This is a genomic window from Stenotrophomonas acidaminiphila, from assembly GCA_002951995.1.
GTDB lineage: Bacteria > Pseudomonadota > Gammaproteobacteria > Xanthomonadales > Xanthomonadaceae > Stenotrophomonas > Stenotrophomonas acidaminiphila_A.
The window spans coordinates 3,353,973-3,410,795 of sequence record CP019797.1; the positions used below are offsets into that span (position 1 = coordinate 3,353,973).

The following is a 56,823-nucleotide window of genomic DNA, read 5'->3' on the forward strand; positions in this document are numbered from 1 at the left end:
ACGAATGGCCTGGCGATGCGCAGCCAGCGTTCGGCCGGGGTACCGTCGAACAGGTCGTCGAGCCGGTAGCGCAGCATCACCCGGCCGATGCGGCTGGCGCGGAACATCGCGCGGGTCGCCTTCATGCCCGGCCCCCGCTGCGCAGCCTGGCCACGCGCGCGGCCAGGCGTTCGACGTCGTCGCGGATCGCATCGACGTCATCGTGGAAGGCATCCAGTTCGGCCCGCGGCACCACGTCGCGCGATTCCTCGGTCACGTATTCGGCCGCGGTCCGGGCCAGGTCGGTGGCGCTGCGACGGGCCTGCGCCAGCGCCGCGCGCAGGGTCTGCGCCACCTGTGCCCCCAGCACCTCGCCGAACACCGCCACGAACGGCTGCTGCCAGTCCGGATCAAAACGCGTGGCCAGCTGCTGCAGGCGCCGCGCCAGTTCGGCGTCGCCGGATACCTTCACCCGCCCGGCCGGTGCCGCGCCGGCGCTGCGCCGCGCGTTGGCCAGCAGCGGCAGCTGCGCCAACACCCCGCCCAGGGTGCTGCGCACGGCCAGGTCCGGCTCCTGCGCGGCGTTCACCGGGCCGACCGTCAGGCGCTGCCCGGCCACCCCGATCTGCAGTGCCAGCGCGGGCGACTCCAGGGTCAGGGCGATGCGCCGGCCGTCCAGAGGCGCCAGCGCGGCGCGGGTATCGGGGTCCAGTGCCAGCGCACGGTTGAGCGCCGTTTCCAGCGCGCGGCCGGCCAGCGGCTTGATGAACTTGAAGGGGGATGCAGGCATGCGCGGCATTCTACCGAAGCGGGAACGCGGGAATGGCGAACGCGGACTGCCCGGTCGCGGCGGATGGGGGGGTGCCGCGCACCGGGGCGGGCAGGTGAACGCGCCGGGCACCGGCGAGCCCGTCCGCGCCTTTGCCTGTTCCCCATTCCCGGCCATTCCCCCATGCTATGCACACCCGCATCAGTGCAATCGGCAGGAGCAACAGGCAATGGGCAAGACCCGGGTCGGCATCATCTTCGGCGGTCGTTCGGCCGAACACGAGGTCTCGCTGCAGTCGGCGAAGAACATCCTCGACGCGCTGGACAAGGAGCGCTTCGACGTCAGCCTGATCGGCATCGACAAGCAGGGCCACTGGCACCTGAGCGACCCGCAGCAGTTCCTGCTCAACCCCGGCGACCCGGCGAAGATCGCGCTGAACCGCTCCGGCAACGCGCTGGCGGTGCTGCCCGGCCGCGAGCAGGCGCAGCTGGTGCCCAGCGACCCGGCCACGGCGCTGGCGCAGATCGACGTGGTGTTCCCGATCGTGCACGGCACGCTGGGCGAGGATGGCTCGCTGCAGGGCCTGCTGCGCATGGCCAACCTGCCCTTCGTCGGCTCCGGCGTGCTCGGCTCGGCGGTGGCGATGGACAAGGACGTGGCCAAGCGCCTGCTGCGCGATGCCGGCCTGCCGGTGGCGCCGTTCGTGTGCTTCAGCCGCGCCACCGCGGCCAGCGCCGACTACGACACGCTGGTCGCGCGGCTGGGCACCCCGCTGTTCGTCAAACCGGCCAACCAGGGTTCGTCGGTGGGCGTGAGCAAGGTGCGCGATGCCGGCGAGTTCGCCCGTGCGATGGCGCTGGCGCTGTCCTTCGACCACAAGGTACTGGTGGAATCGGCCATCGTCGGCCGCGAGATCGAGTGCGCGGTGCTCGGCAACGACCACCCCGAGGCCAGCGTCTGCGGCGAGGTGGTGGTGCACGACGACTTCTACGCCTACGACACCAAGTACATCAGCGCCAACGGCGCCGAGACGGTGATCCCGGCCGACATCCCGGCCGAAGCGCAGGAACGCATCCGCGCCATCGCCATCCGTGCCTACCAGGCGCTGGACTGCGCCGGCATGGCCCGGGTGGACGTGTTCCTGACCCCGGCCGGCGAGGTGGTCATCAACGAGATCAACACCCTGCCCGGCTTCACCCGCATCAGCATGTATCCCAAGCTGTGGGGCGCAAGCGGGCTGGACTACACCGCGCTGATCACCCGCCTGGTGGAGCTGGCGCTGGAGCGCCACGCCGCCGACAAGGCGCTGCGCAGCTCGATCACTGGCGCCTGATGATGGCCGCCCGCGCCGCCGGCCATCGCGCGCCGCGGGCCTGACCGGGAGCCGTTGCGCGCATGGCCGCCCGGCCCCCACGCCCATTGCCGCGCATCCCGGCCATGGTCTGGGCGTTGGGCCTGGTCAGCCTGCTGACCGACATCTCCTCGGAGATGATCCACAGCCTGCTGCCGATGTTCATGGTCGGCACGCTCGGCCTCACGGCGCTGGCGGTCGGCCTGATTGAAGGGCTGGCCGAGGCCACCGCGCTGATCGTCAAGGTGTTCTCCGGCGTGCTCAGCGACTGGCTGGGCAGGCGCAAGGCGCTGGCGCTGCTGGGCTATGCGCTGGGCGCTCTCAGCAAACCGCTGTTCGCCCTCGCCCCCGGCGCCGGGCTCATCGTGGCCGCGCGCCTCACCGACCGGGTCGGCAAGGGCATCCGCGGTGCACCGCGCGATGCGCTGATCGCCGACATCACCCCGGCCGCGATCCGCGGCGCCGCGTTCGGGCTGCGGCAGTCGCTCGACACCGTCGGTGCGTTCGTCGGGCCGTTGCTGGCGGTGGGACTGATGCTGCTGTGGGCCAACGATTTCCGCGCGGTGTTCTGGGTGGCGGTGATTCCCGGGCTGCTCGCGGTGGCGGTGCTGGCGCTGGGCGTGCGCGAGCCGCCGCGCCAGGACGGCGTGCGGCGCGGCAATCCGATCCGCCGCGACAATCTGCGCCGGTTGCACGGGACGTACTGGTGGGTGGTGGCACTGGGCGCGGTCTTCACCCTGGCCCGTTTCAGCGAAGCGTTCCTGGTGCTGCGCGCCCAACAGGTGGGCATCGCGGTGGCGCTGGTGCCGCTGGTGATGGTGGCGATGAACCTGGTCTATGCCGCCAGCGCCTACCCGTTCGGCAGGCTTTCCGACCGGCTGAGCCATGTCCACCTGCTGGGCGGGGGCCTGGCCGTGCTCATCGTGTCCGACGTGCTGCTGGCGACGGCGCGGCACTGGGGCATGGTGATGGCCGGCGTCGCGCTGTGGGGCATCCACATGGGCATGACCCAGGGGCTGTTGTCGGTGATGGTCGCCAACACCGCGCCGGCCGACCTGCGCGGGACCGCCTACGGCATGTTCAACCTGGTCAGCGGCGTCGCCCTGCTCGCGGCCAGCCTCATCGCCGGCGCGCTGTGGGATGCCTGGGGGCCGTCGGCGACCTTCTGGGCCGGGGGCGTGTTCGCGGCCCTGTGCCTGGCCGGGCTGCCCGTCCTCCAGCGCATGCTGCCGCAGGAAACTGGCCCCACGCCCTGAGCGGGGGCCATCCCTGCGCCTGCGGGGTCATCCCTTTTTGCGGAACAGCGAGATCACCGCCAGGATCAGGAACACCACGAACAGGATCCAGGCGATGTTGCTGGCGGCACCGGCAATGCCGGAAAAACCCAGCAGCGCGGCGATGATGGCGATGACGAAGAACACGACGGCGTAGTGGAGCATCAGCATCTCCCTTTGTGTGAGAACCCGGGCTCCATCCTCGGCAAAGCGCGGTGGCGGCACGGTGACGGGGACGTGATCGCCAGATGATGGGCGCCGGCGCGCCTCAGCCGGCCGCCCGTACGCTGTCGCGCAGCCGGCGCAGGCCCTCCTCGATCGATACCCGCGGCACGTAACCGAAATCGCGGCGCGCCGGTTCCATCGAATACCAGTGCGGCGTGCACAGCTGTTCGGCGAGGAAGCGCGTCATCGGCGGCTCTCCGCGCAGGCGCAGCAGCGGCCACAGTTTTTCGCAGACCGCACCGATGCGGTAGGCCGCCTTGAACGAGATCGACTTCTCCACCGGCGGCGCGCCCATCGCCGCGAGTAGCTTGTTGAGCAGCTCGCGCATCGGCAACGGCTCGCCGTTGGAGATGAAATAGGCCTTGCCGGCGCAGGCCGCGCCCGCCACCAGGTGGTCGAAGGCGTCGAAGTGCGCCTGCGCGGCGTTGTCGATGTAGGTGGTGTCGACTTTGTTCAGGCCGTCGCCGACGAAGCGCAGGCGTCCGGCGCGGGCGCGCTCGGCCAGGCGCGGCACCAGCTGGTTGTCGCCCGGGCCCCAGATCAACCGCGGGCGCAATGCCACGGTCGCCAGCTCCGGGCCGTTGGCGGCCAGCACTTCCTGTTCGGCGATGGCCTTGGTGGCCGCATACGGTGCCTGGAAATCCTCGCCGTAGGGCACCTGGTCCGCGCCCAGCCCCTCCACCGGATGGGTGGCGCGGTGGGTCACGCTCGGCGTGGAGGTGTACACCAGCCGGCCGATGCCATGCGCGCGGCAGGCATCGAGGACGTTGCGGGTACCCACCACGTTGGCCTGGAAGTAACTGTCGTAGCTGCCCCACGCGCCGGCCTTGGCGGCGTTGTGGAACACCGCATCCACGCCCGCGGCGGCATGGCGCACGGCGCTGGCATCGGCCAGGTCGCCGCGGATCTGGCCCACCCCCAGCGTGGCCAGCGCCGGGTAATGGCCGCGGTTGAAGCTGAGCACCTCGTGTCCGCGCTCGACCAGCCCGCGGCACAGCGCCTGCCCGAGGAAACCGCCGCCACCGGTGACCAGGATCTTCATGCGTGTTCCTTCAGTTGCGTGGCGGCCCAGGCGGCGAGTTTCTCGCGGCCGATCTTGGCGTTGTGGCGGATATCGACCGGGAACCCGGCATGGCGCAGGAAATGGCCGATGCCAGCCAGGTGCGGGTGGCGTGCGGCCAGTGTGCGCAGCTGTGGCTCGACCGTGGCCGCATCGGCGCCGGGCAGCAGTTCATAGCACAGCACCGGCAACTGTCTGCCGAACTCGCCGACGCCGACCAGCGCGGTGCGGCGCACGCCGGGTACGGTGTTGAACACCGGCTCGGCCTGTTCGGTGTACAGCGGCCCGGTGGCGGTTTCCACGCGCTGGGTCTTGCGCCCGCAGAACCACAGCCGGCCGTGGTCGTCGAACCAGCCGACATCGCCCATGCGGTGCACGATGCGTTCGCCGCCATCGCCCAGCACCTCGCGGATCTTGGCCGCGGCGGTGGCCTGCGGGCGGTTGTAGTAGCTGTCGGTGGTGGTGGGGCCGGCGACGGTGATCTCGCCCACCTGCCCGGCGGGCAGTTCGCGTACGCCGCTCCAGTCGGGGATCGGCGCGTCGTCGATGGCGATGATGCGCACCACGTTCGGCGCCACCACGCGGCCGACGCAGGTGCCGGCGCCGGCTTCGGTCGCCTCGCGGGTGTCCTCCAGCTCGCGGCCTTCGATGACCGCCACCGGCAGGCATTCGGTGGCGCCGTAGGGCGTCCAGAACTGCGCGTGCGCCGGCAGCAGTCCGCGCATCCTGGCCACGATCTGCGGGGGTACCGGCGCGCCGGCCGAGGTCACCCGGGTCACCGTCGGCAGCGGCTGGCCGTGCTCGGCCAGCACCCGCATCAGCGCCGGCGAGCCGAACAGCTGGGTCACGCCGAAGCGGGCGATGGCGTCGTGCAGCCGGCGCGGGTCGGCGCTGCCCGGCCGGGTCGGGTCCATGTCCGGAATCACGCTGGTCAGCCCCAGCGCCGGGTCGAACAACGCGAACGGCGGGAAGGTCGGCAGATCCACGCCGCCGGCCTCGATGCCGAAGGCATTGCGCAGCAGTTCCACCTGGCCCAGGAAATGGCGGTGGCGGTAGACCACGCCCTTGGGCACCCCCGTCGAACCGCTGGTGAACAGGATCGCGGCGACGTCGTCGGGCGCGGTGTCGGCCAGCTGGCTGCCGGCACCGGCGCCGGCCGCCTCGATCTTCGCCAGGGTGGTGCCACCCCAGCCCCAGCGGCTGCCGACCGTGACCAGCCGGGTGGCCGATTTCGCCCAGCCCAGCAGCAGCCGCGCCACGTGCGCCAGGCCGATGCCGACGAAGGCCTGCGGCTGCGCCTCGTCCAGGCACTGGCGCAGCGCGCGGCGGTCGATGCCGGGGTCGACCAGCACCGGCACCGCGCCGATCTTGAACAGGGCGAACATCAGCAGGAAGAACGCCGGCCCCGGGCGCACCATCACCACCGTGCGCACGCCACGGCCGATGCCATGGGCGGCCAGGCCGGCGGCGATGGCGTCGCTGCGGGCATCCAGGGTGCGGTAGTCCAGGGCCACGTCGTAGGCGGCCATGCCGCCGGCGCCGGGCCGGCCGGGGCAGCGGATGGCGATCTGGTCGGGCCGTTCGCGCGCCAGTTGCGGCAGGCGCGCGGCGATGTTGCACGGTTCGTTCATCTTCCTATTGTCGCCGCTGAAGAAAATTCTTGCGCGTGGCCCGGCCGCGTGGAAAATTTTCCACCTCCTCCCGCCCGCACCGCCGCCCGAAGGCCGGCCGCCATGCTCCATCCCTGCCTCACCTGCGGCGCCTGCTGCACCCAGTACCGCGTCGCCTTCCACTGGATGGAATCGGACGAGGTCACCGAAGGCGGCGTGCCGCACCAGCTGACCGAACGCCTGGATGCGCACCGGCTGTGTATGCGCGGCACCTATTCGGACCCGATCCGCTGCGTGGCGCTGGATTCGGAGATCGGCGTGTATTCGCGCTGCAGCATCCACCCCAACCGCCCCAGCGTATGCCGCGAGGTCGATGCCTCGTGGGAATACGGCAAGGCCAGTTCGCAGTGCGACCGCGCGCGCATCGCCCATGGCATGGCGCCGCTGACCCTGGCCGACTGGCGCTGGCGCGACGACGCCGACAACGACGACCATCCGGACGACAGCGGCAACAGCCCGTCCTCGCCACGCGCGGCTTGAGCGCGGATTCGCGCTGCGCCACCCCACGGTTTGCATTGCAAACCGCGGGCCCCGGCTCACCCTTTTCCAGATCCCCCGCGCCTGTCGGCGCGCGCCCTTGACCCAAGGGGGCGCTTCGTTGGTCGCAGATGGCGCCAGGCCGTCGCGTTGCAGGAGCAGGGCAGGGGCACGCCGAGGCTCAGTCGAGCGGGTTGCGCTCCAGGAAGGCCCGCACCGCCGGCACGATGACGACGTGCTTGTCTTCGAGCACGTAGTGGTTGGCGTCCTCGAAGGCCATCACTTCGGCCTGCGGCAACGCCTTGCGGAAGCCGGCAAGGAAGTGGTGGTCGAAGCAGATGTCGCGCAGGCCCCAGGCGATGAATGCCGGGCGGTCGGCGAAGGACGGCAGCGCCGCGGCGGCGCGCTCCAGCAGCGGCCAGGCCTTGTCGGCGGGGGACAGCGGGATGTCCTGCATGAAACGGATGGTGGCGATGCGGTTGGCCCAGCTGTCATAGGGCGCCACGTAGGCGCGGCGCACGTCGGCCGGCATGCGCCGCGACACGCCCAGCCACGAGGCGCCGGCCGAGAACGCATTGAAGGTGCGGATGAACCACTCGCCCGGTTTCCAGTGCCGGCCCATGGCGATCTGCCACGGCATCGGCTTCTCCGCCGGCAGCGGGAACGCCGCGGTGTTGGTGATGACCAGCCGCCTGACCTGGGCATGGTGGGCCAGCGCCCAGCCGAAGCCGATCATGCCGCCCCAGTCATGCACCGCCAGCGTCACCGGGCCGCGGATGCCGAGGTGGTCGAGCAGCGCGGTGAGGTCGTCCACCCGCGACTGCAGGGTGTAGTCGTAGCGGCTGTCGTCCGGTTTGTCGGACAGGCCCATGCCGATGTGGTCGGGGACGATGCAGCGATATTTATCGCTCAGGCCGTTGACCAGGTGCCGCCACAGGTAGCTCCACGACGGATTGCCGTGCAGCATCACGACCACCTCGCCGTCGCGCGGGCCTTCGTCGATGTAGTTCATCGACAGGCCGGGGCGGACATCGAAACGGTGGCGGGTGGCGGGGTAACCGGGAAAGTTCAAGCGCGGACCTGTCTGGATCGGATACGTCCGCCGCGGACGCTGCCGGCGGCGGACGATGGACGGATGGCCCGTTGCGGGCGCGTCAGATTGTCGTGCCAAACCGCCGGATTGACCAGTTCGGACGCGCCGCTCAGCCGCAGCTCGTCTTGAACGACGCCGACGAGGCGGACCCGATCGACAGCAGGATCACCCGGCAACTCTGCCCGGCCGCGCTCTGGTAGGCGATGGAATCCCCGCTTTTCAGCCACCTGGTCTGGTCGTCCTGCCCACCCGCGCTGATGCTGACCTGGGCGCTGGAGGAGCGGATCATCTGCACGCCCAGCACCGACGACGCGTCCAGCGCCATCCCCGTGTTCTCGGACAGGATGATGTCGTAACCGCCCTGGACCCCCGACTGCCGGCCGGCCACCTGCGACAGCCGCTCGTTCTCCTGCCTGGCCAGCGACAGCTGGGCGAACAGGCCCGCGTTCATGGCCTTCATCTCCCCGACCGCCCCCTTCACCTCGGCCAGCGCCGCGCGTCCGCCGCCGTCCACCGAACTGCCGAGCGCGCCCAGGCTGTCCTGCAGTTTCTTGAACGCGGCGTCCTGGTCTTCCTTCATGCGCACCAGATAGGCGTCCGGATCGCGGAACTTGTCGCGCACATGGCCATAGGCCTCGCTGCCCGCCACGCCCACCGCGAGCAGGGCCAGCGCCACCAGCGTGCGCTTGACCGGTTCGCCCTTGCTCGCGCTGTCGCGTTGTCCCCAGTACCAGCCCAGCGCGCGCCGGACCATCCCCTGCCGTGCCGGCGGATCGCTCTTCTCCACCGCAGCACCCTTGTCGTTGTCCCTTTTTTTTTTCCATGACGCCCCCTGATGGCTCGATAGCGCGAAGCCGGCAAGCGCGCTTCGCGCTCCGAGCATAATCCAGGCACAGGCGTACCGCCCGCGCATGCCTCCAGCCATGGGAGAGGAAGAAGGACATGCACGACTTCGATGCGCTGATGGCACGCATCCGCGCCTGCCGGCTCTGCCAGGCGCAGTTGCCGCTGGGCTGCCGTCCGGTGCTGCAGGCCTCGCCGGGCACGCGCCTGCTGATCGTCAGCCAGGCGCCGGGGCGCAAGGTGCACGAGACCGGCATTCCCTTCAACGATCCCAGCGGCGAGCGCCTGCGCGGCTGGCTGGGGATCGACTGGCCGACGTTCTACGACGCCGCCAGGGTCGCCATCGTGCCGATGGGCTTCTGCTTCCCCGGCACCGGCAGCAACGGCGACCTGCCGCCGCGCCCCGAATGCGCCCCCACGTGGCATCCGCAGTTGCTGCCACGGCTGGAACAACTGCGCCTCACGCTGGCGATCGGCCAGTACGCACAGGCCGGCCTGCTCGGCGACCGACGCGGCCGCACGCTCACCGGGACCGTGCAGGCCTGGCGCCAGCACCTGCAGCGCGGCGTGCTGCCGCTGCCCCACCCCAGCCCGCGCAACCGGCTGTGGCTGGTGCGCAACCCGTGGTTCGAAAGCGACCTGCTGCCGGTACTGCGCGCGCGGGTGGCCGACGCGCTGGCCGGCTGAGCCGGCCGAGCACCGCGATCCCCATGCCGACCAGCGCCGGATACAGCTAAAGCGGAACGTCGCGCCTGCCGGCCCGATCCGCTGCGATCCGCGCGGATGCGGGATCCAGGCCCGCAGCGACTACCATGCACGCCCACCCCACCGAGCGGCCGCCATGTCCACGCCTCCCAGTTTCCTCGACGACCACCAGATCGAACGGCTGTCCAGCCTGCTCGAACAGCGCGCGGTGCCCTTCAAGGGCCTCAACCTCGAAGCGCTGGACGGCTTCCTGTCGGCCCTGGTCGTCGCGCCGGTGGCTGCACCGCCGGGCCAATGGCAGCCGCAGGTCTGGGGCGGCCAGGCACCGCGCTGGAACGACGAGGACGAAGCCCTGCAGGTACAGGACCTGCTGATGGGCCACTGGAACATGTGCGCCGCGCGCGCGCGGTTCGAGGGCGACGACCTGCCCGACCATCTCGCGCCGCTGATGTGGTTGCCGGAGGACCCGGAGCAGGCCGAGGAAGCCCTGGACGAATCCGAGCTGGATGTCGGCCGGGACTGGGCGATGGGCTTTTTCACCGCGGTCATGCTGCATGAAGCGCAATGGGACGCGTGGCTGGACGAACACGCATGGATCGAGGAGATCTTCGACCTGCTCGACCAGCTGGCCAGCGGCGAACGGATCGATCCGGAGAACCCCGACGCCCCGCCGGCCAGGGTCAGCTATCGCGAACGCCTGGATATCTGCATGGAACTGCCGGCGATGCTGGCCGACCTCAACCACCACCGCGTGGATACCCTGACCCGCGCGTGCCGATCCGCCGCGACGCCGGACCCGGCCGCAACGACGACTGCCCCTGCGGCAGCGGAAAGAAATACAAGAAGTGCTGCGGGCTGAACTGAGCGCGCCCGGCAAGCCTGCCCAGCCGGTCGCTGCCGGGCGACGGAGCCACGACCAGCCCGGACGCGGGACACCGGGCCGGGGATCGCGCCACGCGCTCCCGCCCCGGTAGTGCGGGCCGCGGGCCCCGCCTCCGCCAGGCGCCTGGCTGGCGCCGACCTGCGCGGCGGGTGCTGTCACGTAAAACGCCCGCAAGTGCGGCTTGCGGGCGTTTCAGGGGCTCACACCGGTACGGCCGGGCGGGCCATTGCGGCAACGCAGCCGCTGGCTTACCAGACCACCTCGGCCATGGTGCAGTTCAGGCCCGAGCCGATGCCCATCAGCGCCACGCGGTCGCCCTTCTTCAGCTTGCCCAGCTGGCGCAGCTTGCTCAGCACGATCGGCACCGACGCCGGGCCCACGTTGCCGTGCTCGCCGAAGATGGTCATCACCTTCTTCGGGTCGATGCCGAACGCCTTGATGAAGGCGTTGGTATGCGGCTGGCTGACTTGGTGGATGACGAACTGGTCGATCTCGTCCACCGCCCAGCCCAGCGCCTGGCGGGTGGCCTCGAAGGTCTTGGTGGCCAGCTTGATGCCTTCGATCAGCAGCAGCCGGGTGTCGGTGACCATGCGGTCCAGGTTGCCCACGCACAGCTTGTTCCACTGGTTGGCCGCGCGGGTCACGCCGCCCTTGTAGCGCGGCGCGTCGGGCACCAGCTCGGCGCGGGCCAGCACCATGGCGGCGGCACCGGAGCCGGTGGTCAGCGCGGCGAACTCGTCGCGCAGCTGCTGCGCGGTGACGTCGGGCGCGCTCATCCGCTCCAGGGTCTTTTCATAGACCAGGTTGGAGCTTTCGCCGTCGACGATCAGCGCATAGTCGATGTCGCCGCGCTCGATCATGCGCGCGGCCACGTCCATGCCGTTGATGAAGGCCAGGCAGGCGTTGGCGATGTCGAAGGTGACGCAGTCCTCGCCGATGCCCAGGTTGCCCGAGACGATCGACGCGGTGGACGGCTCCAGGTAGTCGCGGCTGACCGAGGTGTTGACCAGCAGGCCGATACGGTCCGGCGACACGCCGGCGTCCTCCAGCGCCTTGCGCCCGGCCAGGGTGGCCGCGTCGGACGCCTGCGTACCCGGGTCCCACAGGCGGCGCGCATGGATGCCGGCGACATCGCCCAGCATGTCCGCACGGATGCCCAGACGGTCCAGCGTCGGCTGCAGACGCTCGTTGATTTCCTTGGAGGTCAGGGTATGCGGCGCGTCGACATGCGCCAGTCCCGCGATGGAGACATTCTGGAAGGGCATCGGAAGGCGCCAGGACTCAGGCGAAGGGGGCGCCATTCTAGCGGCTGCCCGGGTTTGACGCATCTTTAACGGTTTGCGGCCGCTGCGTATGGGGAGCGGACCGGCACCCGATCGGCCCGATGCCCGGCAGCGGGCGTGCTTCCGGGCGCCGCGTACGCCGGTGGCGGCCCCGCCCAACGCGGGCGGGCGACGCTGGCGCGGGCCCGCGCGCGTCGCGTCAGCGGCACTGCCAGGCGGCGTAGCGCTGGCTGCCGTCGGCCGGCGCGGCCAGGGCCTGGATCGCGTTGGCACCGGCACTGGGCGCCTCGTTGCGCGCCAGGGTTTCCAGCTCTTCCTGCACGCGCAGCGGGTTGCGGTTGTAGAAGCCGACCTTGCTCTTGACCGAGACCACGATCTCGCCCTTGGCCACGCAGCCCGGCGCCACCGGACCGGCCGGCAGCACGCGCACCGCCTTGCCACCGCTTTCGATCGGCACCCAGGTGCAGGCGGCGGTGCTGGCAATCAGGGCGGTAAGGAGCAGAGCGCGCATGGACAGGTCCTTGTTGGAATCGGAACGGATTGTGCCGGGTATGGATGAATCGGTGATGATCCGCGGCCCGCTCCCGGGGGAGCGGGCCGCGATGGTGCTGCATCACTTGGCGGCCGGCACCGGGTTGCCGTCGCTGTCGATCACGGTCACCTCGCCCAGGCCCAACGCACGCACCGGTGCCTCGGTCTGCTTGAGGTCGCCGACCACCACCCAGGTCAGCCGCGCCGGGTCCAGCGTCCGCGCCGCTTCGGCCACCTGCGCCGGGGTCATCGCCTCGATCTCGGCCTTGCGCTTGAACACGTAGTCGTCCGGGCGCTGGTAGCGCACGATGCCGCCGATGGTGTTCATCACCGCCGAGGCGGTCTCGTAGGCGCCCGGCAGGCTCAGCGTCTGGATGTTGCGGATGCGGGCGACTTCGTCCGTCGTCGGCGGCCGCTGGCCGCTGGCGAACTGGCTGATCTCGGCCTGCATTTCCTTCATCGCGTCGCCGGTCTTGTCGATCTGCACCGGCGCCACCGCCATCCACGGCCGCTGCCCCAGCGCGCCGCTGGCGCTGGAACGGGCACCGTAGGACCAGTGCTTGTCCTCGCGCAGGTTCATGTTCAGGCGCGAGGTGAAATCGCCGCCCAGCACGCCGTTGGCGATGTCGAAACGGGTCGCCCCGGCGTCCATGGTGGAGGGCACCACCTGGCCGGCGAACAGGTTGGCCTGCACCGCGCCGGGCTGGTCGATCAGGTACACGCGGGCCTTGTCCGGGCGCGCGACCGCAGCCGGTGCGGCCACCTTGGGCGCCGGGCCCTCGCCCTTCCAGTCGCCGAGCTGGCGGTCCAGCAGCGGCACGATCTCCTTCAGCGTGGTGTCGCCGACCACGACCAGGGTGGCGTTCTCCGGGCGCACCCAGTCCTTGTGGAAGGACAGCAGGTCGTCGCGGCCCAGCGCCTGGATCGCCGCCTCGTCGCCGCTGCCGGTGAACGGGATGGCGTACGGATGGCCCTTGCCGTACAGCAGCGGCGGCAACACCCGCATCGCCACCGCGTTCGGGTTGACCTTCTCCTGCTTGATGCCGGCGATCCAGGTGGCCTTGATGCGGTCGATCTCGCTCTGGTCGAAGCGCGGCGCGCGCAGCGCGTCGGCATACAGCGCCAGCGACGGCGCCAGGTTCTCCTTCAGTGCCGACAGGTAGACATTGGCGCCGTCGAGCGAGGCGCCGGCGCCGATGCGCGCACCCAGCGCGTCGGCGGCATCGGCGAAGGCCAGCGAGCCGAGCTTGCCGGCGCCTTCGTCGAGCATGCCCATGGTGAAGTTGGCGGTGCCCGGCTTGCGGCCCTGGTCGGCGGTGAATCCGCCCGGGAACTCGTAGCTGAACTGCACCACCGGGATGTCATGGCGTTCGGCCAGCACCACCCGCGTGCCGTTCTTCAGCGTGGCACGCTGCAGCTGCGGGAACTTCAGCTCCGGGAAGGTCGCGGTCTGCGGCACGCCGGCGCTGCGGTCCACCTGCGAGGGCAGCACGCGGTACTTGGGGTCGACCGCCGGCACGTTGAACGGCGCGGGCTTGCCCGAGGGCAGCTCGGCCAGCGCCACGCGCTCGCCCGGCTCGACCACCAGGGTGTGGTCGCCCACCCCCAGCCACTTGGCGCCGACCGCCTTGAGGTCGGCGACGCTGGCGTTCTGGATGTTGGACAGCGAGGCGCGGAAGCAGCCCGGGTCGCCCTCGTACACGGCGCACTCGGCCAGCGCATCGGCCTTGCCGCCGAAGCCGCCGATGCGCTCGATGCCGCGGATGAAGCCGGCACGGAACGCGGTCTTGGCGCGCGCCAGCTCCTCGGCGCTGGGGCCGTCGGCCACCAGCCGCTTCAGTTCCTCGTCGATGACCGCCTCGACCTTGGCCGGGTCCACGCCCTGCTTGACCGTGGCCATGATGATGAAGTTCGAGCCCAGCTGCGACGGGCCGACCATGGTGCCGATGTTGTCCACCAGCTTGTCCTGGTGCAGCAGCCGCTGGTCCAGGCGCGAGGACTTGGCGCCACCGAGCACCTGCGCGAACAGCTGCAGCTGGTCGATGTCGGTGGTGCCGACCTGGGCCACGTTCCAGGCGCGGTAGATGCGTGCCTGCGGCACCTTGTCGGTCATCACCTCGCGGGTGGAGGCGGCGCGCTTGGCCACGTCCACCTTCGGCTGGGCCATGGTCGGGCCGGCCGGGATGTCGCCGAAGTAACGGGCGACCTTTTCCTTGGCGGTGGCCACGTCGATGTCGCCGGCCAGCACCAGCACCGCGTTGTTCGGACCGTACCAGGTGCGGAACCAGGTCTTGACGTCTTCCAGCGAGGCGGCGTTGAGGTCGTTCATCGAACCGATCACGCCGTGGTGGTACGGATGGCCGGCCGGGTACAGCGCACGGGTCAGCTTGTCCCACACCTGGCCATAGGGCTGGTTCTCGCCCTGGCGCTTCTCGTTCTGCACCACGCCGCGCTGCTCGTCGAGCGCGGCCTGGTCGATCGCGCCGAGCAGGTGGCCCATGCGGTCGGACTCCATCCACAGCGCCATGTCCAGGGCGGTGGTGGGCACGTTCTGGAAGTAGTTGGTGCGGTCGGTGTTGGTGGTGCCGTTCTGGTCGGTGGCGCCGACCTGCTTGAAGGGCTCGAAGAACTCGCCGTGGTGGTTCTCGCTGCCCTGGAACATCAGGTGCTCGAACAGGTGGGCGAAACCGGTGCGGCCGGACGGCTCGTCCTTGGCGCCGACGTGGTACCAGATGTTGACCGCCACGATCGGCGCCTTGCGGTCGGTGTGCACCACCACGCGCAGGCCGTTGGGCAGGGTGAACTCCTCGAACGGGATGTCCACGGCCGTGGCCGGGGCGGGTGCCTTGGCGGCGGCCGGCAGGGGCAGGCCGGCGAATCCGCCCAGGGCAAGGCCGAGCGCGGTGGCGAGAAGCGCGGTCCGGGGTGTTGCTGCGTTCATCCCACTTTCCTTGAGCAATGAATATGAACGCCGATCCTAACCGCCCGGGCCGGCCGGCCGCATACGCCATGGGTCATGGGGGGTGATCGGCACGGGGGCGGTCCTGTCGCGCCGCGTCTCCCATCCGCGCGGCCTGCGTGGGTCATGACCGCTGCGGCATTCACGGCCGCGCGGATGTCCGCGGACGCCGGTCACCGGCGCCGCCGTCCGGACAGCGGACACCGCGCATCGACATAAAACACATAGTAATCAACAAGATAAATGTGGCACGTATCCTGCTTCATGGTTACCTGCAGCGCAGCCGGATCAACCAAAACATGACTGGGCGCTGAACAAATCAACGGAAAGCAAAAAATCACTTGCGCCCCGAGATTTGGTGTACTACCTTACTACCACACCACCGCTCAAACACACCAAACAGGCCCGCCATGAACACCAAATCCATCGCCATCGCCTTCGCGCTTGCCGCCGGCTTCGCCACCTCCGCGCATGCCTCCAACATCGTCACCCTGGAAACCGTGCAGGTGCGTCCGTCCGCCGACCAGCTGGCCCAGGCCGAGCACGAACGTTCCAGCGCCATCCCGACCCTGTCGTCGGTGCAGGTGCGCCCGACCGCCGGCCAGATCGTCGAACTGGCCGCCGAGCAGGCCGCCGCCCAGCTGGCCGCACACACCCCGGTGGCGATCGGCGCCAGCATCGGCCAGTGGATGGTCTCGTTGCCGGCCATCACCGTCCGCCCGGACGCCCAGCAGGTCAAGGCGCTGGCTACCGAGCTGGCCAGCGATACCCTGGGCCAGGTCGCCAACGGGATGGTCGCCAAGTGAGTCGTCATCGCGATCCGGACCTGTCCGTGCCACGGCGGTACCCGGCACGCGGCACCGCTTCGCCCGCGGCAGGCTGCAGCGGCGCGGACAGGTCCTAGCCGGATTGCCACGGCGTAAACTGCGCCGATGACCGTCGCCCCCGTTTTCCATGTACTGCTGTACCAGCCCGAGATCCCGCCCAATACCGGCAACGTGATCCGGCTCTGCGCCAACACCGGCGCGCGGCTCCACCTGATCGAACCGCTCGGCTTCGACCTCAGCGACAGGCAGCTCAAGCGGGCCGGCCTGGATTACCACGAATACGCGCGCCTGCAGGTCCATCCGGACCTGGACACCGCGCTGGCGCGGATCGCGCCCAGCCGCCTGTTCGCCATGAGTACCCGCGCCAGCGTGCGCTACGACACGGTGCGCTTTGCCGACGGCGACGCCTTCCTGTTCGGCCCGGAAACGCGCGGCCTGCCACAGGCACTGCTCGACGCCCTGCCCGCCGGCCATCGCCTGCGCCTGCCGATGCAGCCGGACAACCGCAGCCTCAACCTGTCCAACTCGGTCGCCGTGGTGGTGTTCGAGGCCTGGCGCCAGCACGGCTTCGCCGGCGGCCAGTAACCGCAGCGCCCGGCAACGACGAAAGGCGGCGCCGCTCCGGTATGCTCGCCGGTCCCGCATACCCATGCGCCAATCAATGGAAGGATCAATGCAGCGCATCGCAATTGCCATCGGGCTGATCGGCCTGGTGGCCCTGGGCCCGCTCCGCGCCTCGGCGAACCCGGTCATCGACACCACCCGGCCCACGGCCGCGCAGATCGAGCGCATCCAGGCCGAGCTGGCCGGACACAAGATCTACAGCGAACTGAAACCGGCCGACCATGCGCAGGTGGTCAATGCGCTGTCGCGCATCCAGGAAAAGCTGGGCAGCGACGGCGTCCTGTCCGGCCTGCATCCGGCCGCGCAGGCGGACGTGGTCAACGACCAGGAACTGGTCAACACCCTGCTTGCCAAGGCCAGGGCGGACAGCCGCCTGGTGTGCCGCCGGGAAATGCCAACCGGCAGCAATCGCCCGCAGACCATCTGCATGACGGTCGCCGAACGCGCCGCCGCGCGCGAGCGCAGCAAGGACGTCATGCGCAAGACCGGCATCAGCCGGCCGGAAATAATTCCCTGACCCCGGGTGGCGGCGGACTCACCCGCCGCCCACCACGCCCGCCGCCCGCAACGCCCGCAGGCGGACGGCATCGAGCGACAGCACCTCTTCGAGCACCTGCGCGGTGTGCTGCCCCAGCACCGGGGCGGCCTGCCGGTACTGCAGTGGCGTAGCCGAGAACCGCACCGGGTTGCGCACCCCCGGCACGCTGCCGCCCGCCGCATGCGGCAGGTCGATGCGCAGTCCGCGCGCGCAGACCTGTGGATCGTCGAAGACCTGGTCGATGCGGTTGACCGGGCTGGCCGGCACCTGCGCCCGTTCCAGCTCCTGCAGCCATTCGCCGGCGCTGCGCGTGCGCAGCCGCTGCTGCAGCAGCGGCACCAGTACGGCGCGATGCGCCACCCGCCCGCTGTTGGTCGCATAGCGGGCATCGGCGGCCAGCTCCGGGGTGCCGATCACCGCGCACAGGCGCGCGAACTGCGCGTCGTTGCCCACCGCCAGCATGAAATGGCCATCGGCCGCCGGCATCACCTGGTACGGCACGATGTTCGGATGCGCGGTGCCCTGGCGGCCCGGCACCTGGCCGCCGACCAGCCAGTTGGACGCCTGGTTGGCCAGCCACGCCACCTGCGTGTCCAGCAGCGCCAGGTCGATCTGCTGGCCCTGGCCGGTGCGTTCGGCATGGCGCAGCGCCGCCAGGATCGCGGTGGCCGCGTACATGCCGGTCATCAGGTCGGTCGCGGCCACGCCCACCTTCTGCGGGCCACCGCCGGGCGCGTCGTCGGGTTCACCGGTCACGCTCATCAATCCGCCGATGGCCTGGATGGCGGCGTCGTAGCCGGCGCGCCGCGCGTAAGGCCCGTCCTGGCCGTAACCGGTGATCGAGCAGTACACCAGCGCCGGGTTGTGCGCGCGCAGGCTGGCGTAGTCCAGCCCGTACTTCGCCAGCCCGCCGACCTTGTAGTTTTCCACCAGTACCTGGCAGCGCGCGGCCAGCGCGCGGATCAGCGCCTGCCCCTGCGGCTGGGTGAAGTCGATGGCGACCGAACGCTTGCCGCGGTTGGCGCACAGGTAGTACGCCGACTCGGCGGTGTCGTTGCCCGCGGCGTCCCTGAGGAACGGCGGCCCCCAGCCACGGGTGTCGTCGCCCACGCCCGGGCGCTCGACCTTGATGACATCGGCGCCGAAATCGGCCAGCACCTGGGTGGCCCACGGCCCGGCCAGGATGCGCGACAGGTCGAGCACGCGCACGCCGTCGAGCAGGTTCATCGCGGTGTTCCCCATTGCGCCCCGGAAGCGCGGCTTCCGGGGCGTCCAGCGTTCGTCGCGATACCGCTCAGAACGCGTTGATGCCGGTCAGTTCGCGGCCGACCACCAGCTGGTGCACGGTTTCGGTGCCTTCATAGGTGATCACCGACTCCAGGTTCAGCGCATGGCGGATGGCCGCGTGCTCGGTGGTGATGCCGGCGCCGCCCAGCAGGTCGCGGCACTCGCGGGCGATGTCGATGGCCAGGCGGCAGTTGTTCCACTTGGCCAGCGACACCTGCTGCGGCTGCATTTCCCCGGCATCCTTCAGGCGGCCCAGCTGCAGCACCAGCAGCTGGCCGGCGGTGATGCGCCGGGCCATGTCGGCCATCTTGATCTGCGCGCTCTGGGTGGCCGCCACCGGACGCCCGAACAGGATGCGCTCCTTGGTGTAGGCCAGCACTTCGTCCAGGCAGGCGATGGCCGCGCCGATCGGGCCCCAGGTGATGCCGTAGCGGGCCTGGGTCAGGCAGCCCAGCGGGCCCTTGAGCCCCTTGACGTTGGGCAGCCGGTTGGCGTCGGGTACGCGCACGTTGTCGAAGAACAGCGCGCCCGTCACCGAGGCGCGCAGGCTCATCTTGTGCTTGATCTCCTGCGCGGTGAAGCCCGGGGTGCCCTTCTCGATGACGAAGCCCTGCACGCCCTCGTCGGTGTTGGCCCAGACGATGGCGATGTCGGCCACCGAGCCGTTGGTGATCCACATCTTGGAGCCGTTGATGATCCAGTCACCGCCGTCCTTGACCGCGCGGGTCTTCATGCTGGCCGGGTCCGAGCCGCCATGCGCCTCGGTCAGGCCGAAGCAGCCGATGACCTTGCCGCGCGCCATGTCCGGCAGCCAGCGCATGCGCTGCTCTTCCGAGCCGTAGGCGTAGATCGGGTACATGCACAGCGAGCTCTGCACCGAGACGAAGCTGCGCAGGCCGGAATCGCCGCGCTCCAGCTCCTGGCAGATCAGGCCGTAGCTGACGCCATTGAGGCCGGCGCCGCCGTACTGCTCCGGCAGCGTGCTGCCCAGCAGGCCCATGTCGGCGATCTCGGGATCAGCTCGTCGGGGAAGCGGCCCTGGTCGAAACAGTCGCCGATGATCGGCAGCACGCGTTCGTCGGTGAAGCGGGCAACGGAGTCCTGCACGGCGCGCTCTTCCTCGCTCAGCAGCGAACGCACATCGAACAGGTCGAAGGGGTTGAGGGTCTTCAAAGTCATTGCTGTCTCGGAAAGTGCCATCACGGCCGGGAAGGTGGATGAATAAGGTAGTCCATCCGCACGGGGAAAGTCGCTGCGAGCGCACGTGGACCCGGGGCTGGCCGCCGCCGGCGGCCCGGCAACGGCCTCCATACTGCCCCGCCGGGCGCGGGCCGGCCCAACCAACGGAACAGGCACGGCACGCGGCCGACGCGGTATGGTGTCGCCCTTTCCGCCCTCCGAAGCCCGCCGATGCCCGCCAATCCGTCCGTCGCCGCCCCGGCTCCGCCGTCGCAGAAACTGGAACGCGCGCTCAAACCGCGCCAGCTGATCATGATGGGCCTGGGCAGCGCGATCGGCGCCGGCCTGTTCCTGGGCTCGGGGTGGGCATCCACGCCGCCGGCCCGGCGGTGCTGCTGTCCTACCTGGTCGCCGGCACGCTGGTGATCATCATGATGCACGCCATGGGCGAAATGGCCGCCGCGCGCCCGGCCAGCGGCGCGTTCTCGGTGTATGCCGCCGACGCGCTGGGCGCCACCGCCGGCGCCACCATCGGCTGGCTGTGGTGGGTGCAGCTGGTGATCGTGATCGCGGCCGAGTCGGTCGGCGCCGCCGGCCTGCTGGCCACGCTGTGGCCGCAGCTGTCGGTGCCGCTGACCTCGCTGGCATTCATGGTGGCCTTCACCGTCATCAACCTGATGGGCGTGCGCAACTACGGCGAGTTCGAATTCTGGTTCGCCATCCTCAAGGTCGCCGCGATCGTCGCCTTCATCGTGATCGGCATCGCGCTGCTGTGCGGGCTGCTGCCCGGCGTGCCCTCGCCCGGCCTGTCCAACCTGTTCGGGCATGGCGGCTTCGCGCCCAATGGCCTGGCCGGCATCGGCGCGGCACTGCTGGTGGTGGTGTTCGCCTTCGGCGGCACCGAGATCGTGGCCGTCGCCGCGGCCGAGACCCAGGACCCGGAACGCAGCCTGGCGCGCGCGATCCGCACCGTGGCCTGGCGCATCCTGGTGTTCTACATCGGCTCGATCGGGGTGATCATCGCGGTGGTGCCGTGGACCAGCGAATCGCTGAAGTCGCCGTTCGCGGCGGTGCTGCAGGTCGCCAACATCCCCGGCGCGGCCACCGCCATCACCCTGATCGCGGTGATCGCCCTGCTGTCGGCGCTCAACGCCAATCTCTACGGCGCCTCGCGCATGATCCATTCGCTGGCGGCGCGCGGCGAGGCGCCACGCGGGCTGGCCCGGGTCAGCCGCCGCCAGGTTCCGGTGCTGGCGGTGCTGGCCAGCGTGCTGTTCGGCTTCGCCGCCACCGTGCTGGAGCTGCTGTATCCGGACCGGGTGCTGCCGGTGCTGCTGAACGTGGTCGGCTCCACCTGCCTGCTGGTGTGGACCATCACCCTGGTCTCGCAGCTGGTGCTGCGGCGCCGCGCCGAGCGCCTGGGCACGCCGCTGCCGTTCCGCATGGCCGGCTTCCCCTACCTGACGGTACTGGCGCTGGCGATCCTGGTGCTGATCTTCGCGCTGCTGCTGTCGGCGCCCGAGACCCGCCTGCAGTTCCTGTCGATGGCCGCCCTGACCGCCGCCATCGCCGTGTTCAACGCGCTGGCGCGGCGCTTCCGCAGCGGCTGACGACGCCACCGGGACCGCGCAAACCAGGCCCGTCCAGGCCAGGCTTGTATTGGCGCGCGGGGGCGGCAGGCTCCGCCCATCCGAGACCCGCGCCATGCCCCCGCCCGATCCCCGTGTCGACGCCTACATCGCCCGCGCCGCCGCCTTCGCGCAGCCGATCCTGCATGAGATCCGCCAGCGCGTGCACGCGGCCTGCCCCGGGGTGGAAGAAGCCATCAGATGGGGCATGCCGGCCTTCCTGCACCGTGGCCGGCTGCTGTGCGGAATGGCCGCGTTCAAGGCGCACGCCGCGCTGAACCTGTGGGCGCGGGACGCCGGGGACAGCGGTGCCGGCGGCGGCATGGGCCAGTACGGGCGGCTGCGCTCGGTGGCCGACCTGCCCGCCAGGCGCGGGTTCGCCGCCCAGCTGCGCCAGGCCATGCAGCGCATCGAGGGCGGCGCGCCCGTCCTCAAGCGCGCGCCGCGGCCGCCGCTACCCATGCTGCCGGCGTTCGCCCAGGCGCTGGCCGCGGCGCCACAGGCCAGGGCCACGTTCGACGGCTTCGCGCCCGGCGCCCGCCGCGATTACCTGGAATGGATCGGCCAGGCCAGGCGCGAAACCACCCGCCAGCAGCGCATCGCCCAGGCCATCGAATGGCTGGCCCAGGGCAAGCGCCGCCACTGGAAACACGAAAGGCATTGACGCCGGCCCCGCCAACGATTCCACTTGCCCCGAAAGTACGACACGACTCCCCACGCAACGCCATGACCGACCTCGAAGACCTCATCCAGCGCGCCATAGACCCGTCATCCGTCAAGCTGGAAGGCACCCTCACCAATCCCCCTTCCTTCGGCGTCTACCTGGTCCAGGACACCGACAACGACAGCCAGCACTACCGGTTCGGCAGCCACCCGGTGCGCATGCAGGAGCTGGAGGACAGGTTCGGCGGCTGCGAGCTGGAATACCTGTTCCTGTCGCGCGAGGACGCCGCGGCAGTGACCTCGGCGCTGAACAAGCGCGAGGAATGAAGCACGCCCTTCGCGGCGCCGCGCCGGTGCCGCCGAAGCGGCGCCGGCACGCGGCCGGCGGCGTCAGCCGATCACCCGCCTGAACGGCGGCAGCGCGTCGATGATGCGCTTGCCGTAGCGGCGCGTGAGCAGCCGCGAATCGAGGATGACCACGCGCCCGGTATCGGTGGAGGTGCGGATCAGGCGCCCGGCGAACTGGGTCAGCGTGCGCAGCGCATGCGGGATCGCGATCAGGTTGAAGGAATTCAACCCGCGGCTCTCGAACCACTCGCTCAACGTCGAGGTCTGCGGATCGGTCGGCACCGCGAACGGCACCTGGGTGATGACCACCGTGGTACAGGCCTCGCCCGGCAGGTCAAGGCCCTCGCCGAAGGAATTGAGCCCGAACAGCACCGAGCCCTCGCCGGCGGCGGTGCGGCGCAGGTGCTCGTCGATCATCTTCTGCTTGGCGCCTTCGCCCTGCACCAGCACCTTCCGGCGCAGCGTGGCCGGCATCAGCTCGGCCACCTTCTCCATCTTCCAGCGCGAGGTGAACAGCACGATGCTGCCCTTGTCCCAGTCCAGCTCGGCGGCCAGGTACTTCGCCACCTCCCTCGGGTGGCGCTCGCGGTCGTCCGGCGTCACCGGGAACGGCGGCACCACCAACTGCGCCTGGTTGGGCAGGTCGAACGGCGAGGCCAGCGACACCATTTCCGCCTCGGCCGGAATGCCGTTGTCGATGGCCAGCGCCTGGAAATCGCCGCCGCCGGTGAGCGTGGCCGAGGTCATCACCACCGAATCCACTTCGTCCCACAACAGCTTGCGCAGCACCATCGCCGCCGACACCGGCGAGCAGTGCAGCACATGTTCGCCGTCGCGGGTCAGGGTGATCCAGCGCGCCATCGGCGGCTGGCCTTCCTTGTCCTCGCGGCGCCAGCCGGCCCACAGGTCGTACTGCTGCTGGATCATCTCCAGTGCCATGCCCAGGCTGCGCTGCAGGCGCTCGTGGGCGGCGTCCTCGGGCTTGCCCTTGGCCACTTGCGCGGCCGCGGCCGTGGCCCAGTTGAGCAGGGTCCGGGTCTCGTCGGCCAGTTCCTCGACCGGCTGCCGCCACGCCTCCGGCAGGCGGCCGTTGGCGGCGCGCCACAGCGGCTCGCGTTCGTCCGCTGCCGGCGTCCACACCTGCGCGATGCCGTCGGCGAACGCCTTGAGCAGCTTGGCCACGCGCGCCGCGGCGTCGATCGCCTCGTTCGGCAGCAGGTTGCCGATCCTGTCCTTGTCCACCGCACGGTAGGCGCCGGCGATGATGATCTGCAGGCGCCCGGTGCGCCGCGCCATGTCGTCCAGCGGCAGGCTGGCCGCGCCCTGGTCGATGGCGACGTTGCCGATGTGGTGGCCTTCGTCCAGCACCAGCAGCATGTCGGCGGGCGCGGCGATCAGCGGCTGGCCGTTGTCGGATTCGCCGATGGACAGCGCCGACAGCAGCAGCGCGTGGTTGGTCACCACGATCTGCGCCTCGCGCACCTCGTTGCGCGCGCGCAGCACCGGGCACTGGGTCGAATAGGCACAGCGGCGCCCGGCGCAGCCCGAGGCCGGGGTAGTGATGCGCAGGCGCAGGCCGGGCGTGACCGCCTCCGGTGCGTTGTCCAGGTCGCCGTTCCAGCGCCCTTCGATGAAAGCGCGCATCAGCTTGCCGGCCACGTCCATTTCGATCGGCGCCAGCGGCCGCTCGTAGAGCAGCACTTCGTCGCCGAACATGCCCTCCTGCGCGCCCTCGCCCTGCGCTTCGGCGGCATTGCGCGTGCACAGGTAGCGGGTGCGGCCCTTGGCCAGCGCCACCGTGGCCTGCAGGCCGGTGGCCTTGAGGAAACTGGGAATGTCGCGCTCGACCAGCTGCGACTGCAGCGCCACCGTGCCGGTGCTGATCACCAGCTTCTTCTTCGAGGCCAGCGCGATGGGCACGCCGGCGGTCAGGTAGCCCAGGCTCTTGCCGACCCCGGTCGGCGCCTCGACCACGCCCACGCCACCGCTGGCCAGCGCGCGCGAGACCACGCCGATCATCTGGCTCTGCGAGCGCCGCGTGCTGAAGCCGGGCGTGTTGGCCTGCAGCTTCGCGTAGGCGTCGCGGATGGCCGTCTTCACTTCCTCGGTCAACGCACGCGGCGCTTCCACTTTCTCCGTCACGCCGACCTGCCGCCTGCTACCTTCATACCCGGCATTTTCCCATACCGGCGCGGCACATGCCCCGTAGGTGCCGGGCTTGCCCGGCACGGGGGCTTCAACGGCGCAGCTTCATGCGGGGCAAGCCCCGCATCTACGGCAGGGCATGGATTCCGGCAGGAAACACGCCGCCCCCGGCCATGGATTTCGGTATGAAACACCCCGACCCCGACACGCGCCCGTAGGTGCCGGGCTTGCCCGGCACAGGGCTTTGCCCGGCACGGGTTCGCGGCCATGCGTGGCAGCTCAGGCTTTCGCCGGCCCGCGCAGGGCCCTGGCCAGCGCCCAGGCCAGCAGCACGAAGCCGCCGGCTTCCAGCAGCGACACCGCGAAGTGGCCGACGCCCAGCGCGGTATTGAGCGCGGCGATGCCATCGAAGTTGCCCGCGGCGATCAGCAGCAGCGGCAACACCGCCAGCACCGCGCCGGACAGCGTGCTCGCCATCAGGATCGCCAGCGCCCACAGCGCGGCGCTGCGCGCCACCGCCTTCGGCGCCCCCAGCAGCAGGACCAGTGCCACGCCCAGCGCGATCATCACCGGCAGGCGGTAGCCCACCGATACCAGCAGCGAGCCCAGCAATTGCGTCTGGTCCACGCCGCTCAGTCCGCGGTGACCAGGGTGGCGGCGCGTGCGCGCAGCGCGGCGTAGACCGCGTCGGTCTCCGGGCGCACCCCGTGCCACTGCTGGAAGCTCTCCGCCGCCTGCTCCACCAGCATGCCCAGGCCATCGAACTCATTGCGGCACCCGGCCGCGCGGGCCCAGGCCAGGAACGGGATCGCCGCCTCGCCGTAGTTCAGGTCGACCGCGGTGGTCAGGCTGTTGACCAGCGACAGCGGCAGGGTGAAGGCCTCACCCTCGCCCTGGCCGGCCGAGGTGGCGTTGATGATCAGCTCGAAGTCGCCCTGCTCGCGCAGTGCGTCCCAATAGGCCGAGATGACGCGGCCCGGTTCGCTCATCGCGTCCACCAGCGCATCGGCGCGCTCCGGGGTGCGGTTGGCCACCACCAGTTCGAGGATGCCGGCGTCGAGCAGCGCGGGGGCCACGCCGCGCGCGGCGCCACCGGCGCCGAGCAGCAGCACGCGGCGACCGCGCAGGTCCAGCCCGTTGCGGCCGGTGAGGTCGCGCACCAGGCCGATGCCGTCGGTGTTGTCGCCATGCCAGCGCTCGCCCTTGCGCAGCAGGGTGTTGACCGCGCCGGCACGCTGCGCGCGCGAAGTGGTGGTGGCGCACAGCGCGAACGCCGCTTCCTTGTGCGGCAGGGTCACGTTGGCGCCCACCCCGCCGTCGGCGGCGAACGCGTCCAGCGCCGCGGTGAAATCCTGCGCGGTGGCATCGATGGCGCGGTAATCGATCTCGATCCCCTGCGCCCTGGCGAAGGCGGCGTGGATGTGCGGCGACTGCGAATGGGCGATGGGGTGGCCAAAGACGGCGTAGCGGGCGACGCTCATGGTGATCCTCTGCATGACCTAGACTGGCGCGATCCCTGGCTTGCGGAACCTCCATGCGGACCCGATCGCTGCTGCTCGCGCTGTCCATGAGTCTACTCTTTGCACCGCGGGTGACGGCACTGGCGGAGTTCGGCATCGAAGGCATCGGCGTGGTGTCCACCCGTGCCGACGAGCTGCGCGCCACGCGCTCGGCCGATGGCCGGCGCCTGGTCTGGGCCAGCAACCGCGACGGTGGCGCCGGCGGCTGGGACCTGTGGCAGGCCACCTGGCAGGACGCGCGCTGGAGCGACCCGCGCCCGCTGCCACTGGACACCGCGGCCGATGAGGTCGATCCGTTCCTGGATGCCGCCGGCCGCTGGCTGTACTTCGCCTCCGACCGCAAGGGCGGCCATGGCGGCTTCGACCTGTACCGCGCGGCGCTGCGCGACGACGGCGGCTTCGGCCCGGCGCAGAACCTGGGCGCGGCCATCAATGGCGCCGACCACGAACGCTCGCCGGCCGTGCACGACCACGACGGCAGCCTGCTGCTGGCCAGCGACCGCGCGGGCGGCGCCGGCGGCTGGGACCTGTGGCGCGCGCACCGTGCCGGCGACGGGTTCGCCGCGCCGCAGCCGATGACCGGCCTCAACGGTGCCGACGACGAACTGGACGGCGCTTGGCTGGCCGGTGGGCGCGCGGTGGTGTTCGCACGCGGCAAGGGCGAAAGGCGCGCGCAGCTGCAGCTGTCGCACTGCCACCAGGGACAGTGGAGCGCGGCGCAACCGCTGGCGCTGTCGTTCAACAGCGCCGAGGGCGATACCCGGGCGGCGCTGGTCGACGCCAGTACCCCGGGCGAACTGCTGGTCAGCGGCCATGCGCGCGCGCCGCGTGCCGGCGGCTTCGACCTGTACCGGATGCGGGCGCCGGCCAGCGACGGCAGCGGCGACTGCCGCTAGCGGGAGCCAACGCGCCGGCACCGCGCATGCGTCGTGCGGCGCGCGGCGGTGAGGACGGTCAAGGTTCATGCGGGGCAAGCCCCGCATCTACGCAGTGCATGGATTGGGGCAGCAGGCCCCGTAGGTGCCGGGCTCGCCCGGCACGGGCCTCACCGGGAAAGCCACCTGCGCGGCAAGCCCCGCCTCTACGGTTGGGAGTCGCTACCGGGAGCCGGGTTGCCGGCAAGCACTTCGGCGCGCCGCCGCTCGTACTCCACTTCACCGATGCGCCCGGCCTGCCGCAGGCCGGCCAGTTCGCGCAGCTGTGCCTCGACCTCCGGTGGCAGCGGTGATTGCCGCTGCAGCCGTTGCGCGGCCGACGGCAGCTCCGGCGGTCGCCGCGCGGCGCGGACAACCGCGGCGATCACCAACCCGATCACCACCGCGAACGCGGTCACCCCGACCACCCACACCACCCATTGCCAGGGCTGCATGCCGGGCGCGTCCATCAGCCTTCCCGCAGCCAGCGCGCGATCTGCGGCGCGTAGTAGGTCAGCACGCCGTCGGCACCGGCGCGCTTGAAGCCGATCATGGTTTCCATCACGCAGCGGCGCTCGTCCAGCCAGCCATTGGCCGCGGCCGCCTTGAGCATCGCGTACTCGCCGCTGACGTGGTAGGCGAAGGTCGGCACGCCGAACTCCTGCTTCACCCGGTACACCACGTCCAGGTACGGCATGCCCGGCTTGACCATCACCATGTCCGCGCCTTCGTCCAGGTCCAGCGCGATCTCGCGCAGCGCCTCGTCGCTGTTGGCCGGGTCCATCTGGTAGGTGTGCTTGTCGGCCTTGCCCAGGTTGCCGGCGCTGCCCAGCGCATCGCGGAACGGGCCGTAGAAGGCCGAGGCGTACTTGGCCGAATAGGCCATGATGCGGGTGTGGATGTGGCCGGCGTCGTCCAGCGCCTGGCGGATCGCGCCGATGCGCCCGTCCATCATGTCCGAGGGCGAGACGATGTCCACGCCGGCCTCGGCATGCGACAGCGACTGCTTCACCAGGGCATCGACGGTGACGTCGTTGAGCACGTAGCCGCGGTCGTCGATGATGCCATCTTGGCCGTGCACGGTGAACGGGTCCAGGGCCACGTCGGTCATCACCCCCAGCTCGGGGAAGCGCTGCTTGAGCGCGCGCACCGCACGCTGCGCCAGCCCGTCGGGGTTCCAGGCCTCGGCGGCGTCGAGCGACTTGCACGACGGGTCGACCACCGGGAACAGGTCGATCACCGGCACCCCCAGTTCCAGCGCCTGCTCGGCCTCGCGCAGCAGTTCGTCGATGGACAGGCGCTCCACGCCCGGCATCGATGCCACCGGCGCGCGGCCGGCCAGCTCGTGCACGAACACCGGCCAGATCAGGTCGTCGGCGGTGAAGGTGTTCTCGCGCATCAGCCGGCGCGAGAAGGCATCGTGGCGCATGCGGCGCGGGCGGTAACGGGGGTGGAACATGGTGGGACTCCGGGATGGGGGGAATGGCTATTGCAGCAGGTAGCCCTGCGGTTGCAGCGGTTCGGGCAGCGGGTGCTCGCCCAGTGCGTCGAGCACGTCGATCTCGAGGGTGCGCACCATGGCGTCCAGCGGCAGGTCGTTGGGTTCCAGGCCGAACGGCTCTTCCAGCTCCTCGCCGAGCTGGTCCAGGCCGAAGAACGCGTAGGCCAGCAGCATCGACACCACCGGCGTGGCCCAGCCGAGCGCGCCAGCCAGGCCGAACGGCAGCAGCACGCAGAACAGCCACGCGCAGCGGTGCAGCAGCAGGGTGTAGGCGAACGGCAGTGGCGTGCCGGCGATGCGCTCGCACGCCGCCTGCACCGAGGACAGCGCATGCAGCCGCTGTTCGAAGCAGGCGTACAGGTAAGGGTCGAGGCGGCCGGCGCGCAGCGGCACCGCCAGTTCGGCGGCGACCAGCGCCAGCAGGCCGTCGGGGATGTTCTGCCGCTGCAGCAGCGCCTGCTGCCCCGGCGCCAGCCACGGCGCGGCCGCGGCGGCGGCGTCGCGGCCGCGCAGGCGCGCGGCCAGGGCATGGGCAAAACCGACCAGCAGCCGCGACACCCGCCGGCGCAGCGGCGCGTCGTCGGCCAGCAGCGCGTTGGCCTGGCGCACGAAGCTGCGGGTCTCGACCAGCAGCTGCCCCCACTGCTTTCGGCCTTCCCACCAGCGCTCGTGGCAGGCGTTGTTGCGGAAGCTCAGGAAGATCGACAGCACCAGCCCCAGCAGGGTGAACGGCGCCACCGCCAGGCCATTGGCGGCGAATGGATGATGCAGCTTGGCCAGCAGTGCCACGGCCACCGCCAGCACCCCGATCGCCAGCACCCGCGGGGCGATGGCCGGCACGATCGAACCGCGCAGGATGTACAGCAGCTGCCAGCCGCGGGGCGGGGTCGGATGATCATCGGTGGGGGTCGCGCCGGCTGCGGGCCCTGGGCGCCGGATCGTCAGCCGGCAGGGTCCACCATTCTACGCCCCGCGGTCAGACCAGGCCGCCACCCAGGCCCAGGCGGATCACCCCGACCACGATCACCACCACGTTGAGCAGCAGCCCGGCCTTGGCGCGGCCGCGGTTGCCCTCACGGGTGAACAGCAGGCCGATGGCGGCGATGACCGCGCCGACCGCGGCGAACGGGATCAGGAACCAGTTGCCCCAGCCCAGCAGCGGGATGAAGGCCAACACCATCCACAGCAGCGCCACGATGCCCCAGACTAGGCTGATCAGTCCCATGTCGTTCCCTCCGCTGGTTGATGCGCGCAAGATAGCCCGGAAATCCCCGCGATCAAACGTTCCACGCGGTTCGCGGCCGATTCACGCGGGCGCGCCGATGATCCCGCCATTACCCACCCGGGAGTGAACCCATGAAACTACCGCTCGCCATCGCATTGGGCGTCGCCCTGGCCACCGGCGGCTGCGCCAGCACCTCACGGGTCATGCTCGGCCAGGCGCGCGCGCCGGTGGACCCGGCCAGCGTGCAGATCTATTCCACGCCACCGGCCGGCGCGGTGGAGATCGCCCAGCTGGAGGCCTCCAGCGCGGTCGGCTTCGGCACCCAGGGCCAGACCGATGCGGCCATTGCCCGGCTCAAGCGCGAGGCCGCGGCGCTGGGCGCCAACGGCGTGATCCTGATGGGGGTGGGCGCCGGCGGCTCGCCGGTGGGCATGTCGGTCGGCGGCGGCAGCTACGGCCGACATGGTGGCGGGGGCCTGAGCGTGGGCATCCCCACCCAGCAGAAGCGCGCCGCCGGCGTGGCGATCTGGGTGCCGCCGGGCGCCAGGTAGGCGCTGCTGCGCCGGTCAGGTGTCGCGGCTGGCGCCGCCGCCACTTGGGCAGCGGCGCCGATGACGCTTACCTGCGGCGCTGCGCCGGGATGAACACCTCGTCCACGGCGGTGGCCAGCTGGTCCGGCGGCAGCAGCCCCTGGTCGAGCAGGAAGTTGTTGAACGCCAGGCGGTCGAAGCGGTCGCCCAGCGCCAGCTCGGTGCGCATGCGCAGTTCCATGATCCGGGTATAGCCGTAGAAGTAGCTGCAGGCCTGGCCCGGCGCCCGCACGGTGTAGCGGTCCAGTTCCTGGGTGGCCATGGCCTCGGACAGGCCGACGCCTTCCACCAGCACCTTGCGCGCCTGCTCGCGGTCGGTCAGGCCGAGGTTGAGCATCGGGTCGAGCATGGCGCGGGCGGCGCGCAGCAGCCGGAACTGCAGCGCGATCATCTGCCCGTCCAGCGGCTCGAACGGCACCAGCTCGGCCTCGGCGTACAGCGCCCAGCCCTCGACGTTGACTGAGTTGAACGCGAACAGCGTGCGCGCCAGCGAGATGCCGCGCTCGACCATCGCCGCGAACTGCAGGTCATGGCCCGGGCGGCCTTCGTGCGCGCTCAGCGTCCATGCCGCCGAACCGAAGTTGAAATCGTCGTACTGCGCCTTGCCGCCCGAGGCCGGGTTGCCCAGCGGCAGCACGAAGGTGCCCTGCTGCCCGGTGTTGCCGACCAGCGGCGGCGGCAGGTAATGCGGCGCCGGCGACGCGGCGCTCTCGGCCGCGCTGCCCAGGCGCATCTGCAGCGGGCGCTGCGGCACGTCGACGATGCGCTGGCGGCGGATGATCGGGTCGATGGCGTCGATGATGCCGCGGTAGTGCGCCTCCAGGCGGTCGTTGCCGATCGTGTCCTGCTTCAGCGCGCGGATCACCGCGGCGTAGTCGTTGGCATCATCCACCTTCAGGCCCTTGGCCTGCACCACCAGCGGCGCCAGCTGGCGCATCATCGCGCGGGTTTCCATGTATTCCAGCTGCGCGCGCTGCACCAGCAGCGCCGGGTCGATGTCCACGCCCACGTCCTTGAGCTGGAAGGCATACAACTCGGCCGGCAGGCGGGTGTCGGTGCGCGCTTGTGGCAACACGTCCCGGCGCGTCCATGCGATGTACTCCTTCATCTGCGTGGCCAGGGTGGCCAGCGCGGCGTCCGCGCCCTTGATGTCGTACTTTGCGAACAGCTTGCCGATGCCGTCGATGTAGGTATCGACATTGGCGATGGCCTGTTCGACCTCGATCCGGGTCGGCTGCAGCAGGCCCGGGGTACCGCTCTTCTCGGCGTAGCGCTGCCGCGCCAGGGTGGCCAGCGGCTGGCTGCCCGGGGCCTGGCCGATATAGGCCTTGAGCCGGTCCAGCGCCCTGGCCCGGCGCTCCGCCGGCACCTGGTCGGACAGCAGCCCGTTGAGGCCACCGAACACGCTCTGCGGCACGTCCACCCACGGCATCAGGTGCTGCTCCTCGAGCGCGCTGCCCTCGATGCCGCGGCCGGCCGCGGCGATCATGATCTCCAGGTCCTGGCGCACGTTGGGGTCGCGTTCGAGCTGGAGCTTTTCGCGCAGCTGGGTACGCGCCTGCTCCAGCGCGGCGCGGTAGCGCGCGGCGTTGTCCGGGCCGAGGTCGACGACCTTGTCGTCGTAGCCCGGGACGCCGAAGAAGCTGGCCATCTCCGGCCGGAACGGTGCCTGCGCGCGCAGCAGGATCTGCGCCAGCGCGTTGCTGTGCGCCACCCAGGCCGGCGCGGATGTGGCCGCCGGGGACGACGGCGTGGTGGCCGCGGCCAGCGGCAAGGGCGTGGCCAGGGCAAGGGCGACGGCGAGGACGATCGGTTTCATGCGCGCGGCTCCGGGGGTGGAGCCGTGACCCTACGCAGTCAGCGGCAACCGGGCAAGATCGCGCAGTCGCGGTCGCGTTCGTCGCGCAGGTCCACCGGCGCATGCCGGCCCGGCAGTTCCGCCTGCAGCCGCGGGTAGGACCAGCGCCCCTGGCGGCGTTGCGCGCGCACGTCGAGCTTGCCGCTGCCATGCGGTCCCTGGATGCGGATCACCATGTCGGCGCCGCCGTCATCACCGAACTGGTTGATGCTGCCGAACGGGAACGGCTTGGCCCGCAGCGGCCGCCCGAGCGCGGCGGCCACTTCCGGGTCGCGGCCGACGCGCGCCAGCGCCTCGCGGTAGGGCTCGCTGCGCTCCAGCGGCGCGGCCATCTGCCGCAGGCCCATCCACGAGGTCAGCGACCAGCCACCGACGATCAGCAGCACGAACAGCGGCAACGCCCACTTGAGGTTGCGTTGCAGCCAGTTGCGCGGCGGCCGCTGGCCCGGCGTGCGGGCGCCCGGCAAGGGAGGGGGCGGTGACGACATCCGTGTCCTCCTGTCCGGCTCAGGGCTTGAGGCAGCGCGCGAGGAAGTCCTCGGCGACGCGGTAGCGGTGCAGCGCGTTGCTGCCGGACAGGCCATGCTTGGCGCCCGGGTAGGTCATCAGTTCGAACGGCTGGCCGCGCTTCTGCAGCGCGCTCATCAGATTGGTCGAGTGGGTGAACAGCACGTTGTCGTCGGCCATCCCATGGATCAGCAGCAGCGGCGAGGTCAGCCCATCGATGTGGGTGAGGATGCGCCCTTCGCGGTAACCGTCGGGGTTGGCCGCCGGCAGGTTCATGTAGCGCTCGGTGTAGTGCGTGTCGTACAGGCCCCAGTCGGTGACCGGCGCGCCGGCCACGCCGCAGGCGTACTGGTCCGACGCCTTGGCCAGCAGCATCAGGGTCATGTAGCCGCCGTTGGACCAGCCCTGCACGCCGATGCGCGCACCGTCCACCCACGGCTGCCGCTTCAGCCATTCCACGCCCTTGAGCTGGTCGGCCACTTCCACCGTGCCCTGCACGCCATACAGCGCGCCGCCGAAATCACGGCCGCGGCGCGGCGTGCCGCGGTTGTCCAGCGAGAACACCACGTAGCCGTGCTGCGCCAGGTACTGGTTGAACAGGTGGTCGCCGCGGCCGGGCCAGCTGTCGGTGACCGTCTGCGACGCCGGGCCGCCATACACGTAGACCGCCACCGGGTACTGCTTGGCCGGGTCGAAGCCGGCCGGCTTGATCAGGCTGTAGTGCAGCTCGGTGCGGCCATCGGCGGCGGTGAGCGTGCCGTACTCGACCGGCCGCTGCGCGTCGCGGTATTTCGCGTACGGATGCGCCGGGTCGGCCAGGTCGTTGTCCAGCAGCGTGGCGATCTTCTCGCCGTTGGCGCGGTACAGCTCGATCTGCGGCGGCGTGGTGCTGTTGGACCAGCTGTCCACGTAGACGCTGGCGTTGTTGGCGAACGCGGCGCTGTGCATGCCCGCCGCGCGCGAGAGCTTCACCGGCGTGCCGCCGGCCAGCGGCACGGCATGGATCTCGCTGCGCAGCGGCGACTCGATTCCGGCGCGGAAATAGACCTTGCCCGCGTCCTCGTCCACCGCCAGCAGTTCGTCCACCGGCCAGGGGCCGGAGGTCAGCGGGGTCAGCGTGGCGCCGTCCTCGCTGGCCAGGTACAGGTGCTCGAAGCCGCTGCGCTCGGACGACCACACGAAGCGGCCATCCTTGAGGAAGCGCAGGTCGTTGTGCAGCGGCACCCAGGTCCGGCTGGTCTCGGTGACCAGGGTGCGCTGGCGGCCGTCGGCCAGCATGGTCTCGATCAGCTCCAGCGTCTTCTGGTCGCGGCTCTGCCGCTGGAAGGTCAGGCGCTGCGGGTCGCGCCAGGTGACGCGGGCCAGGTAGATGTCCTGCTCCCCGCCCAGGTCGACCCACTTCGGCGCGGCACCGGCGCGCGGTGCCACCACGCCGAGCTTGACCCGCACGTTGCGGTCGCCGGCCGCCGGGTAGCGCTGTTCGATCATCTCCACGCGGTCGGCGTACATCTCGTAGCGCTTCTGCACCGGCACCGGCGATTCGTCGATGCGGGCGAAGGCGATCGCCGAGTCGTCCGGCGCCCACCAGTAGCCGGTGTGGCGGTCCATTTCCTCGTCGGCGACGAATTCGGCCACGCCGTTGCCGATGGTGGCGCTGCCGTCGCGGGTCAGCTGCAGCGGCTTGCCGCTGGCCAGGTCGATCACCCACAGGTTGCGCTCGCGCACGAAGCTGACGAACCCGCCCCTGGGCGAGATCTTCGGGTCGGTGGCGAAGCCTTCGCCGTGGGTGAGCTGGCGCACCGCCTCGCGGCCCTGCCGGCCCAGGTCGTACAGGTAGAGTTCGCCGCCGAGCGGGAACAGCAGGGTCTTCGCATCGGGCGACCACTGGTAATCGACGATGCCGGTCATCGCCGCGATGCGCTGGCGCTCACGCCGCGCCTTTTCCTCGTCGCTCAGGGTCTCGGTGCCGGGCAGCACCACCTTGGAATCGACCAGCAGCCGGGTCTGGCCGCTGGCGATGTCGTATTCCCACAGGTCCAGCTGGTTGCGGTCGCTGTCCTTGCCACGCAGGAAGGTCACGCGCGAACCATCCGGCGCCACCTTGGGCTTCATCAGCGTCGGCCCGGACAGCGGCGCGCTGCCGGTGATGGCTTCCAGGGTGAGTTTTTCGGCGTGGACGGCGGGGGTGGCGAGCATCATGGCAAGGGCGAGGAACAAGGGGCGCATGGGCTTCCTGTCATGGACAGCATGGATCGCACCATCCTAGCCGAGCCCGCCCGCGCCTGCCCCCTGCCGTCAGTCCCGCCCGCGGCTCAGCGCTGGTTGCGCTGCTCCTCGCGCAGCCGGCGGCGGATGAAGAACACCGTGAAAACCGGAATCCCCAGGATGATCAACGCCCCGCAGATCGTCAGCCAACCCACCGGTTGCGTCAGCATGTCGCGCAGTATCGGATGCATCGTCCCCTCCCCGTGCCGTTTGTCGATGCACGCAGCGTAGGGGTACCGTCCGCGGCCGGCCTTGCGCAGGATCAATCGGCGGGATCGCACCGGCCGGGATCGCCGATGCCTGCCCCCGATCAGCGCCCGCCTCGATGCCACCAGTGCGCGACCGGGTAAACGTGCCGGGGCGCGCAGGCCGAGTTGCCCGGCGCGCTGCTACAACAGCTTGCCGTCCAGGCTGCGCCTTTCGTAAGGCAGCCCATCCGGGCCGGCCGTGCGCACCCGACGCTCCTGCGCGTCGTAGCGGGATGTTTAATTGCCTCCGTCCCCTTTAAGGTCCGGTGCATTGCCGACCCTAGCCGATCAATTCGGCGTTAACGTTGAATTGTTAGTTGGCTTGCAGCCCAAGCGCAGCATCAATAAACGCGGCCCCAAGGGCAAGATCGAGCGAGAGCTGGAACAGATCAGTCAACTACCGTAGGCGCGCCAACGCATCGTCAGTGAAGTCCTCGAATCGCTTCTTGCGCAGTCGTAATGTCCAAAGTGGCTACCAAGGCGGAAAATCGACGATGATTCCCAAGCCCCACTACAGTCTAATCAACACATCAATCGGCGGTGACCCTGCCGTCGTTGTCGTTAATGCGGCACTGCGAACCTTCACTGATCGTCAAGCGCTTCCTTGGCACCTAAGAATCAGCATCGATTGCAAACAGCTGAGCGCTAACGGCATGCCAACCATAGAAGAGGACGATATCCTGCAAGTGCAAGAGGCAATCATCGCACCTCTCTTGCAATCCAATCAAAATTCCGTTTTCCTGGCCCGCATTACATCCAGAGGCGAGCGCGTCCTGCTGTACCGTGTTTATGATCCGGAAGTCGCAGACAATACGCTGCAAAAACTAATCTCGGAACCATCTCCGTTACGCGAGTGGGACTATCGAATGGAAGAAGACCCCGACTGGGAACTTGCCCAGCCGGAGCTTAAACTGCTTGCGCATGACCTTCGCTACAACTAGCTACACCCAAACTCCTTGCTCGCAGTGCGAGCCTTGTACCTCATGGGCGGGTTAGGTGTGCAGCTAATCGCCCAAGAGAATCTGGTCGGGATCGAACGACTCCAGTCCGACATCTGAAGGATCAATTTCGAATGCCATAAGTTGATCACCGAGAAGCGATAAAGCTTCGTATAAACCGAACAATCTTCCCTTCTCGAAGTCTACACAAGCTCCTTCAGCCTTTATCTGAGCTCGTTTCTCAAGAAGCAGCGTTACGTAATCACGCAAAAAGTCATCGCGCTCATTGTTCATTTAAGAATGACCTCGCAAAACCTCAACCTGCTCTATCTGCCGTTCGATATCAGATGGCCACTTCGTTGTTCAGCCGGTTGCTGGCGTCGTACCAGTACACGTGGTCGCGGCCGGCCACCGTCGCCCGGGTGATGTTGTCCAGCACGTCATAGGCATACGTCGCCCCGCCCGGATACAGCGGCGAGGTCACGCTCTTCAGCCGGTCGCGGCCGTCGTAGCCCATGTTTAATTGCCTCCCCCCCTTTAATCCCTACCTCCGCCCCGGCTTTTCCGGACCCGGCTTTTCGAACGCCGCAAATTCGTTGGCGATCATCCTATTCTTCTCAACACCAAAGCCCCAATAGAACATCCTATGCAGCTCTTCGGCTGCTGATTCATCACCACAACGCAATGCACGGAGGTAAAACGCCGCAGCCTTCGACAGATCCTTCCTTACGCCCTCTCCTTTCTCATAACAAACCGCGAGATCGAACGCAGCTTCCGCCACATCATTCTCAGCAGCTTGCCTGAACAGACTTACGGCCTGTTTGCTACTTGCCTTTACGTGTCGACCGTAGAGATACCAAGTGCCCAGAGCGTAGTGCGCTCGATAATCGCCCGCATCCATGGCTTCTAAGAGCAATGGATAGACCTTATCTGGCGAGGCGCCTTTATTAATCAACGCAAGTGCCTTGTCATAGAGCTTGCCGTTCATAGGCCGTCACCTCCCCATCTTATCGTCTGGCGGCGGAACAACTGAAAGGGTACGGAGGTAATTAAACCGGCTTGGACCTGGGCCGTCCACGGTTACGGCATCCGGCAGGCCGGCCCAATGCCTTCTCGACCATAGCCTGAAATCGTGTACAACCAAACGCCCGCTACTTGGCAATGTAGTTGCGTATCGTAGAGATTTCCTCATCTTCCATCCCGGAACGCAGCCACCTGCCATATTCGATGGCCCGCTCTTCCCACGTAGCGCCAAGCGCTCCTTAAATCGCCCCCTTAAATCCGCCAGGCATTGAAGATGATGACCTCAGACGCGGCCTATGCCGCAACATTAACCGCATGATCTGAGCAGGAATCGGCGGGCCATTACATCAACAACCACGGCCTGAACCGCCTCATCAAAGTTCCGCGAAGAGCAAGAAAAAAGCGCTCAAATCTTCCTATTGAAAACAACGTAAATCCAAGATTACACGCATGCTTATCTTCAACCAGACCTGACTCAACCTCCCAGATATTCCGAATCACATAGTAGGTCGAAAACAACCCGACTGATTGCTGAACTATTTCGTGCCGAACCATTCTTTCCCGCATCAACTGCTCCGCACGGTTAACCGCGTTACGAGCGTTGTTCGCATATGTATAGAAGGTTCCATGAAACCCAAACGCCGGGCATGAGCCGCGCACGCACACAAAGACGCCCTCAACAACAATTTGATACGGAATCATCTCTTCTTGAGCTCTTCATCAAGACGCTTTGAGTCAAGGCGACCTTCGACGCGGAATACGCCTTGGAAGCCACCATCCTGCTCCATTTTCACGCTAGGCATAGGAAGCCCCGTTGCTCCGCTAATAGCGCCCATTGCGTTATTGAATCTCAAAATATCTGCTTGCTCCGCCGGGCGTGGCGCAGGGTCTGGAATATACTCCGCCGCCTCAGCCACTTGATCGAGAGCCGCCGCTGCTGATGCCGCCGCTACACTCAACTTCCCCAGAACGTATGTCCTCGCACGCCGTCTGTTTGATAATGAGGCAATCCTTTACCAGAGCCATCTTTTAGATCATGAGCAACATCACGGCGTGCGCGTCCGGAATTTGCTGCATTCTCAATCTGATGTGAAAGCTGCCGGCGGTTTGTCCCAATGTCGAGCTCTTGGCCGCCTTGCCTACGCAACTCGACTGCTCTTTCCTTTGAAATTCTCGCGACCTTCTCCACCCCGCCTTGCACCCGTCTGACTATCCATACAGCCGCCTTAGCACGGCCGTCGGGATCGACGAAGCTGTACGGGTTGTTGTCAGCATACGAGTATCGATTAAACGCCCCCACCGGGTTGCTGTAGGCGGTAATGGGATCCACACTCAGGAAGCGCGGGATCAGCGGATCGTAGTAGCGCTGTTGCATGTAGACCAGGCCGGTGGCCTTGTCCATCATGTGCCCGGTGTAGCCCGGACGGTTGTCGTTGGTCCGGTTGAGCATTTTTCCGTACGGCTCATGCTCGGTCGTCTGCAGCGTATTGCCCAGTTCGTCCGTCGCCGCAATCGGGCTGCCCAGCGCGTCGGTATGCCGGTAGATCGTTCCGTATACCGTCTCCCCGATCGGCATCCGTCGCGACGCCACCAGGCTGCCACCCAGGTAGATGTGCTGGAAGCGCAGACCGAGCTGCTCATCGCGCTGCCACAGCAGCTTGCCGTCCAAGCTGTACATCTCGTACAGCAGTCCGTCCGAGCCGGCCGTACGCACCCGGCGCCCCTGCGCGTCGTAACGGTAGGTGTCCGTCCCCTGTGCCGTGCGCAGCCGGTTGCCGTGGTCGAACACGAACAGGTTGCCGTTCTTGTTGATCACGTTGCCGCGGACGTCATAGCCCAGCCCGATGATGCTCGGACCACCGGGGCCGTTGAGCACATTGGTCAGGCGATTGTTCGCGTCATACCAGTACACATGGTCCCGGCTGCCCACCGTGGCCCGGGTGACGTTGTCCAGCACATCGTAGGTATAGCTGGCCCCGCCCGGGTACAGCAGCGAGCTCACCGAGGTCAGCCGGTCGCGCTCGTCGTAGCCCATGCTGCGCGTCTGCCGCGCCGCCGACGTATAGTCGGTGATCGACGAGACGTTGCCGTTGGCATCGTACGCATAGGCCAGATCCAGCACGCCGCCGCTGTCGGTGCTGCGTGCCGGCAGCTGCCGCGTGTTCTGCGACATCGTGTGCACCAGGCCGTTGCCATAGGTGAACCGCTTGATCGCCCCGTTCGGGTAGTACTGCACCCCGGTGGCGAAGGTGCCCGCCTGGGTCGGCTGGCCCAGCGCATTGGGCAGGTAGTCCACCGTCAGGTTCTGCGGATACACCAGGCTGGCCAGGTGACCGTTGCCGTTGTAGCCATAACCGATCGACCACACGCCCTGCCCGGCCGTCTGCGACTGGCTCTCCCCGGTCAGCAGCCGCCGCTTGTTGTACGCGTAGCTGTTGGACACATAGGTACTGCCGCCCTCGTTCCAGGTCGTGACCGTGTCCGGCAGGCCGTCGGCTGTATAGGTCCAGCCCTGGTTACCATTACCCCCGGGGAACGTCAGGGTCACCAACCGGTTACGTGCGTCGTAGCTGCGGCTCACCTTCTGGCTGCCCGCCACGCTGGCCGTATCGCAGCTGCTGGCCGAGGGCAGGGCCTGGCCGCTGGCCGACCAGGCCAGGTTGCCGGCGTTGTCGTAAGCCATCACCGTGCTGCCGGTCTCCGGCTCGATGCTCTTGCACAGCTGCTGGTAGCCGTCATACACGTAGCGCCGCGTCACCGACACGCCGCCGGAGCTGTTGCGCTGGGTGATCGCGGTGGGCTTGCCGAACACGTCGCGGGCGATGTCGGTGTACACCCCGCCCGGCTGCTCCACCGCCACCGGATAATCGGTTGTCGGCTGGTCCCAGGCCATGTAGTGGGTGACGGTCTGGTACCCACGCGGGTTGGTGATGCGGGTACGGAAGCCGGTCAGGTACTCGGTGGTCGTGGTCAACACGCCGGATTCGGCGTTCTGCGACACCGCGACCGGGCGGCCCAGCGCGTCATAGCTGGTCCGGGTGCCATTGGTGAGCGCATCGCTGCTGCCCGGATACGAGGCGAAGGTGACCCGGCCCTCATGGTCGTAGGTGAAGCGCTGGAAGCGCTGGGTACCGCTTACGTTGGCGGTGTCGTACTCGTGGGTGAGCAGTGGCCGCCACAGTGCGTCGTAGTAGGTCAGCTTGCGCGCGTTGCCGGTGCTTACCGTCTGCCGCCAGTGCCCGGCCGGGATCCCGTATTCGGCCACGTTCACCGATTGGAACACCTGCGTGGTGCTGTTCCACGCGGTACTGTCGCCGCTCGGGTAGGCGATGCTGGCCAGCCGGCCCATCGCATCGTAGCTGTAGCTGGTCGCGTAGCCGTTTTCGTCGGTAACCTGGGTGATCCAGCCGCTGTCGTTGACCACCGCCGAGCGGCTCTTGCCATCCGGATACCCGATGGACTGCGGAATGCCTCGTTTCCACGAGGACAGTGTGGTCTGGTAGTTGTTGCCGTCCTTGACCGTGGCCACGGTGCCGTCGGCGTTGTAGGTCAGGGTCTGCTGCAGCTTGCCGTAGGACGAGTACGTCAGCGGCTGCGCGGTGGTGGCGCTGAAGGTCGTCGATTCGACAACCGTACCGTTGATCGCGCGGCTGGCTACCTGGCCCAGCACCCATTTATTGGTGTTGTCATGGTAGGTGATGACTTCCGTGCGGCTGTAGCTCTGTGCCGATACGGCTGCTGGCAACAGGGCGGTCAATAGCGCCGCCAGGGGAAGCGGACGGAAACAGATCCTTTGTTTTCTCATGTCCTGGGTCCTTTAGGGCGATGGGGCGCTGGACTGCGTGACGTTTACCGGGCGGGCAAAAGCATCGAACACCGTCGCCTCCCAGATGAATCCGAAGCCATTCTCGATTGTTTCCCTTCGGCGTAGCGGCCTTACCAGCACCGATGATTCGTCATTGCCTCCCCACAACGAACCGTATCTATCCGGAAACGGAGCCGAGGCTGCTTCGGCATTGGATACATAACTCAGGTACTCGGAACGGAGTATGGTACCCGTTGCCGAAACGTGCCGCTTGCTCAGCAGACGCCCCTCATTGTGCGAGAAAACGATACCGAACTCTTCCTCCACCCTGCTCCCATCCGGTTGCACGATCCGGACTCGCTTCGACTGCGTGCAGGTCATGCAAGGTGGGACTATTCCTGACCAGAGCCCCTGGTAGCTACCAAGGTCGAAATAGCTCCAGAGCTGCCCGGCGGGGATGCCCGGACCCGTGATCCTCTTCGTGGAGAGGCCCAGTACATCGAAGTAATTTGGCAAAGCCAGCCTGTGCACGATCGATGTGCCGCCAACCGTCTCGGCCTCGCAGTAAGTGGATGGAATACCTGCACGGTAAAGCCGTTGATGAACGAATTCGAACTCACCTAGCGCACCAGAGGGATGACGCAACTGCAGCGTGTAGTTCTTCAACGCCAACGGCGCGGTGGTTCCGCATCCAACACCGGGATCCTCGGTCCAACGTTCATAACGAATCCGCCTGTCAGACAGATGTGTGAACTCCCAGTAGGACTGATCCGGCAGGGTTACCCGCTGGAGGGTCGACCCGTTGTATGCATAGCTCCAACTCTGGCCGTGGGCAGTTGCACCGGAAAGGCGGCCATCACTGTATGTCAATGAAATAAGACGCCCATCGCTGCTGCTGATACTCACAGGATGGCCCGCAGAATTATAGGAATACTCCACCCAGTTTCCGAACCGGTCTTCGACCCTGCTCGCCAGCAACGACACCTCCAGACGCAACCGCGAAGCTGGACCAGCATTGTCCCTTCCCATCTTACCCGCGGACCGCTGGGTTCCGACATTGAAGGTGTAAACCAGTCCAGCCGTCGTTTCCACGACGAAACCCTCACCGGGATATCCCCAGATCATCGGCGTGCAGGACACCGCATCCAGGGCCGTGGTGGTCCACAAGCGGGTCTTGGAGTCGGGCTTCTTGAACTGATTTGGCGGAAGGCCCACCAAACTGCGGCTACCCTGGCCCGGAATACTCAAAACATAGCCGGACCATATCTCGGAGATGTCATGCGGCGGATCTGTCCGGGGGAAAAAGCTGCTCGAGCAACGGGGCGCATTTCCGCCATAACTGATGTTCCACCCATACATCGAGTCGAACACTCCTGATATGCGTGGAACATCCACATCCCAGTCTCCTGCACCCCCATATACTTCAGGGGGAGTTCCGTAGTAGGGAACCGGCCTGACGGCAAGACTGCGCGACAATCGTACCGGCAGCCCGTTCGATCCGGGAATGTCCACATCCACGTGATGAAAAGCCACCGTCTGGTCGTAAAGGCTCACCGCTTCACCAAACAGATCGGAAGTCAATGCGGGCACGAGCTCCGCCGCCTTTATTTTCTTGTCGTACTCCTGATAAGGCTGCATTGCATCACTGGCAAGAGCCGCCAAAGCCCCATTGGACTCGGGCTGCATGCCATCCGGCTCTTGAGCAAAAGCCAGATGCCACATCAAAAGCAGCGGAAAAATTGAACAAAATGGTAAAACCCTGCGTACCGACATAATCACCTCCCTGTGTGACGGCCCATGTAAGGGCACCCTCTCCTATTGTCGAATGCAAAGCAATACCTCGGCCGAAACGCCGATCGAAAGCCAGGGCTACGTCACGCTCCCTATGGGCTTTCCTTTATCCACTGACAAACGTGGACCAACATCCTGTACGGGCTGCCACTGACGGATTGGCGCCTGAGAAGTCGCCACCCACTCTTCTCATGCGGACACAATCCTTCAGACAACGGGCCTCTATTCCTGACTCCCACCTCAGGCGATGAGCCTGATGCAGGCCACCACTCAATCGGTAATGCCATTCACCTCTGGCCAAACAACTGCCTGCGCTCCTCCTCGCTCAACGGCTTGCCGGCGTCCGGGTTCACCGTCGGGCCGAGCGCGTAGGCGCGCTGCGTGGCCGGGCGCATGGCGATGGCCTGGTGCCAGCGGTGCAGGTGCGGGAAGGCGTCGAAGTCGGCCGGCAGCTTGCTGTAGGCGCCGATCCACGGGTAGCTGGCCATGTCGGCGATGCCGTACTCGTCGCCGCCCAGGTAGGCCGATTCGGACAGGCGCTTGTCCATCACCCGGTGCAGGCGTCGCACCTCGCTGTCGTAGCGCTCGATGGCATAGGCGATGCGTTCGGGCGCATACACGTTGAAGTGGCCCATCTGCCCGCTCATCGGCCCCAGCCCGCCCATCTGCCAGAACAGCCACTCCAGCGCGGTGGCGCGGCCGCGCAGGTCGCTCGGCAGGAAGCGGCCGGTCTTCTCGGCCAGGTACAACAGGATCGCGCCGGACTCGAACACGCTCAGCGGCGCGCTGCCGTCGGCCGGTGCATGGTCGACGATCGCCGGCATCTTGTTGTTCGGCGAAATGGCGAGGAACTCGGGCTGGAACTGGTCGCCCTTGCCGATGTTGACCGGTACCAGGCGGTACGGCAGCCCGGCCTCTTCCAGGAACAGGGTGATCTTGTGGCCGTTGGGGGTGGGCCAGTAGTAAAGGTCGATCATGAATGCGTCTCCGTGGGGGGAACCGTCACCGGGGATCGATACGGTAACGCTTGGCAGCCTACCGGACGACCGTTAACCTGCCGCCTTCCCGCAACGCAGCATTCCTGCCATGTCCGAACACAAACCGCTCAGCCCCCTCCCGGCCCTGATCTTCGCCTCGCGCTGGCTGCAGCTGCCGCTCTATCTCGGCCTGATCATCGCCCAATGCGTCTACGTGTTCCTGTTCGGCAAGGAACTGTGGCACCTGATCCACGACGCCAACGCCCTGGGCGAACAGCAGATCATGCTGATCGTGCTCGGCCTGATCGACGTGGTGATGATCTCCAACCTGCTGGTGATGGTGATCGTCGGCGGCTACGAGACCTTCGTCTCGCGCCTGGGCCTGCAGGGTCACCCGGACCAGCCGGAGTGGCTCAGCCACGTCAACGCATCGGTACTGAAGGTGAAGCTGGCAATGGCGATCATCGGCATCTCCTCGATCCACCTGCTCAAGACCTTCATCGAGGCCGGGCAGCTGGGGCTGCCGCTGTGCGGGTCGGAAGCGGCCACGGGCGTTGCGTGTACCAAGTTCACCTCCACCGGGGTGATGTGGCAGACCATCATCCACTGCGTGTTCATCCTGTCGGCGGTCGGCATCGCCTGGACCGACAAACTGATGTCCAACGGGCATTCCAAACAGAACGGGCACTGATCGACGCCCCGCGCGGCCGCTGGCCCCGCCGTGCGGCGGCCATCGGCGGCGGCGCCATGCCCCCCCCGCCTCGTGCAACCCGGGGCGGCAATGCTAGATTCTCCCTTCGCACCGGGTCCGGCCGACGTGGGGAAACGCCGCGCATCCATGACGGCCCGGGCGAACCACCATTCGCGTTCGTCGATTCAAGGGGAAGATTGATGTCGTACGTCACGATCCACGGCAAAGCGCGCCTGCTGGCGCCCGCCCTGCTGGCCGTCGCCCTGGCGGCCTGCTCGGGCAAGGACGATTCCGCCCCGGCGGCTGCCGCCGGCACGCCCGCCAGCCCCGCCGCGACCCCGGCCGAGCCCGCGGTTTCGGCCAAGGTGCAGTCGATGGGCACCGACCAGCTGCGCGACTCGGCCAGCACCGCGCTGCGCGAGAACCGCATGTACGCGCCGGCCGGCGACAACGCCATGGAGTACTACCTGGCCCTGCGCGACAAGCTGCCCGACGACGCGGCGGTCAAGAGCGCGCTGACCGACCTGCAGCCCTACACCCTGATCGCCGCCGAGCAGAGCTTGGCGCGCGAGGACTTCCCCGAAGCGCAGCGGCTGGTGGCGCTGATCGAGAAGGTGGACCCGTCGGCACCGGCGCTGCCGCGCCTGAAGCAGGGCATCACCCGTGGCATGGAAGTGGCGGTCAAGCGCACCCAGGAAGAGACCGACAAGGTCAAGAAGGACGCCGAGAACCGCGCCAAGCAGCTGGTCGAACAGCAGCGGCTGGCACAGCAGCAGGCCGCCGAGGCCAGTGCCGCGCAGCAGCTGGCCGCGCGCCAGGAAGCGGCGCGCAAGGAAAGCGAGCGGCTGGAGGCCGAGCGCCAGGCCGCGGCCAAGCGCGAGGCCGACGCCCGCGCCGCGGCGCAGCAGGTGGCGGCCGCACCGAAGCCGGCCGCGGCCGCACCGACCCTGCGCGCGGTGAGCACGCCGGCCCCGCGCTACCCCGCCGACGCGCTGCGTTCGGGCACTTCCGGCGAAGTGCTGGTGGAACTCACCATCGGTACCGACGGCTCGGTGACCGATGCCCGCGTGCTGCGTGCCAACCCGCCGCGGGTATTCGACCGCGAGGCGCTGAACGCGGTCCGGCGCTGGCGCTTCGAGCCGATTTCCAGCCCGACCACCACCCGCCGCACGCTGGCATTCCAGCCCAACCAGTAGCCGCAGGAGGCTTGCCGGCGGAAGGCGTGTGCGACGAAGCGTGCGCCGGGCATTGAAGCGTGCGCGGCAAGCCGCGCACCTACGAAGACGGAAGGCCCGGAACGATCCGGGCCTTCATTTCGTTGCTGCACCGGAATGTTTCCATCCGTAGCGGCGGGGCTTGCCCCGCCTGAGGCTTGTCGATGCGGCACGTGAAGCGTGCGCGGCAAGCCGCGCACCTACGAAGGCGGAAGGCCCGGGGCGATCCGGGCCTTCATTTCGTTGCGGGACCGGAATGTTCCCATTCGTAGCGGCGGGGCTTGCCCCGCCTGGGCCTTGCCGCCGCGGCACGTCAAGCGTGCGTGGCAAACATTGAAGCGTGCGCGGCAAGCCGCGCACCTACGAGGGCGGAAGGCCCGGAGCGATCCGGCCTTCATTCTTGTTGCGGGACCGGAATGTTCCCGTCCGTAGCGGCGGGGCTTGCCCCGCCTGGGCCTTGCCGACGCGGCAGGTGAAGCGTTCGTGGCAAACATTGAAGCGTGCGCGGCAAGCCGCGCACCTACGAAGACGGAACGCCCGGAGCACCCACAAAGACGAAAGGTCCGGAACGATCCGGGCCTTTCGCTTCTCCTGCGGCGATGCGGGCTCAGCCCGAGATCGCCAGCTTTTCCTGCCTGTAGCGCCACACCGCCATCGCCCACAGCACCACGGTCAGCAGCAGCGAGGCCCCGAGGTAGACGCCCCACTGCTCGGCGCCCGGCATTTCGCCGCGGGTCACCTTCACCAGCATCTGGTTCTGCGACAGGAACGGCACCGCGTACTGCCACAGCTGGGTGTCCTTCAGCGGATAGGCCATCAGCGCGTAGCCGGGCATCATCGCCATCATCATCAGCCAGACGATGTGGCTCTGCGCTTCCTTCATGCTCTTGGCGCCGGCAGCCAGGCAGGTCAGCAGCGCGGTGCCGATCAGCACCAGCGGCAGCAGCACCAGCAGCAGCTTGCCCATCGCCATGAAGCTCACGTCCAGCGAACTGCCCACGCCACGGCCGAGGCTGGCGCTGAACTTGAACGACAGCAGGATCAGCAGGATCGCGGTCAGCCCGACCAGGGTCGATGCCAGCATCTTGCCGCTAACCAGGGCGCCACGTGGCGCCGGGGTGGCCAGCAGCGGTTCCAGCGACTGCCGTTCGCGCTCGCCGGCGGTGGTGTCCATGACCAGGTGCGAGCCACCGATGAAGGCGGACATCATCAGCAGGATCGGCAGGATGACCGACAGCAGGATGCCGCGCTTGGCCTCGGCGGTGGCCAGGTCGCGCGTGCCCACGCTGACCGGCATGGCCACGGCGGGGTTGACGCCGCGCGCCATCAGCCGCAGCGCGCCCACCTGCTGGCCGTAGGCCGCCAGCACCTTGCGCACGCGCGCCACTTGCACGTCGCTGGTGCGGCGGGTGGTGTCGGCGACCACCTCGACCTTGGCCGGCTTGCCGGCATGCCAGTCGTCGGCGAAGTCCGCCGCGACCACCAGCGCCACGTCCTCGCGTTGGGCGCGGATGCGGGCTTCGTAGTCGTCCGGCGCCTCGCGCGGGGTGATGCCCTGGCTGGCCAGGAACGCCATCAGGTTGGGCGCGCGCTCCATGCCGACCACGGACAGCGCCATGTCCTTTTCCAGCTGGTTGGACACCCGCAGGTTGCTGAGCTTGTCGATGCCCAGGAACAGCAGCGGGTACAGCAGCGGCGCGATGAACAGGGTCAGGAAGAAGGTGCGGCGGTCGCGGGCGAAATCGCGCAGCTCCTTGCGCATCACCGTGAACATGCTGCCAATGAATCCGGTCTTGTTCATGCGTGCAGGCCCTCTTCGCTGCCGATCAGCTTGACGAACGCGTCTTCCAGGTTGCTCTCGCCGGCATGCTCACGCAGCTCGTCCGGCGTGCCCTGCGCCACCACGCGGCCATGGGCGACGATGACGATGCGGTCGCACAGCGCGGCCACCTCCTGCATGATGTGGCTGGAGAAGATCACGCAGCGGCCCTCGCCGCGCAGCTCCTTGAGGAAGCCGCGCAGGCCGCGGGTGGTCATCACGTCCAGGCCGTTGGTCGGTTCGTCGAGGATCACGTTCTTCGGGTCGTGCACCAGCGCGCGGGCGATGGCGGTCTTGGTGCGCTGGCCCTGGCTGAAGCCTTCGGTCGAGCGGTCGAGGAAGTCCTCCATCTGCAGCGCCGCGGCCAGGCGCGCGATGCGCGCGGCGATCGCCGCCGCATCCATGCCATGCAGCTGGCCGAAGTACTCGATGTTCTCGCGCGCGGTCAGGCGCTTGTACACGCCGCGCGCGTCCGGCAGCACGCCCAGGCTGCGGCGCACCGTGTCGGGGTCGGCCGCGGCGTCCACGCCATCGACCATGACCTTGCCGGTCTCGGGGTCATCAGCGTGTAGAGCATGCGCAGCGTGGTGGTCTTGCCGGCGCCGTTGGGGCCGAGCAGGCCGGTGATCTGGCCGTCGTGGGCGGTGAAGCCGACGTCGTCCACCGCGATCACCGGCGTCTTGTCCTTGCCCTTGCCGGGGAAGGTCTTGCGGAGTCGTTCTGCAACGATCATGGAAGCGGATTCCTCAGTGGTGCGTGGACGGTCACGGTTCCCAGCCATTGAAGCTGGTGAACGGCGGCACGTAGGTGAGTTTTTCCAGGCAGGTGGCATCGAGCGCGGCGGCGTCGGTGGTGTCGACGAACTGCGCGAACAGCTTGGGCATGCAGCCGGCGCCGATGACCGCGTGGCCCTGGCCGCGCAGCACGAACAGGCGCCCCTTGGGCAGCTGCTTGGCCACCTCCTCGCCATAGCGCGGCGGGGTGACCGGGTCGAACTCGCCTTCCAGCACCAGCGCGGGCACCGCGGTGGCCAGGGGCGTGTGGAAATCGGCCGGCATCCGGCCCTTGGGCCAGGTGCTGCACATCGCCGCCAGGCTGTCGGCCATGCGGTTGCCAAGCACGGTGTCCGCGTCCTCGGCGCGCGCCACCATGCCCTGGTCGTCCTCGCTGCAGATCACCGACAGCTGCATGCCCATGGCCATGCTGTCCTTCATGCCGCCCTGCAGCATCTTCGCCAGCGCCATCAGGTCGCCGTAGCGGCCATTGCGCGCCTCGTGGATCAGCTTGGGCAGCAGCGCGGCGGCTTCCGGCATGTAGGCGTACATGCGCACCAGCCCGGCGACGGTATCGGCGCGCAGCACGTCCTCGTGCTCCTGCCCGGTGCTGGCATCGCGGTAGCGCACCGTCACCGGGTTGGCGCGCAGTGCGGCCAGCAATGCGTCCAGTTCTGTGCGCGGATCGCCCAGCGCGGCCTTGCACGCGGGGTTGCCGGTGCATTGGGCGAACTGCAGCGCCAGCGCATCGTCCAGGTTGCGGGCGAAGATGTTGCCCAGCTGCAGGGTGTTGGGCACCACCGAGTCGAGCACGATGCTGCGCGTGCTGTGCGGGTGGCGCATCGCGTACTGCTGCGCGACGCGGGTGCCGTAGCTGACACCGACCAGGTTGATCTGCGCCGCGCCGATCGCCTGGCGCACCGCGTCCAGGTCGGCCACCGCGTCGGTGGTGGTGTAGTGGCGCAGGTCGGCCTTGCCCGACAACGCCGCCACGCAGGCGGCGGCGCTGGCCCGCATCGCCTCGACGCTGGCGTCGTCGTCCTCCGGCGGCTCGCACGACAGCAGGTTGGATTTGCCGGTGCCGCGCTGGTCGAGCAGGATCACGTTGCGCCGCTTGCGCACCTCGGCGAAGGCCGGGTCGATCTGCGGATAGCTCTGCGTGGCGGACTGCCCGGGGCCGCCGGCCAGGAAGAACACCGGGTCCGGCAGCGCGCTTTCGGGCTTGTCCGGGGTCAGCAGCGCGATGTTCAGCGCGATCTTGCGGCCCTGCGGGTTGCCGCGGTCCTCGGCGACCTCGAAGGTGGTGCACTGGGCTTCCAGGCTGTCGCGGCTGTTCGGCGAATCAAGGGTGCACGGGCGGAACGCAAGGCTGCCGAGCATCAGCGGCTTGACCTCCGCCTCGGTGGCGGGCAGCGGCGCCTTGGCGGCCTCGGCCTCATCGGATGCGGGCTTGAGCGCGCGGTAGCCGAGCACGGCGCCAAGCGCGGCCACCGCCAGGAGGATACGGGTCTTGCGGGACATCATCGGAACAGCCCCTTGTGGTTGATGGAACGGGTTGGGTCCTGCCAGCCCAAGACGGGGCTGGCGGCGTCATGTGACAGCGGGAAAGAAAATGTCCTCGATCCTGGCATCGAACAGGCGGGCGATGCGGAACGCCAGCGGCAGGCTGGGGTCGTACTTGCCGGTCTCCAGCGCGTTGACCGTCTGCCGCGAGACCTCCAGCCGCTCGGCCAGTTCCCCTTGCGACCAGCCGTGGGCTTCGCGCAGTTCACGCAGTCGGTTGTCCATGCGGGGCGGTTCAACCGTAGCGCCGGGAGACGACGATCTTGGCCAGGCCGTAGGCCAGGCACACCAGCGGGAACACCCAGATCATCGCCGCACTGGCCGCCACGTCCAGCACCCGCGCCGATTGCAGCAGGCCGCCGGTGAGATACAGCAGCGAGACGAACGCCGCGGCGAAGCTGACCGCCTGCAGCTCGATGCGCTGCTGCAGTTCGTCGGCGTCGCGGATGTAGCGGATCATCGCCCGCAGGGTCATCGCGATCGGCGGCACCGGCAGCAGCGCGATGCAGGCACGCAGCGCGGTGCCTTCCACGCGCTTGAGCAGCAGGATCGACAGCACCAGCAGCACCACGTAGGCGCTCATGGCGATCATCATCTCGCGGCTGTAGCGCCGGCGCAGCGCCAGCGGCGCGGTGTCGCAGGCATCGGGCAGCTGCCGCCGCAACAGCAGCACGAACGACAGGCCCACGGCCACGCCGATGCAGATCCCGCCCAGCATGTCGGCGCTGTCGCCCGGCATCAGCCGCAGCAGCGCCAGGCCCGTCGCCGCGGTGGCGAAGGCGGCGCCGATGATCCAGCGGTCGAGTGCGCGCGCCATGGCTCAGCCCCTCCGCGCACGCGCGCCAGCACCACCCGGCCCGCCGCGACGGTGGCCGTGCGTCCAGCGACCAACGCGGCCTGGCCGGTCGCGGCGACGCCAGCGAACGCCGCGCCGGTACCTGCCTGGCTTCCTGCTGCTTTCATGTCCGCCCCCCCATGACCCCACCCTTGTCAAGCAAGCTTTACAGGAGGATGCAGCGGCCATCCGCCGTCTGTCAAGCGAGCTTTACAGCCCGGTGCTGCGCGGGCGCCGCCATCGGCGGGCCCGCAGCCGGCGCGGATGCGGCCGGACGCTCAAGGCCGCGGCGCCGGCGCTACCCCAGGTCGCCGGCAACGCGATTGCGGCCGGCGGCCTTGGCCCGGTACAGCGCCGCATCGGCCCGCGCCAGCAGGCTCTCCAGCCCGGGCACGGCATCGGCGACGGCCACGCCGATGCTGGCGGTGATGACGATCGTGCCGCCATCGCGCTGCAGCGGGCTGGCCTCCAGGGTCGCGCGCAGGCGTTCGGCCAGGGCCATCGCCTGTTCCATGCCGGTGTCCGGCAGCAGCAGCACGAACTCCTCGCCGCCATAGCGGCCGAGCAGCTGGTCGCGGCCGCGCAGGGAGCGCCGCAGGGTCCGCGCGGCGTGGTGCAGCACCTCGTCCCCGACCGGATGGCCGCGGGTGTCGTTGATCCGCTTGAAGTGGTCCAGGTCCAGCAGCATCGCCGCGAACGGCTGCTGCTGGTGCAGGCTCTGCGCCAGCTGCTGCTCGCCGTCGCCCATCAGCGCGGTGCGGTTGAGCAGCCCGGTCAGGCCGTCGCGACGGGCCAGCCGGCGCAGGTCCACCATCTGCCGCTCGACGATCAGCAGCACCAGGGCGAAGGTGTGGGCGAGCATCACGAACATGCCGCCGACGTAGGTGACGTTCATCGGCAGGCCGGCGCGCAGGATGTCGCCATCGGCGCCGGGCGCGACCGGGATCAGCGCCCGCACCAGGAACAGCGTCGCATCCAGCAGGAACACCACCGCCGCCAGCCGGCAGCTGCGGCGCACGTCGACCGGGGCGTGGCGCAGCAGCAGCCAGGCCTCCCAGGTCTTCCAGATGATGATCAGCGCGCTGTACAGCGCCAGGCGGATGCCGAGGTCGGGCCTGGCCACGCTGAACCAGGCGATCGCCAGCAGGTAGCCTGCGCCCAGCACCAGGGCCGGGCGCACCGGCGCGCGGCGGCCGACATGCAGGGCCACGCCGAACAGCATCAGCATGCTGCCCAGCACCGCGAATCCGTTGCGCGCCAGGATGCCCACCGCCACCGGCAGCGGCAGCTGCACGCTGACCAGCACCGTGCTGGCCGCGCCCGCCCACATGCTTGCGGCCCACAGCCGGGGCACGGTCTGGCGGCGCAGGACCAGCAGGATCAGCGAAAAACCGGCGGCCAGGCCGATGTTCAGCAGCAGGCCGATGGCGGCGATGGTGGGAAAGTCCAGCGTGGTCATGCCCGGTGTCCTTGCGTCGAGCGGCACCGCCGAGGGTGGAGCAGCCTGCCGGATCATCGCGCCGCGTGGCGCGCGGACACAAGCCTACTTGCTGCTGACGTATTTCTCGCGGCGCAGTTGCGGCAGCGGCAGGCCGGCCGCGCGGAGCGCCTCGAAACAGGCATCGACCATGACCGGGTTACCGCACAGGTAGGCGATGTCGCGGGCCGGGTCCGGAGCGATTTCGGCCAGCTGCTGCTGCACGTAGCCGCTGCGCACGTCCGGGTGCGGATCGGCCGGCAGCTCGCGCGACAGGCACGGCATGTAGCGGAAGCCCGGGTGGGCATCGGCGAAGGCGCGGAAATCATCGGCGTACAGCAGTTCGGCCGGGGTACGCGCGCCCTGCAGCAGCACCACCTCCACCCCGCGCCCGGCCATCGCCCTGGCCAGCAGCGGCAGCATCGAGCGGTACGGGGTGACGCCGGTGCCGGTGGCGATCAGCAGGTAACGGCCGTTGTGGTCGCCCGGCTGCAGGCAGAAGCGCCCGAACGGGCCGCTGGCGGTGATGCACTGGCCGGTCTCCAGGCCCTCGAACAGGGCGGTGGCGGCACCGCCGGGCACGAAGCTGACCGCGATGTCCACCGCGTCGCCCGGGCCGAGCGCGTGGTCGTGGAGGGTCGCCAGCGAGTAGCTGCGCTTGGTGGCGGTGCCGTCGGCGTAGTGGAAGTGCACCTGGATGAACTGCCCGGGCTGGAAATCCAGCGGCTGGCCGTCGTCGCGGACGAACTGGTAATGACCGACGGTGGGCGCCAGCATGCGGCGACCGACCAGCTTGAGGGGGAATTGGACAGGCACGAACGGGAAACAGTGTGTAGCCGGGCTGGTGCCGCGGGGCCTCCTATAATAGCCCCTCGCACTCATCCGGCGCCGTCACCCCGGCGCGAAGGCCCGAGCTTGGACTCCCGAATCCCTCCCGTCGCGCCGGCACTGCGCGTCCATGATCTCCGCAAGACCTACGACAACGGCGTGGAGGCGCTCAAGGGCGTCTCGCTGGAGGTCGCCCCGGGCGATTTCTTCGCCCTGCTCGGCCCCAACGGCGCCGGCAAGTCCACCCTGATCGGCATCGTCTCGTCGCTGGTGAACCTGAGCGCGGGCAGCGTGCAGGTGTTCGGCACCGACCTGGTGGCCGAACGCAGCGCGACCATGCGCCTGATCGGGCTGGTGCCGCAGGAGATCAACTTCAACCTGTTCGAAAAGCCCTTCGACATCCTGGTCAACTACGCCGGGTTCTACGGCATCCCGCGCGCCGAGGCCGAGGCCCGCGCCGAGCAGGAGCTCAAGCGCGCGCACCTGTGGAACAAGGCGCAGATGATGAGCCGCACGCTGTCCGGCGGCATGAAGCGGCGGTTGATGATCGCCCGCGCGATGATGACCCGCCCGCGGCTGCTGATCCTGGACGAGCCCACCGCCGGGGTGGACATCGAGATCCGCCGCGACATGTGGAAGACGCTGCAGGAGATCAACGCCGCCGGCACCACCATCATCCTCACCACGCACTACCTGGAAGAGGCCGAGCAGCTGTGCCGCAACCTGGCCATCATCAACCACGGCCGGATCGTCGAGCAGGGGCCGATGCGCGCGCTGCTGGCCAAGCTGGACGTGGAAGGGTTCGTGCTGGACATCGACGGCGAGCTGCCGGCGCAGCTGCCGCACATCGAAGGCGCGCAGCTGGCCGCGGTCGACGCGCACACCCTGGACCTGGACATGCCGCGGGCGATGGACCTGAACCGCGTGTTCGACGCGCTGGGCGCCGCCGGCATCCGCGTGCGCTCGATGCGCACCAAGAGCAACCGCCTGGAGGAGCTGTTCGTGCGCCTCACCGGCAACCTGGAGAACACCGCCGCATGAGCACGCCCGCTCCCCTGACCGACAGCGCCCGCAACCGGGTGGCGCTGGGCACCATCGTCCGCCGCGAGGTCAACCGCATCCTGCGCATCTGGGGCCAGACCCTGGTGCCGCCGGCCATCACCATGACCCTGTACTTCCTGATCTTCGGCGGCCTGATCGGCTCGAAGATCGGCGACATGGGCGGCTACAGCTACATGCAGTTCATCGTGCCCGGGCTGGTGATGATGAGCGTGATCCAGAACAGCTACGGCAACATCAGCTCCTCGTTCTTCGGCGCCAAGTTCGGCCGCCACGTCGAGGAACTGCTGGTCAGCCCGATGCCGAACTGGGTGATCCTGTGGGGCTACGTCGCCGGTGCGGTGCTGCGCGGGCTGATGGTCGGCGCCATCGTGCTGATGATCGCGCTGTTCTTTACCCGGGTGCACGTGCCGCATCCGCTGGTGACGCTGAGCACGGTGCTGCTGGGGTCGACGATCTTCTCGCTGGCCGGCTTCATCAACGCGGTGTACGCCAAGAAGTTCGACGACGTGGCCATCGTGCCGACCTTCATCCTGACCCCGCTGACCTACCTGGGCGGCGTGTTCTACTCGGTCACGCTGCTGCCGGGCTGGGCACAGGCGCTGACCAAGGCCAACCCGATCTTCTACATGGTCAACGCGTTCCGCTATGGCCTGCTGGGCACCAGCGACGTGCCGCTGTGGGTGTCCTACGCGCTGATGCTCGGCTTCGTCGCCGCGCTGACCGCGCTGTCGCTGTGGCTGCTGCGGCGCGGCGTCGGCCTGCGCAGCTGAGCGCGGCCGGTTTTTTTCCCTGATCCCGATGGAGCCGGCAACATGCGCATCCTGATCCTTGGCGCCGGCGGTACCGGCGGCTATTTCGGCGGCCGCCTGGCGCAGGCCGGCGGCGACGTGACCTTCCTGGTGCGGCCGGCGCGCGCGGCGCAGCTGCAGCGCGACGGGCTGGTGATCCGCAGCCCGCTCGGCGACGCCGCGTTCGCGGTGGCGCATGTCACCGCCGACGCGCTGCCGGCCGTGGCCGCGGCGCGGCCGTTCGACCTGGTGGTGCTCAGCTGCAAGGCCTACGACCTGGACAGCTCGATCGAGGCCATTGCACCGGCGATGGGCGCGGACACCACGCTGCTGCCGATCCTCAACGGCCTGCGCCACTACCCCGCGCTGGACGCCCGCTTCGGCCGCGCGGCGGTGCTCGGCGGGCTGTGCTTCATCAGTGCCACCAAGGCCGCGGACGGCGCCATCGTGCACCTGGACCGGCCGGCGCGGCTGACCTTCGGCGAGCGCGACGGCACCGGTGCAAGCGCACGCGTCGCCGCCCTGGCGGGCGCATGCCAGTCCGCCGGCATCGACCATCTCGCCACGGACGACATCACCGGCGAGCAGTGGATCAAGTTCACCTTCCTCGCCGCACTGGCCGCGGCCACCTGCGCGATGCGCGCCGATGTCGGCCACATCGTCGCCACCGACCACGGCGTCGCATTCATGCAGGCGCTGTACGGCGAATGCCTGGCCGCGGCCGCGCACGCCGGCCAGCCGATACCGGCCAAGGCGCAGGAGATCGCCCTGTCGGCGCTGACCCGGGCCGGCTCGCCGATCAAGGCGTCGATGCTGCGCGACCTGGAGACCGGCCAGCCGGTGGAAGCGGCGCACATCGTCGGCGACATGCTCGACCGCGCGCTGGCCGCCGCACACCCCGCGCCGCACCTGCGCGCTGCGTACTGCCATCTGCAGGCCTACGAAGCGCAGCGGCACGCATGACCACCGCCGGGGCGCTGCCGCAGCGGGTGCTGATCCTGGGGCTGGGCTTTGCCGGGCGCGCGCTTGCGCTGCACCTGCAGGCGCTGGGCGTCGCGGTGGCGGGCACGGTGCGCGATCCGGCGGCCGCGCCCGGCGATGGCATCGCGCGCCACCGCCTGCATCCGGACCACGCCCCCGACCCGGCGCTGCTGGCCGCCGTCGCCCGCGCCGACGCGGTGCTGTGCAGCGTGCCGCCCGACGCCGATGGCGACCCCGCGCTGCGCCTGCTCGGGCCTGCCCTGCAGGCCAGCCCGGCGCTGCGCTGGGTGGGCTACCTGTCCTCGACCGGGGTCTACGGCGACCGCGGCGGCGGCTGGGTCGACGAACACGCCGAAGCCGATGCCGGCGATGCCGTCGCGCTGCGGCGGCTGCGTGCCGAAGCGCAATGGCGCGCGCTGGCCGCTGCGCGCGGCATCGCCTCGGCCACGTTGCGCCTGCCCGGCCTGTACGGCCGCGGCCGCAACGCGCTGGTGCGGCTGGCCCAGGGCAACGCGCGCCACATCGTGCGGCCCGGGCTGGTGTTCAACCGGCTGCACGTCGATGACCTGGCCGAAGCGGTGGTCGCGGCGATGCGCCGTCCGCTCCGCGATGCGTTGTACCTGCCGGCGGACGACGAACCGGCGCCGCCGCAGGACGTGCTGGCGCATGCGGCGCGGCTCGGCGGCTTCGCGATGCCGCCGGCACAGGCCTGGGATGACGCCTCGCTGGAGCCGATGCTGCGCCGCTTCCATGCGAGCAACAAACGCATCGACAGCCGTGGCACGCGCCAGGCGCTGCAATGGCAGCCGCGCTTCCGCAGCTACCGCGAGGGACTGGCGGACGCCTGGGAAGCAGGCGACGGGCGTCCCGGTCCGGCCGGCACCACGCCCTAGCCGGCCTCGGGCAGGCGGAAGAACGCGCGGGTGGCGGCGGTGGCGTTGGCTGCGGTGAGCGTCACCGGCTCGCCGCGGTCGCGTGCCAGTTCCTCGACGATGTGCGCCAGGAACGCCGGTTCATTGCGGCGGTCCTTGGGCAACGGCCGCAGCGTGCGCGGCAGCAGGTAGGGCGCGTCGGTCTCGATCATCAGCCGCTCGGCCGGGATGTGCTTCACCAGCTCGCGCAGGTGCGCGCCGCGGCGCTCGTCGCACAGCCAGCCGGTGATGCCGATATGCCAGTCGCGGTCCAGGTAGTCGAACAGCTCGCGGCGCTCGGCGGTGAAGCAATGCACCACCGCCGGGCCCAGCCGGCCATCGAAGTTCTTCATCATCGCCAGGAAGTCGTCGTGCGCG

At 68.9% G+C, this 56,823-nt stretch carries 48 protein-coding genes and 5 pseudogenes (2 of these 53 running past the window's edge); 20 read left to right on the forward strand and 33 right to left on the reverse strand.

Going from position 1 to position 56,823, the window contains the following annotated elements; genetic code table 11:
- Together B1L07_15005 and B1L07_15010 are read right to left on the reverse strand one after the other, a co-directional pair.
- Positions 1-125: the beginning of a ubiquinone biosynthesis regulatory protein kinase UbiB gene (locus B1L07_15005; protein AUZ56178.1), read on the reverse strand. It extends 1,543 nt beyond the left edge of the window; 125 of the gene's 1,668 nt are visible here — the first part of the coding sequence; the start codon lies at positions 123-125; the stop codon falls past the left edge of the window.
- Positions 122-769, reverse strand: a complete 648-nt coding sequence (locus B1L07_15010) for an SCP2 domain-containing protein (GenBank protein ID AUZ56631.1) — start codon at positions 767-769, stop codon at positions 122-124. Before B1L07_15010 ends, B1L07_15005 begins: the two co-directional genes overlap by 4 nt.
- A 208-nt stretch (positions 770-977) precedes the next feature.
- Here B1L07_15010 and B1L07_15015 point away from each other — a divergent pair, with 208 nt between their 5' ends.
- Together B1L07_15015 and B1L07_15020 are read left to right on the forward strand one after the other, a co-directional pair.
- A complete protein-coding gene (locus B1L07_15015; protein AUZ56179.1) occupies positions 978-2,081 on the forward strand; it encodes a D-alanine--D-alanine ligase A in 1,104 nt (367 codons plus the stop codon).
- Positions 2,082-2,143: 62 nt separating this feature from the next.
- The gene (locus B1L07_15020) at positions 2,144-3,355 is read left to right on the forward strand and encodes an MFS transporter (GenBank protein AUZ56180.1); all 1,212 of its coding nucleotides are present in this window, start codon (positions 2,144-2,146) and stop codon (positions 3,353-3,355) included.
- 27 nt (positions 3,356-3,382) lie between these two features.
- Here the strand turns inward: B1L07_15020 and B1L07_15025 are convergent, their stop codons facing one another.
- The 3 genes from B1L07_15025 to B1L07_15035 all read right to left on the reverse strand — a co-directional run bounded on the left by B1L07_15025 (position 3,383) and on the right by B1L07_15035 (position 6,289).
- Entirely contained in the window at positions 3,383-3,538 is a 156-nt protein-coding gene (locus B1L07_15025) for a DUF1328 domain-containing protein (GenBank protein ID AUZ56632.1), read from the reverse strand.
- A gap of 103 nt (positions 3,539-3,641) precedes the next feature.
- Positions 3,642-4,640 (reverse strand): 3-beta hydroxysteroid dehydrogenase, encoded by a 999-nt coding sequence (locus tag B1L07_15030; GenBank protein ID AUZ56181.1) that lies wholly within the window; start codon positions 4,638-4,640, stop codon positions 3,642-3,644.
- Entirely contained in the window at positions 4,637-6,289 is a 1,653-nt protein-coding gene (locus tag B1L07_15035) for a peptide synthase (protein AUZ56182.1), read from the reverse strand. Before B1L07_15035 ends, B1L07_15030 begins: the two co-directional genes overlap by 4 nt.
- A gap of 102 nt (positions 6,290-6,391) precedes the next feature.
- Here B1L07_15035 and B1L07_15040 point away from each other — a divergent pair, with 102 nt between their 5' ends.
- Positions 6,392-6,808: a zinc/iron-chelating domain-containing protein gene (locus B1L07_15040; GenBank protein ID AUZ56183.1), complete on the forward strand. Its 417-nt coding sequence runs from the start codon at positions 6,392-6,394 to the stop codon at positions 6,806-6,808.
- Positions 6,809-6,986: 178 nt separating this feature from the next.
- On the opposite strand, the gene B1L07_15045 is transcribed toward B1L07_15040, so the two are convergent.
- Both B1L07_15045 and B1L07_15050 read right to left on the reverse strand, forming a co-directional pair.
- Positions 6,987-7,877 (reverse strand): alpha/beta hydrolase, encoded by an 891-nt coding sequence (locus B1L07_15045; GenBank protein AUZ56184.1) that lies wholly within the window; start codon positions 7,875-7,877, stop codon positions 6,987-6,989.
- Between the two features lie 130 nt (positions 7,878-8,007).
- Positions 8,008-8,652 (reverse strand): hypothetical protein, encoded by a 645-nt coding sequence (locus B1L07_15050; GenBank protein ID AUZ56185.1) that lies wholly within the window; start codon positions 8,650-8,652, stop codon positions 8,008-8,010.
- A 188-nt stretch (positions 8,653-8,840) separates the two neighbouring features.
- On the opposite strand from B1L07_15050, the gene B1L07_15055 reads away from it, so the two are divergent.
- Together B1L07_15055 and B1L07_15060 are read left to right on the forward strand one after the other, a co-directional pair.
- Complete coding sequence (locus B1L07_15055; protein AUZ56186.1) at positions 8,841-9,428, forward strand: uracil-DNA glycosylase; 588 nt, start codon at positions 8,841-8,843, stop codon at positions 9,426-9,428.
- Positions 9,429-9,582: 154 nt separating this feature from the next.
- Positions 9,583-10,310 (forward strand): annotated as a pseudogene (locus B1L07_15060) (hypothetical protein).
- Between the two features lie 267 nt (positions 10,311-10,577).
- Here the strand turns inward: B1L07_15060 and B1L07_15065 are convergent.
- The 3 genes from B1L07_15065 to B1L07_15075 form a co-directional block, all read right to left on the reverse strand.
- Positions 10,578-11,594, reverse strand: coding sequence for a 3-oxoacyl-ACP synthase III (locus tag B1L07_15065; GenBank protein AUZ56187.1), 1,017 nt, complete (start codon positions 11,592-11,594; stop codon positions 10,578-10,580).
- Between the two features lie 217 nt (positions 11,595-11,811).
- Complete coding sequence (locus B1L07_15070; protein AUZ56188.1) at positions 11,812-12,123, reverse strand: hypothetical protein; 312 nt, start codon at positions 12,121-12,123, stop codon at positions 11,812-11,814.
- 102 nt (positions 12,124-12,225) lie between these two features.
- Positions 12,226-15,084: a peptidase M16 gene (locus B1L07_15075; protein AUZ56189.1), complete on the reverse strand. Its 2,859-nt coding sequence runs from the start codon at positions 15,082-15,084 to the stop codon at positions 12,226-12,228.
- Positions 15,085-15,512: 428 nt separating this feature from the next.
- On the opposite strand from B1L07_15075, the gene B1L07_15080 reads away from it, so the two are divergent.
- The 3 genes from B1L07_15080 to B1L07_15090 all read left to right on the forward strand — a co-directional run bounded on the left by B1L07_15080 (position 15,513) and on the right by B1L07_15090 (position 17,070).
- Complete coding sequence (locus tag B1L07_15080; protein AUZ56190.1) at positions 15,513-15,908, forward strand: hypothetical protein; 396 nt, start codon at positions 15,513-15,515, stop codon at positions 15,906-15,908.
- A gap of 126 nt (positions 15,909-16,034) precedes the next feature.
- The gene (locus B1L07_15085; GenBank protein ID AUZ56191.1) at positions 16,035-16,514 is read left to right on the forward strand and encodes a tRNA (uridine(34)/cytosine(34)/5-carboxymethylaminomethyluridine(34)-2'-O)-methyltransferase TrmL; all 480 of its coding nucleotides are present in this window, start codon (positions 16,035-16,037) and stop codon (positions 16,512-16,514) included.
- Between the two features lie 88 nt (positions 16,515-16,602).
- Entirely contained in the window at positions 16,603-17,070 is a 468-nt protein-coding gene (locus B1L07_15090; GenBank protein AUZ56192.1) for a hypothetical protein, read from the forward strand.
- 18 nt (positions 17,071-17,088) lie between these two features.
- Here B1L07_15090 and B1L07_15095 read toward each other — a convergent pair whose 3' ends face one another.
- Both B1L07_15095 and B1L07_15100 read right to left on the reverse strand, forming a co-directional pair.
- A complete protein-coding gene (locus B1L07_15095; protein ID AUZ56633.1) occupies positions 17,089-18,318 on the reverse strand; it encodes a CoA transferase in 1,230 nt (409 codons plus the stop codon).
- A gap of 67 nt (positions 18,319-18,385) precedes the next feature.
- Positions 18,386-19,557: pseudogene (locus B1L07_15100) on the reverse strand (acyl-CoA dehydrogenase).
- A gap of 231 nt (positions 19,558-19,788) precedes the next feature.
- On the opposite strand from B1L07_15100, the pseudogene B1L07_15105 reads away from it, so the two are divergent.
- The 3 genes and pseudogenes from B1L07_15105 (at position 19,789) to B1L07_15115 (ending at position 22,175) form a co-directional block, all read left to right on the forward strand.
- Positions 19,789-21,167, forward strand: a pseudogene (locus B1L07_15105) (amino acid transporter).
- A 94-nt stretch (positions 21,168-21,261) separates the two neighbouring features.
- Positions 21,262-21,849: a hypothetical protein gene (locus B1L07_15110; GenBank protein AUZ56193.1), complete on the forward strand. Its 588-nt coding sequence runs from the start codon at positions 21,262-21,264 to the stop codon at positions 21,847-21,849.
- A gap of 62 nt (positions 21,850-21,911) precedes the next feature.
- Positions 21,912-22,175, forward strand: coding sequence for a hypothetical protein (locus B1L07_15115; protein AUZ56194.1), 264 nt, complete (start codon positions 21,912-21,914; stop codon positions 22,173-22,175).
- Between the two features lie 63 nt (positions 22,176-22,238).
- Here the strand turns inward: B1L07_15115 and B1L07_15120 are convergent, their stop codons facing one another.
- From B1L07_15120 to B1L07_15130, 3 genes are all read right to left on the reverse strand, one after another.
- Entirely contained in the window at positions 22,239-24,338 is a 2,100-nt protein-coding gene (locus B1L07_15120) for an ATP-dependent DNA helicase DinG (GenBank protein ID AUZ56195.1), read from the reverse strand.
- 282 nt (positions 24,339-24,620) lie between these two features.
- Positions 24,621-24,968, reverse strand: a complete 348-nt coding sequence (locus B1L07_15125; protein AUZ56196.1) for a hypothetical protein — start codon at positions 24,966-24,968, stop codon at positions 24,621-24,623.
- Between the two features lie 5 nt (positions 24,969-24,973).
- Positions 24,974-25,822 (reverse strand): shikimate dehydrogenase, encoded by an 849-nt coding sequence (locus B1L07_15130; GenBank protein AUZ56634.1) that lies wholly within the window; start codon positions 25,820-25,822, stop codon positions 24,974-24,976.
- A gap of 53 nt (positions 25,823-25,875) precedes the next feature.
- On the opposite strand from B1L07_15130, the gene B1L07_15135 reads away from it, so the two are divergent.
- Positions 25,876-26,757, forward strand: coding sequence for a TolB-like protein (locus B1L07_15135; protein AUZ56197.1), 882 nt, complete (start codon positions 25,876-25,878; stop codon positions 26,755-26,757).
- Between the two features lie 185 nt (positions 26,758-26,942).
- On the opposite strand, the gene B1L07_15140 is transcribed toward B1L07_15135, so the two are convergent.
- The 4 genes and pseudogenes from B1L07_15140 to B1L07_15155 all read right to left on the reverse strand — a co-directional run bounded on the left by B1L07_15140 (position 26,943) and on the right by B1L07_15155 (position 29,501).
- Positions 26,943-27,230 (reverse strand): hypothetical protein, encoded by a 288-nt coding sequence (locus B1L07_15140; GenBank protein AUZ56635.1) that lies wholly within the window; start codon positions 27,228-27,230, stop codon positions 26,943-26,945.
- 14 nt (positions 27,231-27,244) lie between these two features.
- Positions 27,245-28,234, reverse strand: coding sequence for a porphobilinogen synthase (locus B1L07_15145; protein ID AUZ56198.1), 990 nt, complete (start codon positions 28,232-28,234; stop codon positions 27,245-27,247).
- Between the two features lie 27 nt (positions 28,235-28,261).
- A pseudogene (locus B1L07_15150) lies at positions 28,262-29,175 on the reverse strand (bestrophin).
- A 77-nt stretch (positions 29,176-29,252) separates the two neighbouring features.
- A complete protein-coding gene (locus tag B1L07_15155) occupies positions 29,253-29,501 on the reverse strand; it encodes a hypothetical protein (GenBank protein ID AUZ56199.1) in 249 nt (82 codons plus the stop codon).
- A gap of 131 nt (positions 29,502-29,632) precedes the next feature.
- Between B1L07_15155 and B1L07_15160 the strand changes: the two genes are divergently transcribed.
- Positions 29,633-30,052: a hypothetical protein gene (locus B1L07_15160; GenBank protein ID AUZ56200.1), complete on the forward strand. Its 420-nt coding sequence runs from the start codon at positions 29,633-29,635 to the stop codon at positions 30,050-30,052.
- A 67-nt stretch (positions 30,053-30,119) separates the two neighbouring features.
- Here the strand turns inward: B1L07_15160 and B1L07_15165 are convergent, their stop codons facing one another.
- The 3 genes from B1L07_15165 to B1L07_15175 form a co-directional block, all read right to left on the reverse strand.
- Positions 30,120-31,910, reverse strand: coding sequence for a hypothetical protein (locus tag B1L07_15165; GenBank protein ID AUZ56201.1), 1,791 nt, complete (start codon positions 31,908-31,910; stop codon positions 30,120-30,122).
- Between the two features lie 38 nt (positions 31,911-31,948).
- Positions 31,949-32,371, reverse strand: coding sequence for a hypothetical protein (locus B1L07_15170; protein AUZ56636.1), 423 nt, complete (start codon positions 32,369-32,371; stop codon positions 31,949-31,951).
- A gap of 85 nt (positions 32,372-32,456) precedes the next feature.
- A complete protein-coding gene (locus B1L07_15175; protein AUZ56202.1) occupies positions 32,457-34,682 on the reverse strand; it encodes a S9 family peptidase in 2,226 nt (741 codons plus the stop codon).
- Between the two features lie 781 nt (positions 34,683-35,463).
- Here B1L07_15175 and B1L07_15180 point away from each other — a divergent pair.
- Positions 35,464-35,910 carry a hypothetical protein gene (locus B1L07_15180; protein AUZ56203.1) on the forward strand — a complete coding sequence of 149 codons (447 nt, stop codon included), beginning with the start codon at positions 35,464-35,466 and terminating at the stop codon, positions 35,908-35,910.
- A gap of 541 nt (positions 35,911-36,451) precedes the next feature.
- On the opposite strand, the gene B1L07_15185 is transcribed toward B1L07_15180, so the two are convergent.
- The 3 genes from B1L07_15185 to B1L07_15195 all read right to left on the reverse strand — a co-directional run bounded on the left by B1L07_15185 (position 36,452) and on the right by B1L07_15195 (position 43,503).
- Positions 36,452-36,808, reverse strand: coding sequence for a hypothetical protein (locus B1L07_15185; GenBank protein ID AUZ56204.1), 357 nt, complete (start codon positions 36,806-36,808; stop codon positions 36,452-36,454).
- Positions 36,809-37,885: 1,077 nt separating this feature from the next.
- Positions 37,886-40,687 carry a hypothetical protein gene (locus tag B1L07_15190; protein ID AUZ56205.1) on the reverse strand — a complete coding sequence of 934 codons (2,802 nt, stop codon included), beginning with the start codon at positions 40,685-40,687 and terminating at the stop codon, positions 37,886-37,888.
- A gap of 2,126 nt (positions 40,688-42,813) precedes the next feature.
- The gene (locus tag B1L07_15195) at positions 42,814-43,503 is read right to left on the reverse strand and encodes a thiol:disulfide oxidoreductase (GenBank protein ID AUZ56206.1); all 690 of its coding nucleotides are present in this window, start codon (positions 43,501-43,503) and stop codon (positions 42,814-42,816) included.
- Between the two features lie 109 nt (positions 43,504-43,612).
- On the opposite strand from B1L07_15195, the gene B1L07_15200 reads away from it, so the two are divergent.
- Together B1L07_15200 and B1L07_15205 are read left to right on the forward strand one after the other, a co-directional pair.
- Positions 43,613-44,194, forward strand: coding sequence for a hypothetical protein (locus B1L07_15200; GenBank protein ID AUZ56207.1), 582 nt, complete (start codon positions 43,613-43,615; stop codon positions 44,192-44,194).
- Between the two features lie 200 nt (positions 44,195-44,394).
- A complete protein-coding gene (locus B1L07_15205) occupies positions 44,395-45,390 on the forward strand; it encodes an energy transducer TonB (GenBank protein AUZ56208.1) in 996 nt (331 codons plus the stop codon).
- 625 nt (positions 45,391-46,015) lie between these two features.
- Here B1L07_15205 and B1L07_15210 read toward each other — a convergent pair.
- The 7 genes and pseudogenes from B1L07_15210 to B1L07_15240 form a co-directional block, all read right to left on the reverse strand.
- The gene (locus B1L07_15210) at positions 46,016-47,209 is read right to left on the reverse strand and encodes a sodium ABC transporter permease (protein AUZ56209.1); all 1,194 of its coding nucleotides are present in this window, start codon (positions 47,207-47,209) and stop codon (positions 46,016-46,018) included.
- Positions 47,206-47,960 (reverse strand): annotated as a pseudogene (locus tag B1L07_15215) (ABC transporter ATP-binding protein). Before B1L07_15215 ends, B1L07_15210 begins: the two are co-directional and overlap by 4 nt.
- A 31-nt stretch (positions 47,961-47,991) precedes the next feature.
- Positions 47,992-49,521: a hypothetical protein gene (locus B1L07_15220; protein AUZ56637.1), complete on the reverse strand. Its 1,530-nt coding sequence runs from the start codon at positions 49,519-49,521 to the stop codon at positions 47,992-47,994.
- Positions 49,522-49,590: 69 nt separating this feature from the next.
- Positions 49,591-49,788, reverse strand: a complete 198-nt coding sequence (locus B1L07_15225) for a transcriptional regulator (protein ID AUZ56210.1) — start codon at positions 49,786-49,788, stop codon at positions 49,591-49,593.
- 10 nt (positions 49,789-49,798) lie between these two features.
- The gene (locus tag B1L07_15230; protein ID AUZ56211.1) at positions 49,799-50,380 is read right to left on the reverse strand and encodes a hypothetical protein; all 582 of its coding nucleotides are present in this window, start codon (positions 50,378-50,380) and stop codon (positions 49,799-49,801) included.
- A 316-nt stretch (positions 50,381-50,696) separates the two neighbouring features.
- Positions 50,697-51,857, reverse strand: coding sequence for a hypothetical protein (locus B1L07_15235; GenBank protein AUZ56212.1), 1,161 nt, complete (start codon positions 51,855-51,857; stop codon positions 50,697-50,699).
- An 84-nt stretch (positions 51,858-51,941) separates the two neighbouring features.
- Positions 51,942-52,691 carry a ferredoxin--NADP(+) reductase gene (locus tag B1L07_15240; protein ID AUZ56213.1) on the reverse strand — a complete coding sequence of 250 codons (750 nt, stop codon included), beginning with the start codon at positions 52,689-52,691 and terminating at the stop codon, positions 51,942-51,944.
- A gap of 99 nt (positions 52,692-52,790) precedes the next feature.
- On the opposite strand from B1L07_15240, the gene B1L07_15245 reads away from it, so the two are divergent.
- From B1L07_15245 to B1L07_15260, 4 genes are read left to right on the forward strand one after another with little or no spacing between them, the layout of a single operon-like run.
- The gene (locus tag B1L07_15245) at positions 52,791-53,744 is read left to right on the forward strand and encodes an ABC transporter (protein AUZ56214.1); all 954 of its coding nucleotides are present in this window, start codon (positions 52,791-52,793) and stop codon (positions 53,742-53,744) included.
- The gene (locus tag B1L07_15250; GenBank protein AUZ56215.1) at positions 53,741-54,535 is read left to right on the forward strand and encodes an ABC transporter permease; all 795 of its coding nucleotides are present in this window, start codon (positions 53,741-53,743) and stop codon (positions 54,533-54,535) included. The genes B1L07_15245 and B1L07_15250 overlap by 4 nt, the downstream gene beginning before the upstream one ends.
- Positions 54,536-54,577: 42 nt before the next feature.
- Positions 54,578-55,516 (forward strand): 2-dehydropantoate 2-reductase, encoded by a 939-nt coding sequence (locus B1L07_15255; GenBank protein ID AUZ56216.1) that lies wholly within the window; start codon positions 54,578-54,580, stop codon positions 55,514-55,516.
- The gene (locus B1L07_15260; protein AUZ56217.1) at positions 55,513-56,427 is read left to right on the forward strand and encodes an epimerase; all 915 of its coding nucleotides are present in this window, start codon (positions 55,513-55,515) and stop codon (positions 56,425-56,427) included. Before B1L07_15255 ends, B1L07_15260 begins: the two co-directional genes overlap by 4 nt.
- Here the strand turns inward: B1L07_15260 and B1L07_15265 are convergent.
- On the reverse strand, positions 56,424-56,823 hold the final stretch of the coding sequence (locus B1L07_15265) for a hydrolase TatD (GenBank protein ID AUZ56218.1). The gene runs 413 nt beyond the window's last position; the window shows 400 of its 813 coding nt (coding positions 414-813); the start codon falls outside the window, past its right edge; it ends in the stop codon at positions 56,424-56,426. The two genes, B1L07_15260 and B1L07_15265, sit on opposite strands and share 4 nt — an antisense overlap.

Excerpts from the sequence above, each read along its gene's own strand:
- B1L07_15010 (AUZ56631.1), bottom strand. The coding sequence starts at position 769 with ATGCCTGCATCCCCCTTCAAGTTCATCAAGCCGCTGGCCGGCCGCGCG.
- B1L07_15015 (AUZ56179.1), top strand. The coding sequence starts at position 978 with ATGGGCAAGACCCGGGTCGGCATCATCTTCGGCGGTCGTTCGGCCGAA.
- B1L07_15020 (AUZ56180.1), top strand. The coding sequence starts at position 2,144 with ATGGCCGCCCGGCCCCCACGCCCATTGCCGCGCATCCCGGCCATGGTC.
- B1L07_15025 (AUZ56632.1), bottom strand. The coding sequence starts at position 3,538 with ATGCTCCACTACGCCGTCGTGTTCTTCGTCATCGCCATCATCGCCGCG.
- B1L07_15030 (AUZ56181.1), bottom strand. The coding sequence starts at position 4,640 with ATGAAGATCCTGGTCACCGGTGGCGGCGGTTTCCTCGGGCAGGCGCTG.
- B1L07_15035 (AUZ56182.1), bottom strand. The coding sequence starts at position 6,289 with ATGAACGAACCGTGCAACATCGCCGCGCGCCTGCCGCAACTGGCGCGC.
- B1L07_15040 (AUZ56183.1), top strand. The coding sequence starts at position 6,392 with ATGCTCCATCCCTGCCTCACCTGCGGCGCCTGCTGCACCCAGTACCGC.
- B1L07_15050 (AUZ56185.1), bottom strand. The coding sequence starts at position 8,652 with ATGGTCCGGCGCGCGCTGGGCTGGTACTGGGGACAACGCGACAGCGCG.
- B1L07_15055 (AUZ56186.1), top strand. The coding sequence starts at position 8,841 with ATGCACGACTTCGATGCGCTGATGGCACGCATCCGCGCCTGCCGGCTC.
- B1L07_15065 (AUZ56187.1), bottom strand. The coding sequence starts at position 11,594 with ATGCCCTTCCAGAATGTCTCCATCGCGGGACTGGCGCATGTCGACGCG.
- B1L07_15070 (AUZ56188.1), bottom strand. The coding sequence starts at position 12,123 with ATGCGCGCTCTGCTCCTTACCGCCCTGATTGCCAGCACCGCCGCCTGC.
- B1L07_15075 (AUZ56189.1), bottom strand. The coding sequence starts at position 15,084 with ATGAACGCAGCAACACCCCGGACCGCGCTTCTCGCCACCGCGCTCGGC.
- B1L07_15080 (AUZ56190.1), top strand. The coding sequence starts at position 15,513 with ATGAACACCAAATCCATCGCCATCGCCTTCGCGCTTGCCGCCGGCTTC.
- B1L07_15085 (AUZ56191.1), top strand. The coding sequence starts at position 16,035 with ATGACCGTCGCCCCCGTTTTCCATGTACTGCTGTACCAGCCCGAGATC.
- B1L07_15090 (AUZ56192.1), top strand. The coding sequence starts at position 16,603 with ATGCAGCGCATCGCAATTGCCATCGGGCTGATCGGCCTGGTGGCCCTG.
- B1L07_15095 (AUZ56633.1), bottom strand. The coding sequence starts at position 18,318 with ATGAACCTGCTCGACGGCGTGCGCGTGCTCGACCTGTCGCGCATCCTG.
- B1L07_15110 (AUZ56193.1), top strand. The coding sequence starts at position 21,262 with ATGCCCCCGCCCGATCCCCGTGTCGACGCCTACATCGCCCGCGCCGCC.
- B1L07_15115 (AUZ56194.1), top strand. The coding sequence starts at position 21,912 with ATGACCGACCTCGAAGACCTCATCCAGCGCGCCATAGACCCGTCATCC.
- B1L07_15130 (AUZ56634.1), bottom strand. The coding sequence starts at position 25,822 with ATGAGCGTCGCCCGCTACGCCGTCTTTGGCCACCCCATCGCCCATTCG.
- B1L07_15135 (AUZ56197.1), top strand. The coding sequence starts at position 25,876 with ATGCGGACCCGATCGCTGCTGCTCGCGCTGTCCATGAGTCTACTCTTT.
- B1L07_15140 (AUZ56635.1), bottom strand. The coding sequence starts at position 27,230 with ATGCAGCCCTGGCAATGGGTGGTGTGGGTGGTCGGGGTGACCGCGTTC.
- B1L07_15145 (AUZ56198.1), bottom strand. The coding sequence starts at position 28,234 with ATGTTCCACCCCCGTTACCGCCCGCGCCGCATGCGCCACGATGCCTTC.
- B1L07_15155 (AUZ56199.1), bottom strand. The coding sequence starts at position 29,501 with ATGGGACTGATCAGCCTAGTCTGGGGCATCGTGGCGCTGCTGTGGATG.
- B1L07_15160 (AUZ56200.1), top strand. The coding sequence starts at position 29,633 with ATGAAACTACCGCTCGCCATCGCATTGGGCGTCGCCCTGGCCACCGGC.
- B1L07_15165 (AUZ56201.1), bottom strand. The coding sequence starts at position 31,910 with ATGAAACCGATCGTCCTCGCCGTCGCCCTTGCCCTGGCCACGCCCTTG.
- B1L07_15175 (AUZ56202.1), bottom strand. The coding sequence starts at position 34,682 with ATGCGCCCCTTGTTCCTCGCCCTTGCCATGATGCTCGCCACCCCCGCC.
- B1L07_15180 (AUZ56203.1), top strand. The coding sequence starts at position 35,464 with ATGATTCCCAAGCCCCACTACAGTCTAATCAACACATCAATCGGCGGT.
- B1L07_15185 (AUZ56204.1), bottom strand. The coding sequence starts at position 36,808 with ATGGATGCGGGCGATTATCGAGCGCACTACGCTCTGGGCACTTGGTAT.
- B1L07_15195 (AUZ56206.1), bottom strand. The coding sequence starts at position 43,503 with ATGATCGACCTTTACTACTGGCCCACCCCCAACGGCCACAAGATCACC.
- B1L07_15200 (AUZ56207.1), top strand. The coding sequence starts at position 43,613 with ATGTCCGAACACAAACCGCTCAGCCCCCTCCCGGCCCTGATCTTCGCC.
- B1L07_15205 (AUZ56208.1), top strand. The coding sequence starts at position 44,395 with ATGTCGTACGTCACGATCCACGGCAAAGCGCGCCTGCTGGCGCCCGCC.
- B1L07_15210 (AUZ56209.1), bottom strand. The coding sequence starts at position 47,209 with ATGAACAAGACCGGATTCATTGGCAGCATGTTCACGGTGATGCGCAAG.
- B1L07_15220 (AUZ56637.1), bottom strand. The coding sequence starts at position 49,521 with ATGTCCCGCAAGACCCGTATCCTCCTGGCGGTGGCCGCGCTTGGCGCC.
- B1L07_15225 (AUZ56210.1), bottom strand. The coding sequence starts at position 49,788 with ATGGACAACCGACTGCGTGAACTGCGCGAAGCCCACGGCTGGTCGCAA.
- B1L07_15230 (AUZ56211.1), bottom strand. The coding sequence starts at position 50,380 with ATGGCGCGCGCACTCGACCGCTGGATCATCGGCGCCGCCTTCGCCACC.
- B1L07_15235 (AUZ56212.1), bottom strand. The coding sequence starts at position 51,857 with ATGACCACGCTGGACTTTCCCACCATCGCCGCCATCGGCCTGCTGCTG.
- B1L07_15250 (AUZ56215.1), top strand. The coding sequence starts at position 53,741 with ATGAGCACGCCCGCTCCCCTGACCGACAGCGCCCGCAACCGGGTGGCG.
- B1L07_15255 (AUZ56216.1), top strand. The coding sequence starts at position 54,578 with ATGCGCATCCTGATCCTTGGCGCCGGCGGTACCGGCGGCTATTTCGGC.
- B1L07_15260 (AUZ56217.1), top strand. The coding sequence starts at position 55,513 with ATGACCACCGCCGGGGCGCTGCCGCAGCGGGTGCTGATCCTGGGGCTG.